This is a genomic window from Sphingopyxis sp. GW821-FHT02C12, from assembly GCF_059421785.1.
This window is the reverse complement of the sequence record NZ_JBWKVQ010000001.1, coordinates 1-54,809: the sequence shown is the minus strand read 5'-3', so window position 1 is coordinate 54,809 and position 54,809 is coordinate 1. Positions and strand designations below refer to the sequence as shown.

General features: G+C 66.1%; 55 protein-coding genes and 1 pseudogene (1 of these 56 running past the window's edge). 24 read left to right on the top strand and 32 right to left on the bottom strand.

Annotated features, from left to right (window positions below; all coding sequences use genetic code 11):
- Together AC07U1_RS00280 and lgt are read right to left on the bottom strand one after the other, a co-directional pair.
- Nucleotides 1-322, bottom strand: the beginning of a protein-coding gene (locus tag AC07U1_RS00280; RefSeq protein WP_495178524.1) for a class I SAM-dependent methyltransferase. 719 nt of this gene lie to the left of the window's left edge; 322 of the gene's 1,041 nt are visible here — the first part of the coding sequence; the start codon lies at nt 320-322; the stop codon falls past the left edge of the window.
- Nucleotides 315-1,196 carry a prolipoprotein diacylglyceryl transferase gene (gene lgt / locus AC07U1_RS00275; RefSeq protein WP_056343107.1) on the bottom strand — a complete coding sequence of 294 codons (882 nt, stop codon included), beginning with the start codon at nt 1,194-1,196 and terminating at the stop codon, nt 315-317. Before lgt ends, AC07U1_RS00280 begins: the two co-directional genes overlap by 8 nt.
- A gap of 77 nt (nt 1,197-1,273) precedes the next feature.
- Here lgt and AC07U1_RS00270 point away from each other — a divergent pair, with 77 nt between their 5' ends.
- Genes AC07U1_RS00270 through AC07U1_RS00260 form a run of 3 tightly spaced genes read left to right on the top strand, consistent with a single transcriptional unit; the run spans nt 1,274 to nt 4,632 of the window.
- Entirely contained in the window at nt 1,274-2,980 is a 1,707-nt protein-coding gene (locus AC07U1_RS00270; RefSeq protein ID WP_495178523.1) for a class I adenylate-forming enzyme family protein, read from the top strand.
- Nucleotides 2,981-3,010: 30 nt separating this feature from the next.
- Nucleotides 3,011-3,856 carry a cytochrome b/b6 domain-containing protein gene (locus AC07U1_RS00265; RefSeq protein WP_495178522.1) on the top strand — a complete coding sequence of 282 codons (846 nt, stop codon included), beginning with the start codon at nt 3,011-3,013 and terminating at the stop codon, nt 3,854-3,856.
- The gene (locus tag AC07U1_RS00260) at nt 3,853-4,632 is read left to right on the top strand and encodes a molybdopterin-binding protein (protein ID WP_495178521.1); all 780 of its coding nucleotides are present in this window, start codon (nt 3,853-3,855) and stop codon (nt 4,630-4,632) included. Before AC07U1_RS00265 ends, AC07U1_RS00260 begins: the two co-directional genes overlap by 4 nt.
- Here AC07U1_RS00260 and AC07U1_RS00255 read toward each other — a convergent pair.
- From AC07U1_RS00255 to AC07U1_RS00245, 3 genes are all read right to left on the bottom strand, one after another.
- The gene (locus tag AC07U1_RS00255) at nt 4,629-5,066 is read right to left on the bottom strand and encodes a DUF1801 domain-containing protein (protein ID WP_495178520.1); all 438 of its coding nucleotides are present in this window, start codon (nt 5,064-5,066) and stop codon (nt 4,629-4,631) included. The genes AC07U1_RS00260 and AC07U1_RS00255 overlap by 4 nt on opposite strands.
- A 10-nt stretch (nt 5,067-5,076) precedes the next feature.
- Nucleotides 5,077-6,417, bottom strand: a complete 1,341-nt coding sequence (locus tag AC07U1_RS00250; RefSeq protein WP_495178519.1) for an acyltransferase family protein — start codon at nt 6,415-6,417, stop codon at nt 5,077-5,079.
- Nucleotides 6,418-6,690: 273 nt separating this feature from the next.
- The gene (locus AC07U1_RS00245) at nt 6,691-7,764 is read right to left on the bottom strand and encodes a tetratricopeptide repeat protein (RefSeq protein WP_495178518.1); all 1,074 of its coding nucleotides are present in this window, start codon (nt 7,762-7,764) and stop codon (nt 6,691-6,693) included.
- Between the two features lie 142 nt (nt 7,765-7,906).
- On the opposite strand from AC07U1_RS00245, the gene AC07U1_RS00240 reads away from it, so the two are divergent.
- The 4 genes from AC07U1_RS00240 (at nt 7,907) to AC07U1_RS00225 (ending at nt 11,469) form a co-directional block, all read left to right on the top strand.
- Nucleotides 7,907-9,124 (top strand): argininosuccinate synthase, encoded by a 1,218-nt coding sequence (locus AC07U1_RS00240; protein ID WP_495178517.1) that lies wholly within the window; start codon nt 7,907-7,909, stop codon nt 9,122-9,124.
- A gap of 152 nt (nt 9,125-9,276) precedes the next feature.
- Complete coding sequence (locus tag AC07U1_RS00235) at nt 9,277-9,462, top strand: hypothetical protein (RefSeq protein WP_495178516.1); 186 nt, start codon at nt 9,277-9,279, stop codon at nt 9,460-9,462.
- A 43-nt stretch (nt 9,463-9,505) separates the two neighbouring features.
- On the top strand, nt 9,506-10,516 hold the full coding sequence (locus tag AC07U1_RS00230) for a threonine aldolase family protein (protein WP_495178515.1): 1,011 nt from the start codon (nt 9,506-9,508) through the stop codon (nt 10,514-10,516).
- A complete protein-coding gene (locus tag AC07U1_RS00225; RefSeq protein ID WP_495178514.1) occupies nt 10,513-11,469 on the top strand; it encodes a DMT family transporter in 957 nt (318 codons plus the stop codon). The genes AC07U1_RS00230 and AC07U1_RS00225 overlap by 4 nt, the downstream gene beginning before the upstream one ends.
- 18 nt (nt 11,470-11,487) lie before the next feature.
- Here AC07U1_RS00225 and AC07U1_RS00220 read toward each other — a convergent pair whose 3' ends face one another.
- Nucleotides 11,488-12,159 carry a hypothetical protein gene (locus AC07U1_RS00220; RefSeq protein ID WP_495178513.1) on the bottom strand — a complete coding sequence of 224 codons (672 nt, stop codon included), beginning with the start codon at nt 12,157-12,159 and terminating at the stop codon, nt 11,488-11,490.
- Between the two features lie 91 nt (nt 12,160-12,250).
- Here AC07U1_RS00220 and AC07U1_RS00215 point away from each other — a divergent pair, with 91 nt between their 5' ends.
- The gene (locus AC07U1_RS00215) at nt 12,251-13,516 is read left to right on the top strand and encodes an alpha/beta hydrolase family protein (RefSeq protein WP_495178512.1); all 1,266 of its coding nucleotides are present in this window, start codon (nt 12,251-12,253) and stop codon (nt 13,514-13,516) included.
- A 21-nt stretch (nt 13,517-13,537) separates the two neighbouring features.
- Here AC07U1_RS00215 and AC07U1_RS00210 read toward each other — a convergent pair whose 3' ends face one another.
- Together AC07U1_RS00210 and murA are read right to left on the bottom strand one after the other, a co-directional pair.
- Nucleotides 13,538-13,789 (bottom strand): hypothetical protein, encoded by a 252-nt coding sequence (locus tag AC07U1_RS00210; RefSeq protein ID WP_495178511.1) that lies wholly within the window; start codon nt 13,787-13,789, stop codon nt 13,538-13,540.
- Nucleotides 13,786-15,069 (bottom strand): UDP-N-acetylglucosamine 1-carboxyvinyltransferase, encoded by a 1,284-nt coding sequence (gene murA / locus AC07U1_RS00205; protein ID WP_495178510.1) that lies wholly within the window; start codon nt 15,067-15,069, stop codon nt 13,786-13,788. The genes AC07U1_RS00210 and murA overlap by 4 nt, the downstream gene beginning before the upstream one ends.
- Nucleotides 15,070-15,249: 180 nt before the next feature.
- Between murA and AC07U1_RS00200 the strand changes: the two genes are divergently transcribed.
- Entirely contained in the window at nt 15,250-16,260 is a 1,011-nt protein-coding gene (locus AC07U1_RS00200; protein ID WP_492736512.1) for a DUF3011 domain-containing protein, read from the top strand.
- A 56-nt stretch (nt 16,261-16,316) separates the two neighbouring features.
- On the top strand, nt 16,317-17,267 hold the full coding sequence (locus AC07U1_RS00195) for a DMT family transporter (protein WP_495197612.1): 951 nt from the start codon (nt 16,317-16,319) through the stop codon (nt 17,265-17,267).
- Here AC07U1_RS00195 and AC07U1_RS00190 read toward each other — a convergent pair.
- Nucleotides 17,264-17,875 (bottom strand): 2-hydroxychromene-2-carboxylate isomerase, encoded by a 612-nt coding sequence (locus AC07U1_RS00190; RefSeq protein WP_495197611.1) that lies wholly within the window; start codon nt 17,873-17,875, stop codon nt 17,264-17,266. The genes AC07U1_RS00195 and AC07U1_RS00190 overlap by 4 nt on opposite strands.
- Nucleotides 17,872-18,603 carry an SDR family oxidoreductase gene (locus AC07U1_RS00185; RefSeq protein WP_495178507.1) on the bottom strand — a complete coding sequence of 244 codons (732 nt, stop codon included), beginning with the start codon at nt 18,601-18,603 and terminating at the stop codon, nt 17,872-17,874. The genes AC07U1_RS00190 and AC07U1_RS00185 overlap by 4 nt, the downstream gene beginning before the upstream one ends.
- Nucleotides 18,604-18,791: 188 nt before the next feature.
- Here AC07U1_RS00185 and AC07U1_RS00180 point away from each other — a divergent pair, with 188 nt between their 5' ends.
- Entirely contained in the window at nt 18,792-19,283 is a 492-nt protein-coding gene (locus AC07U1_RS00180) for a winged helix-turn-helix transcriptional regulator (protein ID WP_495178506.1), read from the top strand.
- 1 nt (nt 19,284) lies between these two features.
- Here AC07U1_RS00180 and clpS read toward each other — a convergent pair whose 3' ends face one another.
- The 3 genes from clpS to AC07U1_RS00165 all read right to left on the bottom strand — a co-directional run bounded on the left by clpS (nt 19,285) and on the right by AC07U1_RS00165 (nt 22,452).
- Nucleotides 19,285-19,611, bottom strand: a complete 327-nt coding sequence (clpS, locus tag AC07U1_RS00175) for an ATP-dependent Clp protease adapter ClpS (protein WP_235535542.1) — start codon at nt 19,609-19,611, stop codon at nt 19,285-19,287.
- 217 nt (nt 19,612-19,828) lie between these two features.
- On the bottom strand, nt 19,829-20,551 hold the full coding sequence (locus tag AC07U1_RS00170; RefSeq protein WP_495178505.1) for a phasin family protein: 723 nt from the start codon (nt 20,549-20,551) through the stop codon (nt 19,829-19,831).
- 122 nt (nt 20,552-20,673) lie between these two features.
- Nucleotides 20,674-22,452: a PHA/PHB synthase family protein gene (locus AC07U1_RS00165; RefSeq protein WP_495178504.1), complete on the bottom strand. Its 1,779-nt coding sequence runs from the start codon at nt 22,450-22,452 to the stop codon at nt 20,674-20,676.
- 113 nt (nt 22,453-22,565) lie between these two features.
- Between AC07U1_RS00165 and AC07U1_RS00160 the strand changes: the two genes are divergently transcribed.
- Entirely contained in the window at nt 22,566-23,786 is a 1,221-nt protein-coding gene (locus tag AC07U1_RS00160; protein WP_495178503.1) for an LL-diaminopimelate aminotransferase, read from the top strand.
- Entirely contained in the window at nt 23,783-24,268 is a 486-nt protein-coding gene (locus tag AC07U1_RS00155) for a DUF2721 domain-containing protein (protein WP_492736528.1), read from the top strand. The genes AC07U1_RS00160 and AC07U1_RS00155 overlap by 4 nt, the downstream gene beginning before the upstream one ends.
- An 83-nt stretch (nt 24,269-24,351) precedes the next feature.
- Here AC07U1_RS00155 and AC07U1_RS00150 read toward each other — a convergent pair whose 3' ends face one another.
- Nucleotides 24,352-25,926 carry an amidase gene (locus AC07U1_RS00150; protein ID WP_495178502.1) on the bottom strand — a complete coding sequence of 525 codons (1,575 nt, stop codon included), beginning with the start codon at nt 25,924-25,926 and terminating at the stop codon, nt 24,352-24,354.
- Between the two features lie 113 nt (nt 25,927-26,039).
- Between AC07U1_RS00150 and AC07U1_RS00145 the strand changes: the two genes are divergently transcribed.
- Nucleotides 26,040-27,356, top strand: coding sequence for a spinster family MFS transporter (locus AC07U1_RS00145; protein WP_492736532.1), 1,317 nt, complete (start codon nt 26,040-26,042; stop codon nt 27,354-27,356).
- A gap of 1 nt (nt 27,357) precedes the next feature.
- Here the strand turns inward: AC07U1_RS00145 and AC07U1_RS00140 are convergent, their stop codons facing one another.
- Nucleotides 27,358-27,948 (bottom strand): NADPH-dependent FMN reductase, encoded by a 591-nt coding sequence (locus AC07U1_RS00140; RefSeq protein WP_495178501.1) that lies wholly within the window; start codon nt 27,946-27,948, stop codon nt 27,358-27,360.
- A gap of 8 nt (nt 27,949-27,956) precedes the next feature.
- Nucleotides 27,957-28,460 (bottom strand): L,D-transpeptidase family protein, encoded by a 504-nt coding sequence (locus AC07U1_RS00135; RefSeq protein WP_495197610.1) that lies wholly within the window; start codon nt 28,458-28,460, stop codon nt 27,957-27,959.
- Nucleotides 28,461-28,546: 86 nt separating this feature from the next.
- On the opposite strand from AC07U1_RS00135, the gene AC07U1_RS00130 reads away from it, so the two are divergent.
- A complete protein-coding gene (locus tag AC07U1_RS00130) occupies nt 28,547-29,440 on the top strand; it encodes a haloalkane dehalogenase (protein ID WP_495178499.1) in 894 nt (297 codons plus the stop codon).
- Here AC07U1_RS00130 and AC07U1_RS00125 read toward each other — a convergent pair.
- A complete protein-coding gene (locus AC07U1_RS00125; protein ID WP_056343019.1) occupies nt 29,430-30,719 on the bottom strand; it encodes an adenylosuccinate synthase in 1,290 nt (429 codons plus the stop codon). The genes AC07U1_RS00130 and AC07U1_RS00125 overlap by 11 nt on opposite strands.
- A 153-nt stretch (nt 30,720-30,872) precedes the next feature.
- Between AC07U1_RS00125 and AC07U1_RS00120 the strand changes: the two genes are divergently transcribed.
- Entirely contained in the window at nt 30,873-31,805 is a 933-nt protein-coding gene (locus tag AC07U1_RS00120) for an alpha/beta hydrolase (protein WP_495178887.1), read from the top strand.
- 16 nt (nt 31,806-31,821) lie between these two features.
- Here AC07U1_RS00120 and AC07U1_RS00115 read toward each other — a convergent pair whose 3' ends face one another.
- A complete protein-coding gene (locus tag AC07U1_RS00115; RefSeq protein WP_156878310.1) occupies nt 31,822-31,956 on the bottom strand; it encodes an entericidin A/B family lipoprotein in 135 nt (44 codons plus the stop codon).
- A gap of 230 nt (nt 31,957-32,186) precedes the next feature.
- Here AC07U1_RS00115 and AC07U1_RS00110 point away from each other — a divergent pair, with 230 nt between their 5' ends.
- A complete protein-coding gene (locus tag AC07U1_RS00110) occupies nt 32,187-32,564 on the top strand; it encodes a DOPA 4,5-dioxygenase family protein (protein WP_495178497.1) in 378 nt (125 codons plus the stop codon).
- Between the two features lie 84 nt (nt 32,565-32,648).
- Here the strand turns inward: AC07U1_RS00110 and AC07U1_RS00105 are convergent, their stop codons facing one another.
- The 3 genes from AC07U1_RS00105 to AC07U1_RS00095 all read right to left on the bottom strand — a co-directional run bounded on the left by AC07U1_RS00105 (nt 32,649) and on the right by AC07U1_RS00095 (nt 36,704).
- Nucleotides 32,649-33,761, bottom strand: coding sequence for an ATP phosphoribosyltransferase regulatory subunit (locus tag AC07U1_RS00105; RefSeq protein WP_495178496.1), 1,113 nt, complete (start codon nt 33,759-33,761; stop codon nt 32,649-32,651).
- A gap of 144 nt (nt 33,762-33,905) precedes the next feature.
- Nucleotides 33,906-35,492, bottom strand: coding sequence for a phosphoglycerate dehydrogenase (gene serA, locus AC07U1_RS00100; RefSeq protein WP_056343009.1), 1,587 nt, complete (start codon nt 35,490-35,492; stop codon nt 33,906-33,908).
- A gap of 84 nt (nt 35,493-35,576) precedes the next feature.
- Nucleotides 35,577-36,704, bottom strand: a complete 1,128-nt coding sequence (locus AC07U1_RS00095; RefSeq protein ID WP_495178495.1) for a phosphoserine transaminase — start codon at nt 36,702-36,704, stop codon at nt 35,577-35,579.
- A gap of 207 nt (nt 36,705-36,911) precedes the next feature.
- On the opposite strand from AC07U1_RS00095, the gene AC07U1_RS00090 reads away from it, so the two are divergent.
- A complete protein-coding gene (locus AC07U1_RS00090) occupies nt 36,912-37,577 on the top strand; it encodes an extensin family protein (protein WP_495197609.1) in 666 nt (221 codons plus the stop codon).
- A 48-nt stretch (nt 37,578-37,625) separates the two neighbouring features.
- The gene (locus AC07U1_RS00085) at nt 37,626-38,498 is read left to right on the top strand and encodes an LOG family protein (RefSeq protein WP_187141593.1); all 873 of its coding nucleotides are present in this window, start codon (nt 37,626-37,628) and stop codon (nt 38,496-38,498) included.
- Between the two features lie 38 nt (nt 38,499-38,536).
- On the opposite strand, the gene AC07U1_RS00080 is transcribed toward AC07U1_RS00085, so the two are convergent.
- Nucleotides 38,537-38,977 (bottom strand): c-type cytochrome, encoded by a 441-nt coding sequence (locus AC07U1_RS00080; RefSeq protein ID WP_495178493.1) that lies wholly within the window; start codon nt 38,975-38,977, stop codon nt 38,537-38,539.
- Nucleotides 38,977-39,624, bottom strand: coding sequence for a c-type cytochrome (locus tag AC07U1_RS00075; RefSeq protein ID WP_495178492.1), 648 nt, complete (start codon nt 39,622-39,624; stop codon nt 38,977-38,979). Before AC07U1_RS00075 ends, AC07U1_RS00080 begins: the two co-directional genes overlap by 1 nt.
- Nucleotides 39,625-39,792: 168 nt before the next feature.
- Here AC07U1_RS00075 and AC07U1_RS00070 point away from each other — a divergent pair, with 168 nt between their 5' ends.
- Complete coding sequence (locus AC07U1_RS00070) at nt 39,793-40,683, top strand: prephenate dehydratase (RefSeq protein ID WP_056342993.1); 891 nt, start codon at nt 39,793-39,795, stop codon at nt 40,681-40,683.
- Here AC07U1_RS00070 and AC07U1_RS00065 read toward each other — a convergent pair.
- Nucleotides 40,680-41,921, bottom strand: coding sequence for a hypothetical protein (locus AC07U1_RS00065; RefSeq protein WP_495178491.1), 1,242 nt, complete (start codon nt 41,919-41,921; stop codon nt 40,680-40,682). The genes AC07U1_RS00070 and AC07U1_RS00065 overlap by 4 nt on opposite strands.
- Before the next feature lie 67 nt (nt 41,922-41,988).
- Complete coding sequence (locus tag AC07U1_RS00060) at nt 41,989-42,666, bottom strand: CDP-alcohol phosphatidyltransferase family protein (protein WP_056342988.1); 678 nt, start codon at nt 42,664-42,666, stop codon at nt 41,989-41,991.
- A gap of 187 nt (nt 42,667-42,853) precedes the next feature.
- On the opposite strand from AC07U1_RS00060, the gene AC07U1_RS00055 reads away from it, so the two are divergent.
- The gene (locus AC07U1_RS00055; RefSeq protein ID WP_495178490.1) at nt 42,854-43,486 is read left to right on the top strand and encodes a DUF805 domain-containing protein; all 633 of its coding nucleotides are present in this window, start codon (nt 42,854-42,856) and stop codon (nt 43,484-43,486) included.
- Between the two features lie 4 nt (nt 43,487-43,490).
- On the opposite strand, the gene AC07U1_RS00050 is transcribed toward AC07U1_RS00055, so the two are convergent.
- The 5 genes and pseudogenes from AC07U1_RS00050 to AC07U1_RS00030 form a co-directional block, all read right to left on the bottom strand.
- Nucleotides 43,491-43,997: a hypothetical protein gene (locus tag AC07U1_RS00050; protein ID WP_495178886.1), complete on the bottom strand. Its 507-nt coding sequence runs from the start codon at nt 43,995-43,997 to the stop codon at nt 43,491-43,493.
- Nucleotides 43,998-43,999: 2 nt separating this feature from the next.
- Nucleotides 44,000-46,816, bottom strand: a complete 2,817-nt coding sequence (polA, locus tag AC07U1_RS00045; protein ID WP_495178489.1) for a DNA polymerase I — start codon at nt 46,814-46,816, stop codon at nt 44,000-44,002.
- A gap of 190 nt (nt 46,817-47,006) precedes the next feature.
- Nucleotides 47,007-47,444, bottom strand: a pseudogene (locus AC07U1_RS00040) (VTT domain-containing protein); the annotation flags it as partial.
- A gap of 167 nt (nt 47,445-47,611) precedes the next feature.
- Nucleotides 47,612-48,790, bottom strand: a complete 1,179-nt coding sequence (gene purT / locus AC07U1_RS00035; protein WP_495178488.1) for a formate-dependent phosphoribosylglycinamide formyltransferase — start codon at nt 48,788-48,790, stop codon at nt 47,612-47,614.
- Between the two features lie 68 nt (nt 48,791-48,858).
- A complete protein-coding gene (locus AC07U1_RS00030; protein ID WP_495178487.1) occupies nt 48,859-50,094 on the bottom strand; it encodes an MFS transporter in 1,236 nt (411 codons plus the stop codon).
- A gap of 145 nt (nt 50,095-50,239) precedes the next feature.
- On the opposite strand from AC07U1_RS00030, the gene AC07U1_RS00025 reads away from it, so the two are divergent.
- Nucleotides 50,240-50,716 carry a methylated-DNA--[protein]-cysteine S-methyltransferase gene (locus tag AC07U1_RS00025; protein WP_495178486.1) on the top strand — a complete coding sequence of 159 codons (477 nt, stop codon included), beginning with the start codon at nt 50,240-50,242 and terminating at the stop codon, nt 50,714-50,716.
- A 13-nt stretch (nt 50,717-50,729) separates the two neighbouring features.
- On the opposite strand, the gene AC07U1_RS00020 is transcribed toward AC07U1_RS00025, so the two are convergent.
- Both AC07U1_RS00020 and AC07U1_RS00015 read right to left on the bottom strand, forming a co-directional pair.
- On the bottom strand, nt 50,730-51,320 hold the full coding sequence (locus AC07U1_RS00020; protein ID WP_495178485.1) for a hypothetical protein: 591 nt from the start codon (nt 51,318-51,320) through the stop codon (nt 50,730-50,732).
- 117 nt (nt 51,321-51,437) lie between these two features.
- Nucleotides 51,438-52,310: a helix-turn-helix transcriptional regulator gene (locus tag AC07U1_RS00015; protein WP_495178484.1), complete on the bottom strand. Its 873-nt coding sequence runs from the start codon at nt 52,308-52,310 to the stop codon at nt 51,438-51,440.
- A 191-nt stretch (nt 52,311-52,501) separates the two neighbouring features.
- Between AC07U1_RS00015 and cysD the strand changes: the two genes are divergently transcribed.
- Both cysD and cysN read left to right on the top strand, forming a co-directional pair.
- Entirely contained in the window at nt 52,502-53,416 is a 915-nt protein-coding gene (gene cysD / locus AC07U1_RS00010) for a sulfate adenylyltransferase subunit CysD (protein WP_495178483.1), read from the top strand.
- A partial coding sequence (gene cysN / locus AC07U1_RS00005; protein WP_495178482.1) for a sulfate adenylyltransferase subunit CysN occupies nt 53,416-54,809 on the top strand: 1,394 nt, incomplete at its 3' end. The genes cysD and cysN, both read left to right, overlap by 1 nt.

Genomic DNA, 54,809 nt, shown 5'->3' with positions numbered 1-54,809 from the left:
TGGTTTCGACCAGTTCGACGCCGACGGGGTCGCAGCCGAAACGCCGCATCGCGCGCAGCGCATCGGCGGCGAGGGTACCCCGACCGGGGCCGAGTTCGACATAGCGAAAGGCCGGACGCCCGGCGCGATCCCACAGGTCGGCGCACCAGATGCCGACGAGTTCGCCGAACATCTGGCTGATCTCGGGCGCCGTCGTGAAATCGCCCGCGGCGCCGAGCGGGTCGCGGGCCGCGTAATAATGGCCGTTCGCCGCCGCCATATAGTCGGCGAGGCTGACCGGGCCGTCCGTCCAGAGGCTTTCCAGCGGACTCTCGTCAGGCAACGCTGTCGGGCCCGGCGATCGGTTCGACGCGCTGGCGGCGGCGCTTGGCGGTGAGGACCAGCCACAGGCCGATCACGATCATCGGCACGGTGAGCCATTGCCCCATCGACAGCCCGGTGCTTTCGACGACCCACATCCGCTGGCTGTCGGGGTTGCGGACGAACTCGACCGCGAAGCGGCTGACGCCATAGATGATCGACGCCATGCCGACGAGCAGGCCCGGCTTGTAGCGCGCATCGGTACGCCAGAAGAGCCAGGTGAGGACCGCCATCATCAGCAGCCCTTCGAGGCCGGCTTCGTAGAGCTGGCTCGGATGGCGCGGCAGCGGGCCGGCCTCGCCGGGGAAGATGATCGCCCAGGGAACATAGGAAATGCGCCCCCACAGCTCGCCGTTGACGAAATTGGCGATGCGGCCGAGGAACAGGCCGAAGGGGATGACGCACGCGACATAGTCGCAGAAGCGCAGGAAGCTGAGCTTTTCCTTGCGCGTCACATACCAGATCGCGATCAGCACGCCGATGACGCCGCCGTGCAGCGACATGCCGCCGTCCCACAATTTGAAGATCGTCGCGGGCTTCTGGATATAGGCTTCCAGATTATAGAAGAGCACATAGCCGAGGCGGCCGCCGAGGATGATGCCGAGCATCGCATAGAAGATCATGTCGTCGGCGTGGCGGCGCGCCATCGGGGCGCCGGGCTGGTCGATCAGCTTGAGCAGATACCAGTAACCGAGGAAGATGCCGGCGAGATAGGCGAGCGCATACCAGCGGATCGGCCAGCCGAAGACGCTGAACGCGATCTCGGAGTTTTCCCCCATGAGATCGTGGAAGTTCACATATTGCGTTGCTTCGGCTAAGGTTGCAAAAAGAAACATATAGTCGCGCTGTCCTTCCCCAGGAGAGGCCTCCCCATAAGGGGTATGGCGAGCGAGACCAAGAGGAGAGATGCCCGATGCCATCCGCGCTCGATTTGCGCCTGGAAGCCGCCTATAATCTGATCACGGGTCCCGGCGGCCCGATCCAGGTCGGAACGGTCGAACGTTTTGGCCGGGACCTTCCCTTTATTACGAACGCGCCGACCAACCTTGCCGATTATGTTGCCTTTTTTGCTGCGCAGCATGCCGATGCGACCTTCCTCGTCGAGGGCGACGAGCGGCTAAGCTTCGGCCAGGTCTATGCCGCGGCGCGCAAGGTCGCGGCGGGATTGATCGAGGGCCATGGCGTCGAGCGCGGCGACCGCGTCGGCATCGCGATGCGCAACGCCAATGCCTGGTGCGTCACCTATATCGGCGTACTGCTCGCGGGCGGCTGCGCGACCTTGCTCAATGGCTGGTGGCAGGGCGGTGAGCTGGCCGCCGGCATCGCCGACAGCGAGGCGAAACTGGTGATCGCCGACGTCCAGCGCGCCGCGCGACTCGCGGAGGTCGCGCATGGCGCGAAGGTCGTCACGCTCGACCTGTCGCAGCCGATCGATGCGGCGATCGCGCCGATCACGTCGGCGGGCGGCAGCGCGGATACGGTTTTACCGGTGCTCACCGGTCAGGACCTGGCGACGATCCTCTTCACCTCGGGCTCGACCGGCCAGTCGAAGGGCGCCTATTCGCGCCACGAGGCGGTGGTGCAGGCGATCTTCAACTATGTGACCCAGACCGCGAGTATCGTGCACCTGTTGACGCAGGACGGGCTGATGTCGGACATTCAGCCCGCGACCCTGATCTGCACGCCGCTGTTCCACGTCACCGCCGAAATCCCGGTGTTCCTGCAGAGCATGGCGCTGGGGCGGAAACTCGTTCTGATGCCCAAGTGGAACGCCGAAGAGGCAATGCGGCTGATCCAGGATGAGCAGTGCAATTATTTCGTCGGCGTGCCGCTGATGAGCTATGAGATCCTGACCCATCCGAACCGCAAGAACTACGACCTGTCGACGTGCAAGAGCTACGCCGGCGGCGGCGCCCCGCGCCCGCCCGAACATGTGAAGCGGCTGTCCGAAGAGATGGGCGATGCCAAGCCCCTGCTCGGGTACGGGCTGACCGAGACCAATGCGGTCGGTTGCGGCATCATCAACGAAAATTACCTCGCCAAGCCGATGTCGACCGGCCCGGCGTCGAAGCCACTGGTCGACCTCGCGATCCTCGACGACAATGGCGACGAACTGCCGCAGGGCGGGGTCGGCGAGGTGTGCATGCGTTCGGTTGCCAATTTCGAGGGCTATTGGAACAACCCGGCAGCGACGAAGGCGGCGTTTTTCGACAGCGGCTATTTCCGTTCGGGCGACCTCGGTTACGTCGACGAGGACGGCTATCTGTTCATCGTCGACCGCAAGAAGGACATCATCATCCGCGGCGGCGAGAATATCAGCTGCCAGGAAGTCGAGGCGGCGATCTACGAACATGCCGACGTCAACGAATGCGCGGTGTTCGGCCTGCCCGACGAGCGGCTGGGCGAGGTCGTCGGCGCGGTGATCTGGGTGAAGCCCGGGTCGACGGTCGACGACGGCGCGATGTGTTCGTTCCTCAGCGGGCGGCTGGCGCCGTACAAGGTGCCGTACAAGATCTGGATGTCGAACGCGGCGCTGCCCAAACTCGGCAGCGAAAAGATCGACAAGGTGTCGCTCAGGAACCAATATCGCGCGCAGTTCGCGACCGAGGTCGCGGCGTAACCAAAGCGAGGAACGAAGCGAATGGGGGATATGGCCCAGCCTGAAGCCCCCACCGTTCCGCCCGGCGCGGAGCAGCCGCGGTGTGTCTATCGCCACCGGCTGCCGACGCGCATCTGGCATTGGGTCAATGCCGTCACGCTGCTCATCCTGCTGATGAGCGGACTGATGATCTTCAACGCCCATCCGCGCCTCTATTGGGGGCAATATGGGGCCAACCCCGACCACGCCTGGTTCGCGGTCGGGGCGACGCCGACGACCGGCTTCGTGCGGATCGGCGAGACGCGGATCGAGACCACCGGGGTGCTCGGACGCTGGACCGATGGGCAGGGCGTCGAACAGACCTGGGCCTTTCCCGGCTGGGCGACGATTCCGACCAGCTACAGCCTCGCCGACGGGCGGCGCTGGCATTTGTTCTTCGCCTGGGTCCTCGCGATCGGGCTGACGCTCTATATGATCTGGACCGCGATCGGCGGGCATTTGCGACGCGACCTGCACGTCCGGCGGTACGAATGGTCGCCGCGCCATATCTGGCACGACATCAAGGATCATGCCCGGCTGCGCTTTCCCAAGGGGGAGGCGGCGGCGCGCTATAATATCTTGCAGAAGCTGAGCTACATCGGGGTGATCTTTGTCCTGCTGCCGCTGATGATCTTCACCGGACTGACGATGTCACCGGGGATGGGCGCGGCGTGGCCGTGGTTGCTTGATATCTTCGGCGGGCGCCAGTCGGCGCGTTCGCTCCATTTCATCGCGGCCTGGCTGCTCGTCGCGTTTTTCTTCGTCCATATCGTCATGGTGTTGCTCGCGGGGCCGGTGAACGAGATCCGTTCGATGGTCAGCGGCTGGTTCAGATTGCCGCCGGAGAAGGGCGAATGAGCGATATCCTTCTTCCCCGCCGCCAGTGGATCGCGCGCGCGGGCGGGCTGGTCGCGGCGGCCGGCGCGCTGCCGCTGCTCGCCGGATGCGACGCGATTAACGAGGCACCGATCACGCGCAAGATATTGTCGATGGGCGAGGACATGCATCGCGGCAGTCAACGCGCGCTGATGGACCGCGACGCGCTGGCGCGCGAGTTCGGCCGTGCCGACCTGTCGCCGGTGTTCCGTTCGAACGGGACGAAGCTGCCGCCGGGCGCGGCCTATGCCGGCCATGCCGCGACCGGGTTCGCCGACTGGCGCGTCGCGGTGACCGGGCTGGTGGCCAAGCCGCTGTCGCTGTCGATGGCGGATATCCGTACGATGCCGCAGCGGAGCCAGATCACCCGCCACGACTGCGTCGAGGGGTGGAGCGCGATCGGCGAATGGACCGGGGTGCAACTCCGCCGCATCCTCGCTGCGGCGCAGCTCAAGGACGCCGCGCGCTTCATCGTCTTCCGCTGCGCCGACCGCATCGGCGACGCGCTCTATTATGAAAGCTGCGATCTGATCGACGCGCTGCATCCGCAGACGATCCTGGCGTGGGCGCTCAATCGCGAGCTGCTGCCGATCGCCAACGGCGCGCCGCTGCGGCTGCGGATCGAGCGCCAGCTGGGGTATAAGCACGCCAAATATGTCACCGGGATCGAAGCGGTCGCCAGCCTCGATGGCATCGGCGCGGGCAAGGGCGGCTATTGGGAGGACCGCATCGATTATGAATGGTATGCGGGGATTTAGGCCGGATATTTCGCGTTCATCGCGTCCCAGGTCAGCGCCACCAGCCTTTCCAGCACGCCCAGATCGACGTCGCCCAGCTTGTTGATATAGAGGCAGACCTTGCTCGTCTTATGCTTGCCAAGCGCCGCGAACAGCGCGTCGGCCTCGGCTTGGCGGTCGCCATAATCCTCCATCAAATAGAGGGTGATCGCCGCCTTGCGCGGGCTGAAGCCGGCGCGGGCCATCGTGCCCGAATGGCCGCTGTCGTAGCGATAGTCATAGCTGCCGTAGCCGATGATCGACGGCCCCCACATCTTCGGCTCGAGGCCGGTAACGCGGCGGTGGATCGCGTCGATCACCGGCGCCTCCTCGCGGCGGCGTTCTTCGGGGAGCGCGGCGATATAGTCGGCGACGGTTACCTCGGTCGCCCTGGTCTTGATCTCGGTCTTGGCCATCTCGCGTCTCCTAGGTTTCGGCGCGGCGCATCAGCAGGCGCGCGGCGGGGCCGAAACCGACCAGCGCGGCGCCGAGGAAGGGCAGGGCAACGACCCATAGCCGCACCCCGGTAACGCCGAGCGGACTGGCGATGCTGATCGCGGCGGTCATCGCGAGCCCGGTGCAGATCATCAGCATGCCGAGGATCAGGCGCGCGTGGGTGACGTCGCCCTCGGCCGCCTTGCCGCCGCTTTCGTAGCGGGCGAAGAGAAGGATGAAGGGGAAGAGCAAAGCGATATAGAGCGCGAACCAGATCGGGCGCGCCAGCCACCACTCGGTACTCCCCGGCTCGACATGCAGGCCCACGCCGCCGAGCAGCCAGGCGGCGACCATCACCAGCACGAAGGCGGTGAGGTGCCAGAGATAGACGGTCATGATCATGCCGTTGATCAGGACCACCGTCGTCCATGCGGTGAGGCCATCGAGCATCGCGCGCGCGGGTTTTTCGAGCGCGAGCGCGAGTCCGGTCTGCGCGATGCCGAGCGCGAGCAGCGCCAGCGTCGGCGGCATCGAATTGCTGAGCTCCGAACCCGGCACGCCGATCATCGCGACCGGATAGGGGCCAAGGCCAACGAGCAGGCCGAGCGCGACCAGGCCCGCCGCCGCCCAGAGCAGCGGCGCGGCGATCCGCCCGTCGTGCCAGGCATAGCCGAGCTGGTGGATCGCGACCCAGACGAAGACGAAGTTCAGGAAATTGACATAGGGAATGCCATATTGCAGCGTCGCGATGTCGATCACGACCGCCGCCGCGACGAGCGCGAAGAAAGACGTGAGGCCAAAGCGCCGCCACGCCGCATGGCTCCACGGGGTCAGCGCGGTGACGATCAGATAGACGGCGAGGAACCACACAGGGACGAGCGCGAGCTGCGTCGCCATCTTGACCACCGCGCGGTCGATGCCGGCCTGGGTGCCGAACAGCGTGACGAGCGCCCAGATCAGCAGCAGCGGCAGCACCGGGTTGATCAGCCGCCGGACGCGCGCCGCGAACCAGGTCGTGAAGCGCCCGCCATTGCGCTGGGTCGCCGCCCAGGACAGGCCGTTCGAGAAACCGCCGACGAGGAAGAATAGCGGCATGACCTGGAACCCCCAGGTCAGCCACTGTGTCCAGGGCAGGATGCCGAGCAGATGCCCGCCCTCGACCGCGCCGTCCTTCATATAGGGCGCGGCGACGAGCCAGTGGCCGACGACGACCGCGAGGATCGAAAAGGCGCGCAGGAAATCGACATAGCGATTGCGTGTCGGCGGCGCCGCCTCGGCCATCGCGCGGGCGCGCGACCAGAGCGTCTTTTTAGGCGGCGTCGCGATGTCCATAAATCTCTCCTCGCCGGACAAGTGGACGGGAAAGAATGATAAAGCGTTAGCCACGATCCGCAACGGTCGTCCGCGCGGCGACCGCGTCGGCGGCAAAGCATGGGGCGATGGGTGGTTCATGGATTGGACGCGGGTGGCGTAGCGATCCTCCCCGGAACGGGGAGGGGGACCAGCGAAGCTGGTGGAGGGGTACGTGCAGTCGAGCGCGGCGGTAAGCTCCTGTGCCCTCCACCACCCTTCGGGTGGTCCCCCTCCCCCTGCGGGGGAGGATCTTTAGCCGTCGCAGTCGCTCCAATAATCCTTGTTCGTGGTGCAGCTTTGCAGCCCCGAATAATGGTTCACCAGGCACACGGTCTTCATCGGGCACGCCTTGAACACGCGCGGCTTGTACTCGGGGGGCGCCTTGGCCTTGGTGAAGGCGCCGACGACCTGCGCGCGGAGCGGGATCAGTTGGCTGCGGATGTTGTCGTCGCCGCGCGCGATGCCCTCGTCCATCCAATAGAGAATCTCGTCTTCATGCGGTAGCGGGTTCTTGAGCTGGAGCAACGACGACGCCGCCATTACGGCGCCATAGGGTTCGCCCTGGTCGGCGACGATCCGCGACAGACGATAGGCGAGGGCGAAATCCTTCCTGGTGCCGGTGCCGCTGTTGATCATGTCGAACGCCATGATGACGGCGTAAAAATGCCCGCGCTCGGCGGCGGACTTGAAGGCGGCGAAGGCCTTTTTCGGGTCCTTTTTCGTCCCGATGCCCTCCAGATAATAGAGCCCGGTGCGATAGATGGCGTCGATGTGGCCCGCCGCCGCCGACTGGCTGAGCAGTTCAAACGCCTTGGCCGGGTCCTTCTTGCCGCCGATGATCCCGGCGCCATAGAGGGTGCCGACCGAATAGAGCGCGACCGGGTCGCCAAGGTCGGCGGCCTGCTCGATCAGCGCCAGCCCGTCCTGCGGGGTGCCGCCGGCGACGCTGCTGTTGATCCATGCGTGGCCGATCTCGCTGAGCGCGGCGGGGTCCTTCTGTTTCTGCGCATAGGCGAGCGCGGCGTCGCGGCCTTCGGTCGTGCGAATATACCAGTTGCCGCCGCGCGCGGTCATTTCGGGCAGCGGCGCGGGGCAGGGGGTGCCGGCATTGGCGCCCGCCTCATAGCTTTGCGCCCACGCCAGCGCCGCCGCCGACGGGCTGGTCCCGGCCTTCTTCTCCGCCACCAACCGGTCATAGGCGTTATGGCAATCGACATTCTGGTTATATTCGCGGGTGGGGTCGGGCATCGCGCCGCCGGCGCTCAGCGTCGAGGAGGCCGTCGCCAGCGCGAGCAGCGGCGCGGCGAAGGTCAAGATCATTCGCATGACAATCATCCTGCAGGCGCGTCCCCCGCGCGATCATGCCGCATGGCGGGCGCGGAAACTTGTAAGAACGCGCCAAGGCGTTGCGCCGCGCGGATCGGCCTGTTAGGCGCCGCCCCGTCATTTCCCGCCAGAAGGTGCTGCCATGTCCGAGTCCATCAAGCGCGTCGTCCTCGCCTATTCGGGGGGGCTCGACACCAGCGTCATCCTGAAATGGCTGCAGGTGACCTATGGCTGCGAGGTGGTGACCTTCACCGCCGACCTCGGGCAGGGTGACGAATTGGAACCCGCGCGCGCCAAGGCTGAGCTGATGGGGATCAAGCCCGAGCATATCTATATCGACGATGTCCGCGAGGAGTTCGTGCGCGACTTCGTCTTCCCGATGATGCGCGCCAATGCGCGCTATGAGGGCGATTATCTGCTCGGCACCTCGATCGCGCGTCCGCTGATTTCGAAGCGGCTGGTCGAGATCGCCAGGGAAGTCGGCGCCGACGCCGTGGCGCATGGCGCGACCGGCAAGGGCAACGACCAGGTGCGTTTCGAGCTCAGCGCCTATGCGCTGAACCCCGACATCAAGGTGATTGCGCCCTGGCGCGAATGGGATCTGACCAGCCGTACGGCACTGATCGAATTCGCCGAAAAGCACCAGATTCCGGTGCCCAAGGACAAGCGCGGCGAAAGCCCCTTCTCGACCGACGCGAACCTGCTGCACACCTCTTCGGAGGGCAAGGTGCTCGAAAACCCCTGGGACGAAACCCCAGACTATGTCTATTCGCGCACGGTCAATCCCGAGGATGCGCCCGACACCCCCGAATATATCACGGTCGATTTCGAACGCGGCGACGGCGTCGCGCTGAACGGCGAGGCGATGTCGCCCGCCACCTTGCTGACGGCGCTCAACGAGCTCGGCCGCAAGCATGGCATCGGCCGGCTCGACCTCGTCGAGAACCGCTTCGTCGGCATGAAATCGCGCGGCATGTACGAGACCCCGGGCGGCGAAATCTACGCCCGCGCGCATCGCGGCATCGAAAGCATCACGCTCGATCGCGGCGCCGCGCATCTGAAAGACGAGCTGATGCCGAAATATGCCGAGCTCATCTACAACGGCTTCTGGTTCGCCCCCGAGCGCGAGATGCTGCAGGCGGCGATCGACCATAGCCAGGAAAAGGTGTCGGGCACGGTGCGGCTCAAGCTCTACAAGGGCAATGCCAGCGTCGTCGGCCGCAAGTCGCCGAACAGCCTGTACAGCGAGCGCCATGTGACCTTCGAGGACGATGCCGGCGCCTATGACCAGAAAGATGCGGCGGGCTTCATCAAATTGAACGCGCTGCGCCTGAAGTTGCTGGCGAAACGCGACCGCTGACGCTTCGACCCGTTCGGGGCAGGAATCGCCGCAGCGAGCGGCCGGATCGATCGCATGCGGTCGACCCGGCGCCCTGTGCGTGATACGTACCGTCCCGGCAATCGAACGATAATGTCGGGAAGAGGCTGCCACCATCCAATGGGGTAGCGGACATGGACGAATGGAACGCGGAGGACGTGACCTCCGAACGCGACGATTGGGAATGGCGCTATGTGCTGGTCCCACGCTTTGCGCTGAACGTCAATCGCACCGGAATGCGCACACGCTTCATCTGGCCGGGGCGCTATCTGGTGCGCTGGTCGCGGACCTATAAACGTTACGTCTATCGCCGCCATTGAGGCCCCGCTGGCGTGCCGCGTTTCGCTGCGCTAAGGGCGCGACATGACCGCGACCCGCTTCTTCTCCGACAATGCCGCGACCGTCCATCCCAAGGTGATGGAAGCGCTGGCGGCCGCCAACCACGTCGACACCGCCTATGACGGCGACGCGCTCAGCCAGTCGCTCGACGCGACCTTTTCGGAGCTGTTCGAAACCGACTGCGAGGTCGTGTGGATCCCGACCGGCACGGCCGCGAACAGCATCATCCTCGCGCATTTCGTGCGGCCCTGGCAGGGCATCCTCTGTTATGAAGAGGCGCATATCGAGGTCGACGAATGCGGCGCGCCGAGCTTCTATTCGGGCGGCGCCAAGCTGATGACGCTGCCCGGGCCGGGCGCGAAGATCGACGCCGACGCGCTGCGCGAGCGCATCCGCAGCATCCGCAACGACGTCCACCAGGTGCAGCCCGCCGCGATCAGCATCACCAACGCGACCGAATATGGCCTCGCCTGGCGCCCCGACGAGGTGCGCGAGATCAGCGAGATCGCCAGGAGCAAGGGGTTGAAGCTCCATATGGACGGCGCGCGTTTCGCCAATGCCGTCGCCTTCGCGGGTTGCGCGCCCGCCGATGTGACCTGGCGTGCCGGGGTCGATGCGCTGTCCTTCGGTTTCACCAAGAACGGCGCGATGATGGCCGAGGCTTTGGTTTTCTTCGGCGGCAGCGGCGGCGCAGGCGTGCGAGAACTCAAGAAGCGCGGCGGCCACCTGCTCAGCAAGGGGCGTTTCGTCGCGGCGCAGATCCGCGCGATGCTCAAGGACGATCTGTGGCTGGCCAACGCGCGCGCCGCCAATGCCGGCGCCGCGGCGCTCGCGGCGGCATGCGGCGACCGGCTGATGTATCCGGTCGAGGCGAACGAGCTGTTCGTGCGGATCAGCGCCGAGGATGCCGCCGACCTGCGCGCCAAGGGCTTCGATTTCTACGACTGGGGCGAGGGTGCGGCGCGGCTGGTGGTGAGCTGGGACCAGGACGCCGAAGCCGTCGCGCCGCTCGCGGCAGCCATCGCGGCGCTGTGAGCGCGCAGCCCAGCCTTTTGACGCCGCGCGTCCTGCTGCCGTTCGCGTTCATCACGCTGATCTGGGGCTCGACGTGGATCGTCATCACCGGGCAGCTGGGGGTCGTGCCGCCGAGCTGGTCGGTCGCTTATCGTTTCTTCGTCGGCGCGGCGGCGATGTTCGCCTATGCGCTGTGGCGGCGCGAATCCTTGTTGCTATCGGGCTGGGCGTGGGGCTTCGCGGCGCTGCTGGGCCTCGCTCAATTCGCGTTCAACTTCAACTTTGTCTACCGGTCCGAACAGCATATTACCTCGGGACTCGTCGCGGTGCTGTTCGCGCTGCTGATTGTGCCGAACACCTTGCTCGGGCGCGTCTTCCTCAAGACGAAGGTCGAGGGGCGCTTCCTCGCCGGGGCGGGAATCGCGATCGTCGGGGTCGGCATGATGATCCTCCACGAATATCGCGCCGCGACGGTCGGGGCGGGCGAGGTGCTGCTCGGCACGGTACTGGCTTTGAGCGGGGTGATGAGCGCATCGACCTCGAACGTCATGCAGGGCGCCAAAATCGCGCGTGCGCAATCGATGGTGGTGATGATCGCCTGGGCGATGCTGTTCGGCGCGCTCGGCGATGCGAGCTTCGCATGGATCATGACGGGGCCGCCGGTCATCGAGACCACGCCCGCCTATATCGCCGGGGTGCTCTATCTGGGCGTGATCGCGAGCGCGGTCACCTTTCCGCTTTATTTCAACATCATTCGCGAGGTCGGGCCGGGACAGGCCGCCTGGTCGAGCGTGCTGATCCCGATCATCGCGATGGGATTCTCGACCGTGCTCGAGGGCTATCGCTGGGCGCCGCTGTCGATCGCGGGTGGTGCGGTGGCACTGGTTGGGCTGGCGATCGCGGTGGCGAAGCGGCCCGACAAGCCCTCGGTCAGCGGCGGGACGGTGTCGGTGCCGGTCGACAAGGCCGACTGACCGGGTCGCTCCAGCGCGTCAGGACCGCTCCTCGCCCACCATATGGTCCGCGACGCTGTATGAATGGCTCGCCTGATAGGCGTTCCGGCCGCGATTCATATGCGTCAGGTTGAAGGCGCGAATGCCCCGCAAGGCATGTGCGTTCGACAGAAAGGCGCGGATCGACGCCGCACTACGAACCCTGATCCCGAACATATCGGCGCCGTTCGGAAAGAAGCAGCTCACATCCTCTGGTGCGGCGACGCATCGCTCGATCAGCGGGAGGTCCACATGTTCGGGATCGCACGACCCGTCGGCGGTGAAATCCGAAAGATGGACGATGAACCGCGCCTTCAGATCGTCGCCGTCGGCATAAAGGGTGAACAGCTCCATCCAGCCCGCATTGACGCGGACGAGCGGCTTGTCGGAGGTCGAGGGCAGGCACGAGACCGACCAATAATAGCGCTCGGTCAGGCGCGGCACCGGGATGCAGACGGCGGCGTACAGGCCGAGGATGGCCAGCAGGTCTTCCGCTTGCGGGCGGCGCAGCAATTTTTCGAAGCGCGCCGCATATTTGAATCGTTGTTCGATCGATTCGGCCCGCTCGTCGGCGTCGGGCGGGCGATAGTCGCCTTCCAGCCAGCCGCGTTGCTGCTCGGGATCGAGAAACTGGCGCAGCCCCTTGGCGCCGCGGTGCGATGCACGGGTCATGCCGCGACCATGCGCGCCCCGCCGTCGATCGGCAATCTTCCTTGGTCGAAGGCGGTTCGGATTTCGCGGCGGCTGTCCTAAAGACAGGATCATGAAACCTATCGCCTTCGCTTTCGCCGCCGCGCTCGCCGTCCTCTCCTCGCCCGCCGCCGCGCAGTCCGCCTGCGCGCCGGGCACCTATGCCGCCGCCGACGGCGATTTCGTCGTGCTCGCGCCGGTGCCGAGCATCCCCGCACCGGGGCTGCGCTATCTGTTTCGCGACGGGCGCCGCGGCGCGACGAGCGAGGCGGCCGCGCCATTGGCGTGCCGCGACGGCATGGTCGAGGTGCGGGGTGCGCGCTGGAACAGGATCGCCTTCCGCGAGACCCCGGCTCGCTTCGACAGCGTCGGCACCCGGCTGACCGGCGTGCTGATCGAACCGCCCGGCGCCGATGCCAGCCGGCCGTTGGTCGTGATGGTGCACGGCTCCGAACGCACCTCGCCGATCGGCGGCGTCTATGGCTATGCGATGGCGGCGCAGGGGATTTCGGTGTTCGTCTATGACAAGCGCGGCACCGGCGGGTCCGAGGGCGAATATACGCAGAATTTCGAATTGCTCGCCGCCGATGCGGCGAAGGCGCTCGAAACCGCGCGCGGCATGGCCGCCGGGCGCTATGGACGCGCGGGCTTTTTCGGCGGCAGCCAGGGCGGCTGGGTCGCCCCGCTCGCGGCGACGCGCAGCAAGGCCGATTTCGTCGCGGTCGGTTTCGGCCTCGTCGCCTCGCCGATCGAGGAGGATCGCGAGCAGATGGTGTCCGAAGTCCGCGCCGCGGGACTCGGCAAGGATGCCGAGGCACTGGTGACGCGGTTGTCGCAAGCGACCGCGACGCTGCTGCTGTCGGATTTCAGGGACGGTTATGACGCACTCGATGCGGCGCGGCGCGAGATGGCGTCGCTGCCATGGGCAGCGAAGATCGAGGGCGAATATAGCGGTGCGATGGCGCGGATGACGAATGAGGAACTGCGCCGCGTCGGCCGCGCGCGCTTCGACAATCTCGAACTGATCTGGGACTATGACGCGGTCGCGGCGCTGCGGAAACTCGACACGCCTTTGCTGTGGGTGCTCGCGGGCGAGGATCGCGAGGCGCCGATCGAGACGACGCGCGCCGCGCTGATGGGGCTGAAGGCGGCGGGCAAGCCGGTCGACGTCTATCTTTTTCCGCAGACCGACCATGGCATGTTCGAGTTCACCACCGGGCCGGATGGCGAGCGCAGCGTCACGCGGATCACCCACGGCTATCTGAAATTGCTCGGCGACTGGGTGAAGCGCGACGTGCGCGGCGCCTATGGGCGCGGGCAGAAGCTGACGGCGAAGTAGGGCGGCTTAAAGCGGGGATGCCTAGCCGTTCAAACCGTTCAGCCGGCGCCACTCCTGCACCGACTGCTTTGCCCATTCGGCAAGAACGCCACCCCATTTCGACTCTTTGATCAGCGCTCCATCTGCATCCGTCACGCGAACATCCATGACGCCCTGGTCGATCATCTTGTGAGCCGTCCTGGCGGCCAAGAGTAAACTGGACTTTTCGGCGGGGCCGATGTCGCGACCATCCGCATCGCGTCCCCAAACCAGGAAGGCCGGTGTCTCGTTCACCCCGCGCTGATCCGTTCGATATCGGCACCGACCGCCTGCAATTTCTCCTCGAGGCGCTCGTAACCGCGGTCGAGGTGATAGACGCGGTTGACCTCGGTCTGGCCTTGCGCGGCGAGGCCGGCGATGATCAGGCTCATCGAGGCGCGCAGGTCGGTCGCCATCACGGGCGCGCCGACGAGATGATCGACCCCGCGCACCACCGCGCTGCGGCCGCGCACGTCAATGTCGCAGCCCATGCGCGCCAGTTCGGGGACGTGCATGTAGCGATTCTCGAAGATGGTTTCGGTGAACAGGCTGGCGCCCGATCCGAGCGTCGCCATCGCCATGAACTGCGCCTGCATGTCGGTCGCGAAGCCCGGATAGGGCGCGGTCGACAGGGTGACCGGTTCGGCGCGGCCGGTCATCGCGACGCGAATGCCGGTCTTAGTTTCTTCGACCGTCGCGCCCGCCTGGCGCAGCGCGCTCAGCGTCGCTTCCATCTCGTTGGCCTTGGCGCCGACGAGTTCGACATCGCCCTCGGTGATGACGGCGGCGCAGGCGTAGCTGCCCGCCTCGATGCGGTCGGCCATCACGCGATAGGTTGCGCCGTGCAGGCGGTCGACGCCTTCGATGGTCAATGTTTCGGTGCCGATGCCGTCGATCGATGCGCCCATCGCGACGAGGCAGTTGCACAGGTCGACGATCTCGGGCTCGCGCGCCGCATTTTCGAGGACGCTGGTCCCCTTGGCGAGCACCGCGGCCATGACCGCGTTTTCGGTCGCGCCGACCGAGACGACGGGGAAGGTGAACTTGCCGCCCGCCAGGCGTCCGCCCGGCGCGCTCGCCTTCACATAACCCGAGGCGAGTTCGATTTCGGCGCCCAGCGCTTCGAGCGCCTTGAGATGCAAATCGATCGGGCGGTTGCCGATCGCGCAGCCGCCGGGCAGCGAGACGGTGGCTTCACCGGCGCGCGCGAGCAGCGGGCCGAGGACGAGGATCGAGGCGCGCATCTTGCGGACGATGTCATAGGGGGCGACGGTCGACGTCAGCGTCGTCGTGCGCGCGGTCATCACGCGGCCGAAATCCTCGGGCCGCGACCCCTCGATCGTCGTCGAGCAGCCGAGCTGGTTGAGCAGGTGGCCGAAGCCATCGACGTCGGCGAGCCGCGGCAGGTTGCGCAGCGTCAGTGGCTCGTCGGTGAGCAGCGCGCAGGGCAAAAGCGTAAGCGCCGCATTCTTTGCGCCGGAAATGGGGATACGGCCCTTGAGTCGCTGGCCGCCGCGAATGACGATTTGATCCATCGGCTGTCTTTAGCGGATGGCGGCGGCGGCGCAAGCGCGCGGCGATGGTTAAACCCCGCTTTGCGGTCGCCGCATTTCCCATAGCCATGGCGACCGAAACATGGAAATATCGGTGCAAATATTGCGCGCTATGGAGACAGTATCAGGACCGGTTCGACTGCAGCAAAAAGGGGCAAGGGCATGAGGAATATTGTCGCGACCATCGCCACGTCGGCGTCGTTGATCATGGCGCAGCTCGCGCCGCCGGTTCTTGCCCAGACGACCTATCCCTATCCCGGCTCGGGCGGCCCGCAGATCCAGCCGCCGCGCGACCAGGGCTATGCCGGGACGCTGCGCTGCGAATCGCGCAAGAACAAGCTCCAGCGCTGCAATGTGCGCACCGACAATCGCGTCGACCTGATCCGGGTGATCGGCGGGCGTTGTTCGAAGGGGCGCGACTGGGGCTTCACCGCCAACCAGATCTGGGTGTCGGGCGGCTGCCGTGCCGAATTCGGTTATGGCTATGGGTACGGCAATGGCGGCGGCTATCCGGTGCCGCTGCCGCAGCCGGTCGACGATTATGCGGGGACGATCCGCTGCGAATCGCGCGGCAGCCGCTACGAACAATGCAATGTGCAGACCAACAACCGCGTCGAGCTGGTGCGGCGGCTCGGCGGCAAGTGCAACGACGGGCGCCAATGGGGCTATACCGCGAACTACATCTGGGTGAACGACGGTTGCCGGGCCGAATTCGCCTATGGCTACAACAATCTGACCCCGCTGCCCGGACCCCGGCCCGAGAAGGACAAGGGGCCGAGCACCGGGCTGATCATCGGCGGCGTCGTGGTCGCGGGCGGGCTGCTCGCGCTGCTGCTGAGCAAGAAGAAGAAAACCCCGGCGGGCGAAGAGACGACGACCGATGAGCCCGCCACCTATCCTGCCGGACCGCCGGCGACGCTGAGCGCGAACCTGTCGGCGTTGCCGAGCGCGGCGCGGCCGTCGGTGCAGAATTGCATGAACGACGCGGCACGCCAGATCGGGGTCACCGGCGGCACGCGGCTGAGCTATGACAAGCTGGTGTCGCTGGAGCAGGGCAATGGCGGCTGGCGCATCCGCGCCACGATGACCGCGACCTATCCCGACGGGGCGCGGACGGTCGAAATGTATTGCCGGGCGACGCCGAGCCAGATCATCCAGCTCGATTTCAGCTAGCGCGCTACGGCGTTTTGGATATTGCCGTCATCCCGGCGAAAGCCGGGTGACGAAGCATGAGACGAGAACAGGGTCGCGCCGCCATGGTGAAGGGGAATGGGCCGGCTGCGGCCTTGTGGTCGCGGGCCTATCTGCTGCTGACGATGACGGCGCTGTTCTGGGCCGGCAATTCGATCGTCGGGCGCGCCGCGCGCGACCTGGTGCCGCCCGCCGCGCTGTCCTTCTGGCGCTGGACGATCGCGCTCGCGCTGCTGTTGCCGCTCGCCTGGCCGCATCTGAAGCGCGATTGGCCCGCATTGCGGGCGCGTTGGCCGGTCATGCTGATCCTCGGCGCGCTGGGAATCGGTGCGTTCAACACCTTGCTCTATACCGGGCTGCAAACCACCACCGCGCTCAATTCGATGCTGATCCAGTCGGCGCAGCCGGCGTTGATCCTGATCGTCGGTGCGCTGGTGATGCGCGATCGGACGGGCGCCCGGCAGATCGCGGGTGTCGCGGTGTCTCTGGCGGGCGTCCTGATCATCATCGGGCGCGGCGACCCCGGCCTGCTGCTCGCGTTGAGGCTGAATGGCGGCGACGCGATCATCGCCGTCGCGGTGCTGTTGTGGGCGCTCTATTCGGTGCTGCTCCGCCGTCGCCCGGCGGTGCATCCGCTCAGCTTTCTCGCCGCATCGATCATGGTCGGGCTGATGGTAATCATGCCGGTCTATGCGACGGAAATCTGGTCGGGACGCTTGATCGTGCCGGCGACGGGCAGCGCCCTTGCGATCGCCTATGTGTCGATCTTTCCGTCGTTCCTGGCCTATCTTTTCTTCAACCGTAGCGTCGAACTGATCGGATCGGCGGCGACCGGGCAGTATATGAATATCATGCCGCTGATGGGGGCAGGGTTGGCGATGCTCTTTCTCGGCGAGGTGCTGCACCTGTTCCACATCGCGGGATTGGCGCTGATCGTCGCCGGGATTTTGGTCGCCGGGCGCCCGCCGCAGCCCGCCGCAGACGCTTAGCCCAGCGCTTCCTCGACCTGCGCCAGCCGGTCCTTGCCGAAGAACATCTCCTCTCCGACGAAAAAGGTCGGGATGCCAAAGACGCCGCGCGCGACCGCGGCCTCGGTATTGGCGACGAGCTTCGCCTTGATCTCGGGTTCCTGCGTGCGCGCGAGCAGCGCGGGGCCGTCGAAGCCGTTGGTGGTGAGGAAGGCCGCGGCGACCTCCGGATCGTCCATTTTCAGCCCATCTTCCCACATCGCGCGGTTCACCGCCTCGACATAATCGTCAAGGTTGCCGTCATCCTCCGCCACGATCGCGCCGCGCATGATGAGCAGGGTGTTGACCGGGAAATGCGGGTTGAGGCGGAATTTTGTCAGGCCATGCTTGTCGATGAAGCGCCGCATCTCGAGGTTTTCATAGGCCATCTTCGCGGGCGCGTCGGCGTATTGGATCATCGGTGCCTTGTTGCCGGTGGCCTTGAAGATACCGCCGAGCAGGCCGGGGGTGATGATCAGGTCGGCGCCGGTGCGGTCGAGCAGTTCGGGCAGGACCTTGAGCGTGAGATAGGCGTTGGGGCTGCCGAAATCGAAGATGAGTTCGAGGGTTTTTGCGGCGTTTTGGGTCACCATTTTTCTCCCCAAGGGCGGAGGTCGAGTTCGTGGGTCCAGGCGCTTCTGGGCTGCTTGTGGAGCATCACATAATTGGCGGCGATAGCGTCGGGGTTGAGGATCAGGTCGGCCGCCTTGGCATTGTCGAAATCGGGGTGGCGGCCCTTGATGAAGTCGGTGTCGATCGCGCCGTCGATGATCGTGTGCGCAACGTGAATGCCCTGCGGCCCGAGTTCGCGCGCCATCGACTGGGCGAGCATGCGCAGCGCGCCCTTGGCGCCCGAAAAGGCCGAAAAGCCCGAACCGCCGCGCAGGCTCGCGGTCGCGCCGGTGAAGAGGATCGTGCCGCGACCGCGCGGCGCCATGCGCTTCGCCGCCTCGCGGCCCATCAGGAAGCCGCCGAGACACGCCATTTCCCAGACCTTGGTATAGACGCGCACCGTCGTCTCGGTGATCGGGAAATTGACGTTGGCGCCGATGTTGAACACCGCGACCTCGACCGGGCCGACTTCGGCCTCGACCTGGTCGAACAGCGCGACCATGTCGCTTTCTTCACGGGCGTCGCCAGGGAAGGCGCGCGCTTGTTGGCCCGCATCGCGGATCGACTGCGCCAGCGATTCGAGCTGGTCGGCGTTGCGCGCGCGGCGGTTGACGCAGGCGGTGAGGCCCTCGGCGGCGAAAGCGCGGGCGATCGCGCCGCCCGTGGCATCGCCGGCTCCGATGATGACAGCAGCTGGATTGGGCATACGACTCTCCTCTTGCTGTCCATCGTAACTATGATAATCATAGTGACAAGTGGTTTTTCCACGAAGGGTGGCAATTGTGCTGCGACAAAAACCGCGTCATTGCGAGCGAAGCGAAGCAATCCAGAGCCTGCGTAAACCGCTCTGGATTGCTTCGCTTCGCGCGCAATGACGAGTAGGGAGGACGATAGATGCCCAGACGTGCGGATCTTTCGGATACTTTCTGCCCCGTCGGACGATCAGCCGAACTGCTCGGCGACCGCGCCGTGCTGCTGATCCTGCGCGACCTGTTCTTCGGGCGGCGGCGGTTCGAAGCGATCGCGGCGAACACTGGACTCGGCCCGCAGCTTGTGTCCGCGCGGCTCAAGCTGCTGGAAAAGGAAGGCGTGGTCGAACGCCATGCCTATCAGGACAAGCCGCTGCGCCACGAATATCGGCTGACCGACAAGGGCAAGGATCTGTTCGACGTGCTCTACGCGATGCGCGGTTGGGCCGAGCGCTGGGCGTATGCGGATGGCGAGACCGGCGACGGCCCGGCGATGCGCTATATCCACCGCGCGTGCGGCACCGATGTCGGGACGGCGACGGTCTGCCCGGGGTGCGGCGCGGCGCTGGGCTATGGCGACTTGAAGGGCGAGCCGTCGCCGGCGCTCAGGGCCGAGCAGGCGCGGCGGGCGGGTTAGCTCAGGCCTTTTCCAGCGTGCATTGCAGCGGGTGCTGGTTCTGCCGCGCGGCGTCCATCACCTGATTGACCTTGGTCTCGGCGACCTCATAGCTGAACACGCCGCAGACGCCGACGCCCTGCTGGTGGACGTGGAGCATCACCTGGGTCGCCTGTTCGATGTCCATGTTGAAGAAGCGCTGGAGCACCATCACGACGAATTCCATCGGGGTATAATCGTCGTTGAGCAGCAGCACCTTGTACATCGAGGGTTTTTTGGCCTTCGCGCGGGTGCGTGTCGCGATGCCGACGCCCGGCGGGCCGGGCGTGCCATCGTCCTTGTCCGCCATGGCGCGGATCGGGGGAAGGGTCTGAACTGGAAGCATTGTCACCGGAATATCGCACGCCGCGATGGAATCGCAAGGGGGAGGGGCATCATTAACCCCTTTTGTGAGAACCCCGAAAGCAAGAACCGCCCGCAACCCGAAGGATGCGAGCGGTCTTGGTTTGTCGGCGCAGGCTGGGAGGAGGGGAGAGACGCCCGCGCCAACGGGAAGAGGAAAGCCCTTAGGCGGCCTTCATCTTCGAGGTGATGACCGACACGCGGTTCGAAATCGGCGCGAAGCTGTCGTTCGCCATCTTGACGACGAGTTCGCTGGTCTTCGAGGTCTGCGCGACAGCGGCGTCGAACGCCTTCTTGCTGTTTTCGGCATAGAGCTTGAAGAATTCGGTCGGCGACTTGACGGCGGTGTAGCCCTTCAGCGCGGCGGTCGTGTCTTCAAAGCTCTTGCGAGCGAAGGTCACGCCTTCCTGGCCGAGGACTTCGGCGTTCTTCGCGGCGATCTTGCCGGCTTCGACGAGGGCTTCGAGGTTCGCCTTGTTGAACTCGACGGCTTCCTTGGCCTTCGCGTTGAAATCGGCGGTCAGCGCTTCGGCGCGGGTCTTCGCTTCGTCGGCGAACTTCTTGACGGTGTCGTTCATGGTCTTGAATCCTTTGGTGGCGGCGGCGACCGGCTTCGGTGCGGCCTTCAGGGACTTGGGGGCAATGGTCTTGACGACCGCCTTCTTGGGGGCGGCCTTTTTGGCGACGGCCTTGGGGGCAGCAGCCTTCTTGGCGACCGGCTTGGCTTTTGCCTTCACCGTCGCGGTTTTCACGGGTGCCGGAGCGGCCTTTGCCACTGCCGGGGCAGCGGTTTCGACCGGAGCGGCCGGAGTCACCGCCGGCGTGGCGGGGGTTTCCAGCGTCGCGGCTTCGAAAGCCTTTTCGGCACTATCCATCTTGGTAGCCATCGGGGTAACTCCTTTATGTTGCAGTGCACAATATAGGAGTGGCGTGGCGATTTCAAGGATATTTTTGTGCGCTGCACAAAAATTGTTGCTCGCGGCCTTATTGGCCCTTTATTTCCCCGATTTTACCGCTGCTTGACGTAGCGGCCGGGGGCATCCTCGATCGCCTTCTTAGCACCTTTTCCGGGAATGCGCGAACCCTTAACGGCGGTTTTTGCGCTATCCTGTGTGGCAATCCAGTCGATCCAGTGCGGCCACCAGCTGCCTTTGGTCTCGTGCGCGCTGGCGACATAGTCGTCGAGTGTGGCGGCGTCGCTGTCGCCGACCCAATATTGATATTTGCCCGCGGCCGGCGGGTTGACGACCCCGGCGATATGGCCCGAACCGGCGAGCAGGAAGGTCCTGGGGCCCGACAAATGGTCCATCAGCCGCCAGACGCTGGCGAGCGGCGCGATATGATCCTCGCGCCCCGCCTGGATATAGGCGGGTGTCCTGATCTTCTTGAGGTCGAGCGGGGTGCCGCACACCGACAGGCTGTTCGGGATCACCATCCGGTTGTCGCGATAGAGGTCGACCAGATATTGGCGGTGCCACTTCGCGGGCAGGTTGGTGGTGTCGCCGTTCCAATAGAGCAGGTCGAAGGGCGGATAGTCGTTGCCGAGCAGGTAATTGCTGACGACATAGTTCCAGATCAGGTCGCGCCCGCGCAAGCTGTTGAAGGTCGCCGCCATATAGCGGCCATCGAGGAAACCCGGCGCCGACAGCTGTTCGAGCAGCGCCAGATAGCTGTCGTCGACGAACATCTTGAGGTCGCCGGCGAATTCGAAATCGATCTGCGCGGTGAAAAAGGTCACCGACTGGACCTTGTCGGCTTCGCCCTTCGCGGAGAGCATCGCGAGCGTTGCGGCCAGCGTGGTGCCAGCGACGCAATAGCCGATCGTGTGGACCGCGGGGACGCCCAGCAAGTCGCGTACCGTGTCGATCGCATCGACCTGCGCCGCGATATAATCGTCCCAGACCACGTCCTTCATCGACGCGTCGGCCGATTTCCATGACACCATGAACACCGACAGCCCCTGCTCGACCGCCCAGCGCACGAAACTTTTCGCGGGGTTCAGGTCGAGGATGTAGAAGCGGTTGATCCACGGCGGGAAGATCAGCAGCGGGACGGTGAACACGTCCTTCGTGGTCGGCGCATAATGGATGAGCTGATAGAGATCGGTCTCATGGATCACCTTGCCCGGCGTCGTCGCGATATTCACCCCGACCTCGAACGCGTCGGGATCGACATGGCTGAGCTGCCCGCGCGACAGGTCGGTGAGCATGTGCTTGAGCCCCTTGAGCAGGCTTTCGCCGCGCGTCTCGACCGCGCGCTTGATCACTTCGGGGTTGGTGAGCGCTAGGTTCGACGGCGAAAAGGCGTCGGCCATGCCCTTGGCGGCGAACTCCATCTTCTTGCGCGCATTCTCGTCGAGGCCCGACATCTGGCGCGTCGTCGCCAGCAACTGGTCGGAAAGCAGGCCATAGGTCTGGCGGATCAGCGCGAAGGCGGGGTTTTCGGTCCATTCGGGATCGGCAAAGCGCTTGTCCTTCGGCGCTTCGGCAGGCGCGTCGGGGGTGAAGCCCGGGGTCAGCGTCGCCAGCGAGGTCCAGAAGGCAACCCCCTGTTCCCACATTTTTGCCGACTGCTCGGCCCAGGCCTGCGTCGCGGGATTGTTCAGCCAGCCCGCGGGATCGAACATCGCGGCGGCACCGGTCTTGCCCTCGTTCGCCTGTCCCATCGCGTAATCGAGCATCATCTGCTGCGCCCGGCCCATGACGCTGGTCCAATGCTGCAGGTCGTCGGGTGCGGGCATGAAGGGGTTTGGCGTTTCCGATGTGCCGTCTTTGCCCGTGTCGCTCATGCTGGTTCCTGCTGGTCTGTCCGGAGATTATGCCTATAACAAGCCGCGGCGCGGCTGGCGAGCGGCCGTTCGCGCTTATTACCGATAACGAAAAGGAGTTGTTCTAGTTTCCCATGTCCGAAGATGAATTCTATCGCATCAAGCGCCTGCCGCCCTATGTCATCGCCGAAGTCAATGCGATGCGTGCGGCCGCCCGCGCCTCGGGCGAAGACATCATCGACCTGGGAATGGGCAATCCCGACCTGCCGCCGCCGCAGCATGTGATCGACAAGCTCTGCGAAGTGGCGATGAAGCCCGACGCGCATGGTTATTCGCAATCGAAGGGCATTCCGGGGCTGCGCCGCGCGCAGGCCAATTATTATGCGCGCCGCTTCAACGTCGAGCTCGATCCCGAAAGCGAGGTCGTGGTGACAATGGGATCGAAGGAGGGACTCGCGAGTCTCGCCACCGCGATCACCGGTCCCGGCGACGTCGTGCTCGCGCCGAACCCCAGCTACCCGATCCACACCTTCGGTTTCATCATCGCCGGCGCGACGATCCGCAGCGTGCCGACGACCCCCGACGAAAATTACTGGCGCGCCCTCGACCGCGCGATGGCCTTCACCGTGCCGCGCCCGTCGATCCTGGTGGTTAATTATCCGTCGAACCCGACCGCCGAGGCGGTCGACCTCGCTTTCTACGAACGGCTCGTCGCCTGGGCGAAGGAGAATAAGGTCTGGGTGCTCAGCGACCTTGCCTATTCGGAGCTTTATTACGACGGCAATCCGACCCCCTCGATCCTGCAGGTGCCGGGCGCGAAGGATGTCGCGGTCGAATTCACCTCGATGTCGAAAACCTATTCGATGGCGGGCTGGCGCATGGGCTTCGCGGTCGGCAACAAGCGGCTGATCGCTGCGATGACGCGGGTGAAATCCTATCTCGATTATGGCGCCTTCACCCCGATCCAGGCCGCCGCGTGCGCGGCCTTGAACGGGCCGCAGGATATCGTCGCCAGGAACCGCGAGCTGTACCAGAAGCGCCGCGACGTGATGGTCGACAGCTTCGGCCGCGCCGGCTGGGACATTCCGAGCCCCAAGGCGTCGATGTTCGCCTGGGCCCCGCTGCCGCCCGCGCTGAAAGAGATGGGCAGCCTCGAATTTTCGAAGCAATTGCTCATCCATGCCAAGGTCGCGGTCGCGCCCGGCGTCGGTTATGGCGAGGACGGCGAAGGTTTCGTGCGCATCGCGATGGTCGAGAATGAGCAGCGCATCCGGCAGGCGGCGCGCAATGTGCGCAAGTTCCTCCAGATGCACGGCGTCAACACGCCATCGGTTGCGGCGGGCAGCGAGGGATGACGTCCACCGGCTCGGCGATGATCGCCGAGACGATCCAGCTTTCGGTCACCCCGGTGTTCCTGCTCGTTGCGACGGGCAGCCTCCTCAACGTCCTGACCGGGCGGTTGTCGCGTGTCGTCGACCGCTCGCGGGCGTTGATGGAGCGCTGGTCCGAGACCGAGGGGGCGGAGCATGAGCGGGTCGTCGCCGAACTGCGCGCCGCCGACCGGCGGATGGACGTGATCAACAACGCGATCGCCGCGGCCGTCGCGTGCGGCATCGTCGTCTGTTTGCTCGTTGCGCTGTTGTTTGCGCAGGCGATCGCCGGGTTCAACCTGGGACTCGCCGCGTCATGGGCGTTCGCGATCGCGATGTTGTTGCTGCTCGCCTCGCTGGTGCTGTTCCTGATCGAAGTGCGGATGGCGATCCGCAACATCCATGTACCGATGGAGTTGCTCGAGCTTGAGGAAATGGGCTGGAAGCGCCGGCGGGATAAACGGTGATGATCGTGGCCCCCGCGAAGGCGGGGGCCGCTCCCAGCCTGTCTGGACGCCAGCGATCCCCGCCTTCGCGGGGATGACGTTGCCTATGGCGTCACACTGGCCCGATAGGTCGGCGTCACGCGCTTGCGGCTCGCCTGCTCATAGGCATAGCCGGCGCTCAGCACATCGGCGTCGCTCCACTTCGCACCGATGAAGCTGACACCGATCGGCAGGCCCTCTACCGCGCCCATCGGGACGGTCAGGTGCGGATAGCCGGCGACGGCGGGAAGCTGACTGACGCTCGGGCCGCTATAATGATCGCCGTTGACGAGGTCGCTGGTCCACGCCGGGCCGTTGGTGACGCCGACGAGCAGGTCGACGCCCTTGTCCTTCAACAATTTGTCGATCCCCTCGGGACCCGCAAGCCGCGCCGCTTTGGCCTTGGCTTCGACATAGGCGGGACTGTCGAGTCCGCCCTTGCTCTCGGCCAGTTCGAACAGCGACTGGTCGAACCATTTGAGTTCGGCGGGGTGCGCCTTGTTGAATGCGATCAGGTCGGCGAGCGTCTTCGGCCCGTCCTTGCCGGGCAGGCCCGCGAGATAGGCCGCCATGTCGGCCTTAAGCTCGGTCATCAGCACCTCGAACTCGGCGGCGCCCAGTTCCTCCAGTCCTTTGCGGCTGTCGTCGATCTCGACGATCGTCGCGCCGAGGTCCGCCATCTGTTTTAGCGCCGCGTCGAACAGCGCGGCGACGTCGGCCCGGTCTCCGATGCGGTCGCGCAGCACGCCGATGCGCTTGCCCTTCAGCGCGTCGGGCGAGAGCGCGGCGGCATAGTCGGTCTTGCGCGCATCGGCCTCGGTGGTCGCGGGATCGGCGGGGTCGCTACCCGCGATGACGGTCATCACCGCGGCGGCGTCCCGGACGGTGAGGGTGATCGGGCCGGCGGTGTCCTGGCTGTGGCTGATCGGCACGATATGGGTGCGGCTGACAAGGCCGACGGTCGGTTTGAAACCGACGACGCCATTAACACCGGCGGGGCAGGTGATCGACCCGTCGGTTTCGGTGCCGATGGCGAGCGGCGCGAGGCTGGCGGCGACCGCGGCGGCGCTGCCCGACGACGAGCCGCATGTGTTGCGGTCGAGCGCGTGGGGGTTTTTGGTGAGTTCGCCGACCGCGCTCCAGCCGCTGGTCGAATTGTTCGACCGGATGTTCGCCCATTCGCTGAGGTTGGTCTTGCCAATGATGACTGCGCCCGCCTCGCGCAGCCGCGCGACGATCGGCGCGTCGCGGTTCGTGACATTGTCCTTCAGCGCGAGCGAGCCGGCGGTCGTCGGCACCGGCCCCTTCGCCTCGATATTGTCCTTGAGCAGGATCGGGATGCCGTGGAGCGGGCCGCGTTTTTTCTCCGCCTCGCGTTCTTTCCACAGCCGGGTCGCCTCGCTCTGCGCGTCGGGGAAAGTGGCGATGACGGCGTTCAGCTTCGGCCCATAGTCGTCGATCTTCAAAATGCGGTCGAGATAGAGGGTGGTGAGCAGTTCGTCGTACATCGATCCGCTCTCCATCTCGGCCTGGAGCGTCGCGGCGTCCTTGCCCTCGACGGGCGGCAGCGGCGGCGGCATCGCCGTTGCGGGAGCGATCGCGAGCAGGGCGGCGGCGGCGAGCAGCGAAATTTTTTGCATGGGCGCGAAGCTGCCAGCCGTAGCGGCAATTGCAAGCGGCGAATTTCGGCGCGCCGCAACGGCGTTGACACCGGGGTGCCGGGTCTGCTCCCATGGCGTTACGGGAGATAAGAATGAACCAGAAAGCTGCCCTTGCCGGGAGCATCGGGTCGCCGCCCACCGCAGGCGTGTCCGCGCAGACGCGGACGATGCTGTGGGTGCTGCTGATCGTCTATATCTTCAATTTCCTCGACCGGCAGATCGTCAACATCCTCGCCGAGCCGATCAAGGCCGACCTCGGGCTGAGCGATACCCAGCTCGGACTGCTCGCGGGACCGGCGTTCGCGGTCTTCTATGCGCTGCTCGGCATCCCGATCGCGCGCTATGCCGACAAGGACGGCACCAACCGGGTGCGGCTGATCGCGCTCGCGCTCGCCGTCTGGTCGGCGATGACGGCGGTGTGCGGACTCGCGCAGAATTTCGTCCAGCTGCTGTTCGCGCGGATCGGGGTCGGGGTCGGCGAGGCGGGCTGCACCCCCGCCGCGCACTCGTTGATTTCGGACAGCGTGCCCGCCGAGAAACGCTCGTCGGCGATCGCCTTTTACGGGCTGGGCGTGCCGATCGGTTCGCTGCTCGGGCTGATTATCGGGGGCATCGTCAACGACCTCTATGGTTGGCGGATCGCGCTGATGCTCGTCGGCGCACCGGGTTTGCTGCTCGCATTGATCGTGTTGTTCGTGATGCGCGAGCCGCGCCACAGCCGCACTGCCGAAGCCGCGGCGAGCGCGGCGGCGGTGGTGCCGCTGTCGACCCGCGAGGCGATGCGCGAAATCTTCGCTTCGCGCGCTTTCGTCTACATATTGATCGCATCGTCGGTCGTCGCCTTCCTCGGTTATGGCAAGGCGCTGTGGACGATCAGCTTCTTCATCCGCAGCCATGGGCTTTCGACGACCGAGGCGGGGCTGTCGATGGCGGTCGTGCTCGGGCTTGCGGGGGTGCTCGGCACCTGGCTCGGCGGCAAGATGGCCGACAAGTTCGGCCCGCGCGACAAGAAGCATATCCTGACCTTCCCCGCCTATGGCATGGCGCTCGCGGCGCCGGTGCTGTTCCTCGGCTATTATATGGAGGATTGGCGCGTCGCGGTGGCGTTGCTGATCGTCCCGACGATCCTCAATTCGGCCTATTACGGTCCTGCCTATGGCTGCGTGCAGGGGCTGGTGCGGCCGCAGGCACGCGCGGTCGCGGCGTCGATCATGCTGTTCGGGCAGAATCTGATCGGGCTGGGTTTCGGGCCGTTCCTGTTCGGGGTGCTGTCGGACATGCTGGCGCCGACCTATGGTCAGGAAAGCGTGCGTTACGTCCTTTATGGCGCGGCGTGGTTGGGGCTGATCCCCGCCTTCTTCTTTTGGCGCGCCAGCCTGCGGCTGAAGGCCGAACTGAAGTCGGGTTAGGTCAATAGGGCGGCGGCTGGCGCGCCCGCTGTTCCCGCGCCGCGTCGATCCACCAGTTGAGGTCGTCGGCGAAGCGCGGGAAGCTTTTTGCCAGCCGCGCGCCGTCGTCGCCCGCCGGCTGGCCGTCGGCATCGAAGGCGCCGCCGATCCGCCCGACCGGCAGGATCGATGAGATCACCGCCATTCCCATTTCGCCCAGCGTGTCGCGCCAGCCCATCATCGCGCGCACCCCCGACCAGGGGCCGGCCGAATAGCAGGCGATCGCGGCGGGGCGCCAGAACCATTCCTCGAGATAATGATCGGTGAGATTCTTGAGGCCGGGTTGCGGTCCCCAATTATATTCGCCGGTGACGAACAGGAAGCCGTCGGCGGCGCGGATCTTGCTCGCGAGTTCCGCCATCGCGGGCGGCGCCTCGCCCTCCGGATATTCCTTGTACATGCGGTCGAGCATGGGGAGGTCGACCGCCTTGGCGTCGATCAGTTCGGCGCTGTCGCCGCGTGCCGCGATCGCTTCGACCAGCCAGTGGGCGAGCTTGATCCCCTGCCGGTCGCGGCGGTAGCTGCCGTAGAAGACGAGAATGTTGCGGGACATGGAAGCTCCTAGGGGCGAATGGTGATCAAGGTGCCGTCGGGAACCAGGTCCCACAGCTGCTCTATTTCACCGTTCGACAGCGCGATACAGCCGTCGGTCCAGTCGGTCGCGAGCGGCGGACCGGGCCAGCGATTGGGCTGGCCATGGATGAAGATGTCGCCCCCGGGTGATCGCCCCTGCGCCTTCGCATAAGCGCGGTCGGCGGCGTTGGGGTAGGAGATGCGCAGCGACAGGTGATAGGCGCTCTTCGCGTTGCGGCCGTCGACCCTGTAATCGCCCTCGGGCGTGCGCTCGTCGCCCTCGAACTGCTTATGCCCCTCGGGCGCGTCGCCGAAGCGGATATTGGTGTAACGCGCGATCTCGCGGTTGCCGGCAAAGGCGATCAGGGTGCGATCACTCTTGTCGATCAGCAGGCGGTCGGCCTTCGCGTTCTGGGGCATTTGCGGCGGCTGCGACGCGGCGGATCCGCAGGCCGAGATGAGCAGGCACACGAGGGGGAGGGCGGAGCGCATCGTTCGACCCTACGCCTTTGGCGGCCTCCGGCAAGTGGTTGTCAGCGCGGCCTCCCAAGCTAAGGTGGTGGCGGGGGGATTGGAGCATGACCATATATCGCACGCCGGACGCGCGCTTCGCCGCTCTACCCGACTGGCCCTATGCGCCGAAATATTTGGAGATAGACGGCGGGTTGCGCGTGCATCATGTCGACGAGGGGGCAGCGGATGCGCAGCCCGTGCTGATGCTGCACGGCGAACCGACCTGGGCCTATCTCTATCGCAAGATGATCGGGCCGGCGGTCGACGCGGGCTTTCGCGTGTTGGCACCCGACCTGATCGGTTTCGGTCGGTCGGACAAGCCGCTGGATGCCGGTGCCTACAGCTATGCACAGCAGGTCGCGTGGATGCGCCAGTGGATCGAGGGGCTCGACCTCAAGAACATGATCCTCGCCTGCCAGGACTGGGGTTCGCTGATCGGGTTGCGGCTGGTGGCGGAGATGCCCGAGCGCTTCGCTGGGGTCGCGCTGTCCAACGGTGGCCTGCCCGAGGGCCAGCCGGCGCCGCGCGCCTTCGCCATCTGGCGCGCTTTCTCGCGTTACAGTCCGGTGTTTCCGGTCGGGCGGATCGTCAATGCCGGAGCGAAACGGCAGCTGACGCCCGAAGAAATCGCCGCCTATGACGCGCCCTTTCCGACCCGCGCGTCAAAGGTCGCGGCGCGCATCTTTCCGTCCTTCGTGCCGCTCGGTGACAATGTCGCCGTACCCGACCAGAAACGCGCATGGGCGGCGCTCGAGCGCTTCGACAAGCCCTTCCTCTGCTGCTTCGCCAACGGCGACCCGATCACGCGCGGCGGCGACGCGCTGTTCACCGAACGCGTGCCGGGCGCACACGGCATGGCGCATCGCGCGCTGCACGGTGGACATTTCATTCAGGAGAATGACCCCGACGGCTTCGTCGCAGCGATCCGCGACGTTGCGGCTGCGGTGATCAGTCGCTGAACGGATCGCGGATCAGGATCGTGTCTTCGCGTTCGGGGCTGGTCGATACCAATGCGATCGGGGTTTCGATCAGTTCCTGGACGCGCTGGACATATTTGATCGCCTGCGCGGGCAGGTCGGCATAGCTGCGCGCGCCCGCGGTCGTTTCGTGCCAGCCGTCCATTTCCTCGTATATCGGCTCGACCTCGGCCTGGTCGGCCGAATGGGCGGGGAAATAGTCGAGGATCTTGCCGCGCAGCCGATAGCCGGTGCAGATGCGGATGGTGTCGAAGCCGTCGAGCACGTCCAACTTAGTGAGCGCGATACCGGTGACGCCCGAGACGGCGCAGCTCTGCCGTACGAGCACGGCGTCGAACCAGCCGCAACGGCGCTTGCGTCCGGTCACGGTGCCGAATTCATGCCCGCGCTCGCCGAGCTTCTGGCCGGTCGCATCTTCGAGTTCGGTCGGGAAGGGGCCGCTGCCGACGCGCGTCGTATAGGCCTTGGCGATGCCGAGGACGAAGCCGACCGACGAGGGGCCGAGGCCCGAGCCCGACGCCGCGGTGCCGCTGACGGTGTTCGAGCTGGTGACGAAGGGATAGGTGCCATGATCGACGTCGAGCAGCACGCCCTGCGCGCCCTCGAACAGGATGCGCGCGCCGGCCTTGCGGACCTTCTTCAGGCGCTTCCAGACCGGCTGCGCATATTCGAGCACATAGTCGGCGATTTCCGTGAGGTCGGCGATGAGGCGATCGCGGTCGATCGGCGGCTCGCCGAAACCGGCGCGCAGCGCGTCATGGTGCGCGGTCAGGCGGTCGAGCTGCGGATCGAGCTTGTCGAGGTGCGCGAGGTCGCAGACGCGGATCGCACGGCGGCCGACCTTGTCCTCATAGGCGGGGCCGATGCCGCGCCCGGTGGTGCCGATCTTGCCCGCGCCCGCGGCGGTCTCGCGCAGCGCGTCGAGGTCGCGGTGGAAGGGCAGGATCAGCGCGCAATTGTCGGCGATCGCGAAATTCTCGGGATTGATCGCGACGCCCTGGCCGCGCAGCTTGGTGATCTCGTCGCGCAGCGCCCAGGGGTCGAGGACGACGCCATTGCCGATGATCGACAGCGTGCCGGTGACGATGCCCGACGGGAGCAAGGAGAGCTTGTAGACCTGCTCGCCGACGACGAGCGTATGGCCGGCGTTGTGCCCACCCTGGAACCGGACCACGGCGTCGGCGCGGCTGGCGAGCCAGTCGACGATCTTGCCCTTGCCCTCGTCGCCCCATTGCGACCCGATGACGGTGACATTTGCCATGATGCTGTCCTGCTGAACTGGGGCCTCGAAACGACCAGCGCCGGCCCGGCGCGGCCTTAGCGGATTTGGCCGCAGAGGCAAGCTTGGTGGGACGGATTTGCGACATTTGCGGGCTAGATATGCTGGCGCCAGGGAAAGCGGAGATTGCAGGCGATGCGAAAACAGCGGTTGATCACAGGCGCGGCGCTCGCGGCGTTCGTCGCGGCAAGTCTGATCGTCCCGGGCCCCTTTGCGGAGGCGCGCGAGCGGCTGCGCGACCGGATCGCGCAGCGAATGGGTGCCGACGAGGGGCCGAAGGCGCCGGGCAGCGAGACGATCTTCTATGGCCGCGATCCGCTCCAGTCGCTCGACGTCTGGCGTGCGAAAAATGTGAAGGGGCCGGCGCCGCTGGTCGTCTTTGTCCATGGTGGCGGGTGGAAGCGCGGCAGCAAGGACAACGCGACGGGGCGCTTCAAGGCCGACCATTATCCGGGTGAGGGCTATGCCTTTGCGTCGATCGATTACCGGCTGGTTCCGGACTCGCCGGTCGAACAGCAGGCCGAGGATGTCGCGATGGCGGTGAAGGGCTTGATCCGCGATGCCGACCGACTGGGGATCGACCGGCGGCGCATCGTGCTGACGGGGCATAGCGCGGGCGCGCATCTGGTGGCGCTGGTCGGCACCGATGAGCAATATCTGAAGAGCGTCGGCCTTTCTTTCGCCGATATCGCGGGGGTGATCCCGATCGACGGCGCGGCCTATGACGTGCCGGCGCAGATGAAGGACGGACCGCCGATCATGCAGGCGACCTATAAGCAGGCGTTCGGGAGCGATCCGGCGCGGCAGGCGAAGCTATCGCCGACGCTCAACGCTGCGGTGCCCAACGCCCCGGCCTTCCTGCTGCTCTACGTCCAGCGGCCCGACGGGGTGCGCCAAGCCAAAGCGCTAGGCGCCGCGCTCGAGGCGGGCGGGAGCAAGGTCGAGCATGGCAGCTTTCGCGGCGAGGGATTGCAGGGCCATGCCGAGATCAACCGGCGACTGGGCGACCCGAGTTACGCGCCGACGACGGCGGTCGACGCATGGTTGAAGCGGGTGTTTGCGCGATAGCGTCTAACGCCGCTGTCTAGCAATTGCCCTTCACGCCATCGGCACAGTCGCCGACCGATTCGACATCCTTCCCTGCGCCTTGCACCGTGTTGCAAGCAGACAGGACCAAGATCGAGCTGCCGATTGCGAAAATTTTCAGAAGCTTTTTCATTTTCTCTCTCCGACGACGAGGGCGACCCACCCTCGATTCATTTTCGGTATTTCGACAACATCCGCTCGCGACGATCGTTGCGCGGCATCGGCGTCACGCTGGCCGAAGCGTTCGAAATGACCGTCAGGCTGGGGAAGAACCCGGGCTTGACCCGCGGCCAGCCTTCTCGTTCAAGGCAGGCAGGCCCCGGATCAAGTCCGGGGTGACGTGACCCGGAAAGCGATGCCCCTATGACCGACCCCGCCGCCCCCTATCACGCGCATATCTATTATGACGCCGCCGAACGTCCTGCGGCTGCAGCGCTGCGTGACGATTTCGGGCGCGATCCGGCGATCCTGTTCGTCGGGTCGATGACCGAGGGCGGGGTGGGGCCGCATCCGATCGCGCAATATGAGGTGCATTTCCTTGGCAGCACGGTGCCAGCGGTGGTTGCTGCGATCGAGGCGACGGGGTTGCGCGCGCTTGTGCATCCGCTGACCGACGACGACCTGGCCGATCATACGACGCTCGCGCACTGGATCGGGGAGCCGGTCGAACTCGATGTGACGGTGCTGGACCCGCCGGGGGTCAATCAGGGTGTGCCGCGCTTCGGCAAGGCCGATTTCTAATTGATGTTCCCCGGCGAAGGCCGGGGCCCAGATGCTGTGCGCAACCGATCAATCGGCCCCGGCTTTCGCCGGGGAGCGTGAAGGTCAGGCCGCGACCGGACCATCGGCGCTGAGCCGGTACCCGCACCCGAGCGCGCGTGCATCATCGGCTTCGGACAGCGCCGCCACCGTCTGCCAGTCGTCGGCGCGCAGGCTCGCGGCGAGCGCGGGATCGTGCCCCAGCGGCAGGAAGATGCGGCGTTCGGCGTCGTCCTCGGCGCCGAGGCCGTCGTCGATCAGCGGATCGGGATAGAGCGAGAAGCCGACCGCCGATTCTTCATGATCCTCGCCGACCGGGATCGCATAGCCGCCGCCGCGGCCGATCGCGTCGCCCTGGCCGGGGACGAAGATCTGGAAACCGAACCAGCTTTGATAGGCGAAACCGTGACGCTCGGTCGGGTCGAGGGTCAGCGACACGCGGTCGCGGATCGGTGCGGCGATTTCTTCCAGCGCGTCGATGCGGCTGGCAAGCACCCCGGCACTGTCGAAGGCGCGCAGGTCGGCGATCGCCTGGTCGAAAGGACCGGTGGCTCGGAGCAGAGGCAGATAGGCCGAAGCACCGATGCGGACGAGCGCGCCGGCATCCTTGGCGTCGAGTTCATCGCGCAAGGCATCGCGGCTGGCCGCGACCGGCAGCGAGGCGGCGAGCAGGTCGACGACGTCGGGCAGGGTGAAGTCGATGGTGACGGGGCCGATGCCCGCAGCGTTGAGTGCGTCGATCGCGACGGTGACGATCTCGCGCGCCGCGGCGACGCTGTCGCTGCCGATCAGCTCGGCGCCGACCTGCAGCATTTCGCGCGCCGGGCGAAGCTGGCTGGCGCGCAGCTTGACGACCTGCCCGGCGTAGCAAAGGCGCAGCGGCCGCGGAGCGCTCGCGAGCAAAGAGGTGGCGATGCGCCCGACCTGGCGGGTGATGTCGGGGCGTAGCGCGAGGGTGCGCTGCGATACCGGATCGGTGAAGCGGAGCAGGTCGCGCGATGCGCGCTCGTCGTCGCCGCCGAGCGTCTCGCGGAACTCGGCGAGCGGGGGCGCGACGCGGCCATAGCCGTGCGCGCGCATCGCATCGACGAGCGCGCGGGTGACGCGCGACGCCGCCTCGGCCTGTTGCGGCAGGCGGTCGCGCAGGCCTTCGGGCAGCAGGGCGGGGGCTTTGGGCATCGGAGCGGCCTTAGGCTGGTCGCGACCGGAGTCAACGATCCGGTGCGATTCGTCCGCGTCGGGTGGTGCCGAAACACCGTGGAGGAGAGAGAGCCTGATTGGGCATCCCGGTCCACCCGACGCGGACTGGCAGGGCAGGAAGTCCTAGAACTTCAAACCCTTCACCGTCTTCACGCCGGGCAGCTGGCACAGCTGCCACAGCAGGGGTTCGGGCATCGGCGAGTCGAGGCTGAGCAGCAGCACCGCTTCGCCCCCGGCGGCGCGGCGGCCGAGGTGGAAGGTGCCGATGTTGAGCCCGGCTTCGCCGAGTGCGGTGCCGATGCGGCCGATGAAGCCGGGCGCATCCTCGTTGACGATGTAGAGCATGTGGCCGTCGAGATCGGCCTCGACCTTGATGCCGAACATTTCGACCAGGCGCGGGTCGCCGTTGCTGAACAAGGTGCCGGCAACCGAGCGGTCGCCGTCGCTCGTCGCCACCGTGACGCGGACGAGCGTGTGATAGTCGCCGTCGCGATCATGACGCACTTCGCGCACATCGAGCCCGCGTTCGCGAGCGAGATGCGGCGCGTTGACCATGTTCACGCTGTCCGAATAGCGGCGCATCAGGCCGGTGAGCACCGCGGCGGTGATCGGCTTGAGGTTGAGTTCGGCTGCCGCACCCTCGACCTCGACCGAGATCGTCGTGAGATTGTCGTGCGCGAGCTGGCCGACGAGGCTGCCGAGCTTTTCGGCGAGGCTCATATAGGGGCGCAGCTTCGGCGCTTCCTCGGCCGAGAGGCTCGGCACGTTGAGCGCGTTGGTGATGCCGCCGGTGAGCAGGTAATCCGACAGCTGCTCGGCCACCTGAATGGCGACATTGACCTGCGCCTCGTCGGTCGACGCGCCGAGGTGCGGGGTGCAGATGAAGTTCGGTGCGCCGAACAGCGGGTGATCGGCCGCCGGCGGTTCGGTCTGGAACACGTCGAGCGCGGCGCCCGCGACATGGCCGCTGTCGAGCGCGTCCTTGAGCGCCGCCTCATCGATCAACCCGCCGCGCGCGCAGTTGATGATCCGCACGCCCTTCTTCGCCTTGGCGATATTCTCGGCCGACAATATGTTGCGCGTCTGGTCGGTCAGCGGGGTGTGCAGCGTGATGAAATCGGCCTTGGCGAGTAAGGTGTCGAGATCGGCCTTTTCGACGCCGAGTTCGATCGCGCGCTCGGGGGTCAGGAAGGGGTCGAAAGCGACGACCTTCATGCGCAACCCCAGCGCGCGCTCGGCGACAATGCTGCCGATATTGCCGCAGCCGATCAGGCCGAGCGTCTTCGAGGTCAGCTCGACACCCATGAAGTCGTTCTTCGGCCATTTGCCCGCTTGGGTCCCCGCGTTGGCTTCGGGAATCTGGCGCGCGAGGGCGAACATCATCGCGATCGCATGTTCGGCGGTGGTGATGCTGTTGCCAAACGGCGTGTTCATCACGATGACGCCTTTCTTCGACGCCTCGGGAATGTCGACATTGTCGACGCCGATGCCGGCGCGGCCGACGACCTTCAGGTTCGTTGCGGCGGCGAGGACGTCGGCGGTGACCTTGGTGGCCGAGCGGATCGCGAGACCATCATAATCGCCGATCATCGCGATCAGCTCGTCCTTGGTCTTGCCGGTGATGACATCGACGTCGATGCCGCGTTCCTTGAAGATCGCGGCGGCTTTGGGGTCCATTTTGTCGGAAATGAGAACTTTGGGAGCGGTCATTGTCTGTCTCCGTATCCCGGCGAAAGCCGGGACCTGTAGCGGAATGGGGAAATGGGCCCCGGCTTGCGCCGGGGAACACAAAGGTCAGGCCGAAAGGCTGGCGTAGGCCCAGTCGAGCCACGGCCCGAGCGCTTCGATATCGGCGGTGTCGACGGTCGCGCCGCACCAGATGCGAAGCCCCGGCGGCGCGTCGCGATAGCCCGCGATGTCATAGGCCGCGCCTTCGGCGTCGAGCAGCCCCGCGAACTTCTTGATGAAGCCCTCGTCGGCGCCGGCGACCGACAAACAGACCGAGGTCTTCGACCGGCTGGCGGGATCGGCGGCGAGGTGGCTCAGCCACTCGCGGTCTTCGACGATCTTGTCGAGCGCCGCGGCGTTCGCATCGCTGCGCGCCTTCAGCCCGTCGAGACCGCCGAGCGATTTCGCCCATTCGAGCGCGAAGATCGCGTCTTCGACCGCGAGCATCGACGGGGTGTTGATCGTCTCGCCCTTGAACACGCCCTCGGCGAGCGCGCCCTTGCTGACGAGGCGGAAGACCTTCGGCAGCGGCCAGGCCGGCGTGCAATTCTCGAGGCGTTCGACCGCGCGCGGGCCGAGGATCAGCACGCCATGGCCGCCTTCGCCGCCGAGCACTTTCTGCCAGCTGAAGGTCGCGACGTCGATCTTGTCCCACGGCAGGTCGTAGGCGAACACCGCCGAGGTTGCGTCGGCGAAGCTCAGCCCTTCGCGGTCGGCCGGGATCCAGTCGCCATCGGGGACGCGGACGCCGCTGGTGGTGCCGTTCCAGGTGAACAGCACGTCGTTCGACCAGTCGACCTGCGTCAGGTCGGGAAGCTGGCCGTAATCGGCGCGGATGACGGTGGGGTCGAGCTTGAGCTGCTTCGCAGCATCGGTGACCCAGCCTTCGCCAAAGCTTTCCCAGGCGAGCGTCGTCACAGGGCGGGCGCCGAGCATCGTCCACATCGCCATTTCAAAGGCGCCGGTGTCGGAGCCCGGAACGATGCCGATGCGGTGGGTGTCGGGGAGCTGCAGCATCTCGCGCATCAGGTCGATGCAAAGCTGCAGACGCGTCTTGCCGATCTTGGCGCGATGCGAGCGGCCCAGCGATTCGGTGTTGAGCTTTTCGGGGGACCAGACCGGCGGCTTGGCGCAGGGTCCGGAAGAGAAAAACGGGCGCGCAGGGCGCAATTCGGGTGTCGGCACTTCAGTCATGTTAGTCTCTCCTTGCAGAGAGCTCGCGCGGCGTTGGGACCGCGTGGCCCGGCGCCGCGTTTAGGGAGCGCCGCGTAACTGTCAAACAAATTGCGCCGCCCGGGCGAAATTATCGACGAGCCGATGCCGTGCTTTAAGACTTGTTAACCATGGTGTCGGTAAATTGACGCCATGGCGAAACTCCCGCTTCTCCGGCCCCATATCCTGATGGCGACGATCGCGGCCCTGTCGCTTTCGGCCTGTTTCGGCAGCCCCGACGTGATGAAGCGCAGCGATACGCAGCGCCCGTCGACGGACACGCCCAAACGCCCGCAGATGACCTCGGCACCGTCGTTCAACAGCCCCGAGGCGCGGCAATGCGCGGTCGACCTGAAGCAGGCGGGGGTGAAGTTCACCCCGCTGCCCAATCAGGATCATGGCGGCGGGTGCAGTTCGATCGACGCGGTCAAGCTGCTCGACATCGGTACCCCGACGACGAACCTCGGTGCGATGACCTGTCCCTTGGCGCGCAACTTCGCGGCGTGGGCGCAATATGCGGTGAAGCCCGCGGCGCGGAAATATTTCGGGCAGGAGGTCGTCAAGATCGAGACCTTCGGCACCTACAGCTGCCGCAACATCTACGGCGGCCGTTCGGGCCGGCTGTCGCAGCATGCCTATTCGAACGCGGTCGACGTGTCGGGCTTCGTGCTCGCCGACGGGCGGCGGATCATGCTCGACGGCGGGTGGACGGGCGACAAACCATCGCAGGACTTCCTCCGCGCGTTGCACAAATCGGCGTGCCGGCGCTTTGGCACGGTGCTCAGCCCGGATTACAACGCCGCCCACTATAACCATTTCCACATGGATATGAGCGGCGCCGGATACTGCCGCTAGGGCGCCGCGCACTTGGCTTTCGCGGCGGAAACGGCTAGCCGTCCGCCCATGACAGAAGACAAACAGCCCCATCGTTCGCGTTTCCACAAGGCCAAGGACGACGCGCAGTTCGCCAAGCAGGCGGTATCGACTCCCCAGACCCAGGACCCCGCCTATCGGCTGGCGTTCCAGGACACCGAATTCCTGCTGCGCGAGGATTTGCGTCCGGTACGTTTTCAGCTCGAACTGCTGAAACCCGAACTGATGCTCGACGCGGCGAAAATCGAATCGATGCTCGTCATCTATGGGTCGGCGCGCATCCCGTCGCCCGACAATGCCCAGGCGGTGCTCGACGCGGCGCGGACGCCCGAGGAAAAGCGGATCGCCGAGCGGCTTGCCGCCAAGGCGAAATATTATGAGGAAGCGCGCAAACTGGCACGCATCGCCAGCCAGGTGCCGCCCGACAAGAATGGCTGCCGCAACTTCGTCGTCTGCTCGGGCGGCGGGCCGTCGATCATGGAGGCGGCGAATCGCGGCGCCGACGACGAGGGCAAGGAATCGGTCGGGCTCAACATCGTGCTGCCGCACGAGCAGGCACCGAACCGCTACGTCACCCCGGGGCTGAGTTTCCAGTTCCACTATTTTGCGCTGCGCAAGATGCACTTCCTGCTCCGCGCGCGCGCGGTGTGCGTGTTTCCGGGCGGTTTCGGGACGTTCGACGAGACGTTCGAGCTGTTGACGCTGATCCAGACCGGCAAGATCAAGCCGATCCCGATCGTCCTGTTCAGCCAGGAATTCTGGACCCGCGTCGTCAATTTCGACGCCCTGGTCGAGGAAGGCGTGATCAGCGCGCGCGACCTGTCGCTGTTCCACTTCGTCGAGACCGCCGACGAGGCGTGGGCGATCATCCAGGATTTCTATGCAAAGGTGGCGGCGGAGTAGGCCGATTATTCTCCCTGTCGCGACGCGACGGGGAGGGGCTATTTCGACTGCGCGTCCAGATACAGGATCAGCGCCTTGCGATCGGCATCGTCGGGAATGCCCGCGAACGCCATGCGCGTTCCGGGCACCGCCATCATCGGCTGTTTGAGATAAAGATCGAGCGCCGCGTCGTCCCAGATGCCGCCTTTCGCCTTCATCGCGGACGAATAGCTGAACCCGGCGTGCGAGGCGACCGCGCGGCCGACGACGCCGTGCAGATTGGGTCCGATGGCGTTGTTGCCGCCCTTGTCGATCGTGTGGCACGCGACGCAGCGCTTGAAGATCTGTTCGCCCATCGCGGCGGTGGGTTCGACCGTCGCTTCGGGGGCCCCGGACGGCGCGTCCGGGGTTTCGGCGGCAGGCTTGTCGCCTTTCCCGCAACCCGCCAGCGCGCCCGCAAGCACGAGCGCGCCCGCCAGCACGACGGGCCCGAGACGCATTACTTCTTGGCTTCGGCCGGAGCGGGAGCGGCGCCGGCCGCCGGTGCAGCGGCGCCCTTGTCGGCGGCGGGTGCCGCCGCGCCTTCGGCCGGGGCCGCAGCGGCGTCAGCTGCCGGAGCGGCTTCGGCGGCGGGCAGCGGGACGTTCGAACCCTGGGCGTTCAGATAGACGATCAGGTTCGCGCGATCTTCGGCGCTCGACAGGCCGGCGAACGACATTTTGGTGCCGCTCGCGAACTTGCGCGGGCTGGCGAGCCAATGGTCCATATTCTCGAAGGTCCAGGTGCCGCCGTGGCTCTTGAGCGCGTCGGAGAAAGCGAAGCCGCCCCGGCCGTGGCCGATTTCGTCGCCCACCACCGCATGGAGGTTCGGGCCGACGCCGTTGGCGCCGCCTGCGTTGATTGTGTGGCATGCGGCGCATTTCGCGAACACCGCCTCGCCCTTCGCGACATCCGCCGCGGCGAGCAGGTTGGGAAGCGGGACGGCCGATTCGCCGCCGCCGGCACCGCCTTCGGCGTCCTCGATCGGATAGCCTTCCTTTTCAGGATGATGGTCGGCGAACACCATGCCCGACCCGATGGTCAGACCAAGCGCGCAAATGCCCGCAAAGAGCACCCAGCCGGCGATGGTATTGTTGCGATTGTCCATGCTTTGCAGCCCCGTTCGCTGGCGCCCGCCCATGGACGCTCATATCTGATTTGGACGCTCCCTTACTGGTGCGCGCACGGCGGCGCAAGGGGATGAAAGGCTCTTCACGCCGGTTGCGCGAAAAGGCCCGCGCCGCTATGCGCGCGGCCTCCACGCGGGAAGGCACATATGGGCAGTTATTCGGCATCGGCGCAGGCATTGGTCGACGAAATGAAGGCGGCGGCACTGGCCGAACCGGCGCGTGGCCTTGCGTTTCAGGGCGCGCCGGGCGCCAACAGCGACCTCGCGGCGCGCGAATATGACCCGAATTCGCTTCCCTTGCCCTGCTATTCGTTCGAGGACGCGATCGAGGCGGTGCGCGACGGGCGCGTCGACCGCGCGATCATCCCGATCGAAAACAGTCTGCACGGCCGCGTCGCCGACATCCATTTCCTTCTTCCCGAATCCGGCCTGTCGATCGTCGGCGAGCATTTCCTGCGCATCCGATACGGTCTGATGAGTCGCGACCTCGGCCCGGTGACGCGCGCGATGAGCCATGAACAGGCGCTGGGGCAGTGCCGCAAATGGCTGCGCGGCAACGGCATCGACCCGGTCGCGCACAGCGACACCGCGGGCGCCGCGGCGTGGGTCGCCGACAGCGACGAGGTCGGGCTCGCCGCGCTGGCGCCGCCGCACGCTGCCGACCTCTACGGGCTCAAGCTGCACGAGACCGGGATCGAGGACGCCGACCATAATATGACGCGTTTCGTCGTGCTGGCGCGCGAACCGCTGACCGAACTGCCGCAGGACGTGCCGCTGATGACGACCTTCATCTTCGAGGTCCGCAACATTCCCGCCGCGCTCTACAAGGCGCTCGGCGGCTTCGCGACCAACGGCGTCAACATGACCAAGCTCGAAAGCTATCAGGTCGGTGGCAGCTTCACCGCGACGACCTTTTACGCCGACATCGTCGGGGCGCCGGGCGAGGAACGCATCGACCGCGCGCTCGAAGAGCTCGATTTCCAGACCAAGACGCTGCGGCTGCTCGGGATCTATCGTCAGGCGCGCGCGCGCACCTAGCGCGCCTCGAAATGCGTCGCGGGTTTCGCGTCGCGCGTCGTGACCAGATAGTCGTAACCGAGCAGCATGAACCGCGAAAAGCTCGGCAATTCGCGCAGCGCCTTGCCTTGCAGTTTGTGGCGCAGCGGCGCGAGCGGGATCAGGACATGGCCCGTCGCGGGCAGGCTGTCGCGGGCGATGCCTGCGGCGTCGAGGATCGGGCCGATCGCCTCGTCCTCGTAGGGCGCGACGGCGGTGAAGGCGGTGGGCGACGGCTTGACGGTGCGGACCATCCCCGCCAGCGGCACATAGGCGATGTGAAGCGACGTCTTGCCATTCGCGGCGGCGAGGCCGGGCAGCAGCGATCCGATATCATAGATCGATGTCGGCGTCGTGCCGCGTCCCATATGATAGGCGCCCATCTTGAACAGCACCGTCGGTGCGTTCGGCGCCGCGCCGCGCCAGGCGCGCAGGAAATAGCCGCGCATCAAGGCGGCGCGGACCTCGTTATTCTCCAGATAGCGTCCGCTGTCGTTGAGCTGGTAGATCGCGGCGCTTTTCGCGAGCGCGTCGACGATCGCGAGCGCCTCGACATCGCCGGCGAAGCGCGACCTGAGGTCGGCGAAACCAGCGGGGGTGGTCGTCTGGAGCATGATCGCGTCGAACCGGCCGGCGCCGAGCGCGGTCTTCTCCTTGTCGCGCCACCCTGCGAGCAATTCCGTCGTCGCCTTGTCCTTCGCGCGCTCGGCGAGCAGATCGAGCAGGATCGTGGGCGATCCGACGAATTCCTGGTCGATGCCCCACAGTCGGTCGCTGGCGGCGAAGGGCGCGGCGAGTTTCGCATCCTCGACGTTCGACAGGAAGGGCATAGCAAAGGGCCGTCCGGCGAGCGATTTGCCGAGTGCGTCGGGTCCGCCGTCGCGCAGCGTCTGCCCGGCCCAGCGGGTGGTGACCGGGCCGACCTCGACCGCGTGATAGAGCGGCGCCGCGCCGGGCGGCGCGGCGACGTCATGCGCCAGCGCCATGCCGAGTTCGGGCGATCCCGCAAAGCCATGATCCTCGCCGAGCGCGATGAACTGGACGTCGGCGAGTTCGGCGCGCAGCCGATCGCCGCCGGGACCCGACAGGCCCTCGGCGGAAAAGGCGATCGGCAGGATTTCGATCGGCTCGGGCGCGGATGCGGCAGGATCGGCGGCGGCGGCCGTGAACGGCAGCGCCGCGATCCATGCGGCGGCCAAGGCGGTTTTCCAGAGATTCATGTCGCCCTCCTCTTTTCGGCTAGCTGTATTATTATGACAATACAGTCAAGCGAAAAGGCAGGCGGGTTCAGTCGCGGCGGTGAGCGAGCTGGCGTGCGGTGGCGAAGCTTTGCGTCACGAACAGGGTGACGAGGATGCTGGAGATGGTGAGCCCGAAAAGATCGAAGGGCGAGAAATTGGTGTGCCAGACATCGGCGCCGCCGACGATCGGCATCAACCCGGTCATCGCGATCAGCATCAGCCGCAATTCGGTCGGGCCGCCCGCCATGTAGGAGAGGCGGAATTCGCCGACGACCTTGGCGGCGAGGAAGCTGTGGATCGCCAGCAGCAGATATCCGATCACCGCGATCAGCGCGACGTCGAAGCGCATATAGGGGCTGAGCCCGATGCTGCCGACCATCAGGAAAATGGCAAGGCCGTCGACGCTGTGATCGACGAAATAGCCATAAGAGGGGCGCTCGATCCGGCGCCAGCGTGCGAGGCTGCCGTCGAGCGAATCCCCGAACCAGTGGACGACATAGCCGGCCACCGAGAGCGAGAGCCACGCCGGGCCGAGCCAGCTCAGCATATAACCCATCGCGACCATCACCGCGCCGAGGAAGCCCAAGGTCGTCAGCTGGTCGGGGGTGACCCAGCCGGGAAGGCGCGGGCAGATCCAGTTGAGCAGGCGGCGTTCGCCGCGCGCGAGGATATTCTGCTGGATGCGGACCGGAGGGGTCGCCGCCTGCGGGGGAATGCTGCTCATGTCGGCCTTTCGTCGGGGGCTGTCACATCTGTGTCAGCCAGACGTCACGCGGGCGTCATAGGCGCAATTTCGCAGGGGGGAAAGGGCGCGACCACGCAGCCCGGCTTCGCGGCGGGGCGGATGGACGCGGCATATGCTTGGCGCGCCGTCGCCGAACAGCTATCCGGAAAGCCGAAGGGGGAGACAAATGGCCGATATTTCAATCGGGAGGATCGTGCGGCGCGGGGTGGCGGGGACGATCGATCCCCGCGGGCGCGACGACCGGGTCCAGTTCTGGATCTATTTCGCCATCGTCCTCGCGCCGCTGGTCGCGGTCCAGATGATCGCGCAGGTCGTGCTCACCTTTCCGTCGATCGACCTGCAGGGCGCGATGCAGCCCGATTATGATGCCAAGGCGGCCAATCTGAAGATGATGACCGAGATGTTCGAGGGCATGATCGCGTCGATCTACATCATGGTGGCGATGCATGCGGTGGCCACGCTGCTGTTGTTGACGGCGACCGCGCGTCGCCTGCACGACCGGGGGCGCAGCGGGCTGTTCGCGTTGATCCTGCCGCTTGCGGCGGTGGTGACGGGCATCGATCAGGCGCGTCGTACCGAGCATATCCTGGGCATGATGCCGAAACTGTCAGCGGAACTGGCCGCGCAAAGCGGCCCGCAGCAGCCGGGCGACATTTTCGGGCTGATCGCCAGGATGCAGCCCGAGGCGTCCGGGGTGAGCTGGGCGGCGATCGTTGCCGGCCTCGCGATGCTCGTGCTGGTGATCGAACTGCTGCGGGCCGGAACGCCGGGTCCCAACCGCTTCGGGCCGCAGCCCTGAGGCGTCAATCCTGCCAGGGACCGATTTCGCCGACGTCGCCGATCACGCGGTAGCGCACCGCGTCGCCCTGCCAGGCGACCTCCCACATCGGCGCGGGGCGCGCCCATTCGCCGATCACGAACAGCGGAATCCTGTTCGCCGCGACGAAGGCGAGATCGTCGGCGGTCGGGCCGGGCACGACGGTTTCGGAGCGCTGGTGCAGCCGGACGACCGCGATCGTCCCGGCGGGCGGCGCGGGCAGCGACTGGCGCACCGGCATCGCGAGGCTGCCGCCGATGTCGGGATGGCCATTGCGGTCGCGGTTGAGCAGCAGGATCTTGTCGGCGGTCGGATAAGGTCCCCCGACGGGGCGCCCCGCGACCTTGCGGCCGTTGAGCGCGGCGAACAGGCGCATATCCTCATCGGCGATCGCGGGGATGGCGGCGGGCTGCGGTGCGGTTTCCACAACCGGCGGCGGGACCACCACCGCCGCACCATCCTGAAGCAGCAACGCAGCCGCCAGCGCGAGCATCGTCAATGCGCTTCGCCCCAGCTCTTGCCGGTGCCGATTTCGACCTCCAGCGGGACCGAAAGCGTCAGCGCCGGTTCGGCGGCGCCCATCATCACGCTGCGGATGACGTCGCCCGCCGCGGCGGCCTTGTCCTCGGGCGCTTCGAAGACGAGTTCGTCATGGACCTGTAGGAGCATTTTTACGTCGGACAGGCCGGCCTCGGCGAGCGCGGCGGGCATGCGCGCCATCGCGCGCTTGATCAGGTCGGCGCTGGTGCCCTGGATCGGCGCGTTGATCGCGGCGCGCTCGCTGCCCGCGCGCTCGTTCTGGCTTGCCGCCTTGATCCGCGGGAACCAGGTCTTTCGCCCGAACAGCGTCTCGGTATAGCCCTTGGCGCGGACGCTCTCCAGCGTGTCGGTGATATAATCGCTGATCCCCGGGAAACGCTCGAAATAGCGCGCGATCAGCGCTTGCGCCTCGTCCGGCGTGACCTCAAGCCGGCCGGCGAGACCCCAGCGCGAAATGCCGTAGAGGATCGAGAAATTGACCGTCTTGGCCTTGCCGCGCGTGTCGCGGTTGCTTTCGCCGAACAGCTCGATCGCGGTCGCGGCGTGGATGTCCTGCCCCTGCGCAAAGGCTTCCTTCAGTTCGGGCACATCGGCCATATGCGCGGCGAGGCGCAGTTCGATCTGGCTATAGTCGGCCGCGATCAGGACATGACCCGGCGCGGCGATGAAGGCATCGCGGATCTGGCGCCCGGTCTCGGTGCGGATCGGAATGTTCTGAAGGTTCGGATCGGTCGACGACAGCCGTCCGGTTTGCGCGCCGACGAGGCTGTAACTGGTGTGGACGCGGCCCGTCTTCGGATTGATCTGCTGCTGCAAGGCGTCGGTATAGGTCGACTTCAGCTTGGCGAGCTGGCGCCATTCGAGGATTTTGCGCGCGATCGGCACGCCGTCGCGTTCGAGCCGTTCGAGCTCGTTCTGGTCGGTCGACCAGTCGCCCGACTTGCCCTTGCGTCCGCCCTTGAGGCCGAGCTTGTCGAACAATATTTCGCCGAGCTGCTTGGGGCTGCCGATGGCGAAGGGCTGGCCCGCGAGGGTGTGGATTTCGCCCTCGATGCGCAGCATCTCGGTCGCGAACTCGCCCGACAGCTTCGCCAGATAGTCGCGATTGACCATGATCCCGGCGCGTTCCATCGCCTCGACGATCGCGGCGAGCGGGCGGTCGACCATTTCGTATACGCGGGTGCCGCCTTCGAGCGGCAGGCGGAGCTTGAGCAGCTTCCACAGGCGCCATGCGACCTCGGCGTCTTCGGCGGCATATTCGGTCGCGCGGTCGAGCTGGACCTCGGCAAAGCTGATCTGCGACTTGCCGGTCCCGCACATCTCCTTGAAGGTGAGGCAGATGTGATCGAGGTGGAGCTTCGCCAGCTCGTCGAGCCCATGCTGATGCTTGCCCGCGTCGAGCGCGAAGCTCATCACCAGCGTGTCGTCATAGGGCGCGATCACGATGTCGTGCTGCGCGAGCACACCGATGTCATATTTCAGGTTATGCCCGACCTTGAGCACCGCATCGTCGGCGAACAGCGGGCGCAGGCGATCGAGCGCTTCGCCCAGGGGAATCTGGTCGGGCTTTTCGGCGAACATGTCGGTGCCGCCATGGCCGAGCGGGATGTAGCAGGCTTTGCCGGCACCGGTCGACAGGCTGACCCCGACAAGGGTGCCCGTGACGCTGTCGAGGCTCGCGGTTTCGGTGTCGACCGCGACGACATGCGCCGCTTTGGCCATTGCGATCCAGCGGTCGAGCGCCTCGATCGTCGTCACCGTCTCGTAAAGCGAGCGGTCGATCGCCGGCATCGGGGGCAGGGTCGGGGTCGAGGGTGCGCCAGCGGGAACCGGCGCGGGGGCCGCGCCGGTGCGCGGCAGCGTCGGCGGGCCGCCGGGGGTCGCGCCGAGATCGAGCTTCGCCGACAGCGAGCGGAAACCATGTTCGTCGAGGAAGAGCTTCAAGGGTTCGGGCGGGATCGCGCCGAGCTTGAGCTGGTCGAGCGTGTCGGGCATCGGGGTGTCGCGCTTCAGCTCGACGAGGATACGCGACAGCCGCGCCATATCGGCATGCTCGATCAGATTGTCGCGCAGTTTCGACGGCTTCATCGTCTCGGCACCCGCGAGCGCCTTTTCGAGGTCGCCATATTCGACGATCAGCTTGGTCGCGGTCTTCGGCCCGACCCCGCGCACGCCGGGGACATTGTCGACCGCGTCGCCCATCAGCGCGAGCACGTCGCCGACGAGGTCGGGGGTGACGCCGAATTTCTCGTTCACCGCGTCGAGGCCGAGGCGGACATTCTTCATCGTGTCGAGCATGTCGACCTGCGGCGCGTCGCCCGCCGGCTCGCGGATGAGCTGCATCAGATCCTTGTCGGAGGAGACGATGGTAACGTCCCAGCCAGCGGCGACCGCCGCCTCGGTATAGCTCGCGATCAAATCGTCGGCTTCGAAACCCTCAAGCTCGATGCACGGCAGCGAGAAGGCGCGCGTCGCGTCGCGGATCAGCGGAAATTGCGGGCGCAGGTCCTCGGGCGGCTCGGGCCGGTTCGCCTTATACTGGTCGTAGATGTCGTTACGGAACGACTTGCTCGAGTGGTCGAGGATCACCGCCAGATGCGTCGGCCCGTCGGCGTCGTGCAGGTCCTTCGCCAGCTTCCACAACATCGTCGTATAGCCATAGACCGCGCCGACCGGCGTCCCTTGCGGGTTCGTCAGCGGCGGCAGGCGGTGATAGGCGCGGAAGATGTAGCTGGAGCCATCGACCAGATAGAGATGATTCTTTTCCGACATGGCGCGGATGTAGCAGCGGCCGGCGGGGCGGCCTAGGGCGATGTTCCTGCTTTCTTCCCGGTCGCGCGCATCGCCGGGTGCGCCAGCGCTCGATGCCTTGCCAGCTCAGCCAGAAGAGCAGGGGAAGGCCCACGGCACCAAGCATCAGCAGTTCTGTCGAGGCCTGCTCGATCGCTGCGGCCCCGATCGCCGCGAACAGCATCGCGACGCCGAGGTTGGCGAGCGCCATGACGAGCGCGAAGCGCGCGAAGGCCATGGCGGATACGCCTGCGGCGATCGCCATCACCTCGGCCAGGACCGGGACCGGTCGCGAGAGGATCAGCGCGATCGGCCCTGCGCGTTCGGCGAGGGCATGGGCCTTTTCGACATCGTCGGCGCCGAGCCAGCGTTTCGCGAGCGGGCGCGCGGCCCAGCGGCCGACGGCATAGCCGGCGAGGCTCGCCCCCATCAGCCCGAGCCAGATGACGAGCGTCCCGACCGGGAACCCGAAGGCCGCCCCCGCGAGCGTGTTGGTGACGCCGTTGGGCACTGGCAGGAACAGGTCGAGGGTAAGCGCGGCGATGATGAAGGCGGCGGCGGCGATCGGACGCTCGTCGGCTGCGGCAAGGACGGCGTCGCTTGCCGCCATGAACTGGTCGCGAAAGATCAGCGGCAGGCCGATGACGAGGAACAGCAGCGCGACGATTGCGAGCCAGCGAAGGAGCGGGACAGGGCGCTTTGCCATGGCGCAGCTTAGCGCGCGGAGGATTCGATACAATCCTTCGTCATTGCTTCGCCGCGCTCGCAATGGCGGGGCTATTTATAGTCGATATGCAGCTTTGCCGCCGCCGCGACCGCGGCATCGCGCGCATCGTCGGTCGTGCCGCTCGCGACCTTTGCGAGCGCAACGCCCATGCGGCGCCAGGGGCGGGTGACGGGCTTGCCGAAGATGCGGGCGTCGACCGACGTTTCGGCGTCGGGCTGGGCCAGTGCTTCGGCGAGGCCGGTGATCGCGAAATCGCTCGCGTCGCGATCGGCCAGCAATACCGCGCTGGCGCTGGCATCGGGCACGGCGATGACGGGGATCGGCAGGCCGAGAATGGCGCGCGCGTGGAGGTCGAATTGCGTCAGCTGCTGCGAGATCAGCGTCACCATGCCGGTGTCGTGCGGGCGGGGCGAGAGTTCGGAGAAGATCACCGCGTCGCCCTTGACGAAAAACTCGACCCCGAAAATGCCGTGGCCGCCGAGCGCATCGACGACCTTGGTCGCCATGTCCTGCGCCGATTGCAACGCGGCGGTCGACATCGCCGCAGGCTGCCAGCTTTCGCGATAGTCGCCGCGTTCCTGGCGGTGGCCGATCGGCGGGCAGAAGGTCACGCCATCCTTGTGGCGCACCGTCAACAGCGTGATCTCGTAATCGAAGTCGATGAAGGCTTCTGCGATCACCCGCAGCCGGTCGCCGCGCATGCCCGCGGCGGCATAGTCCCAGGCGGCATCGATGTCGGCGGCCGTCTTGACGGTGCTTTGGCCCTTGCCCGACGACGACATCACCGGCTTGACGACGAGCGGGAAGCCGATGCGGTTCGCGGCGGCGGCAAGTTCCTCGCGGGTGGTCGCATATTCGAAGGTCGAGGTGGTGAGCTTCAACTCGCTCGCGGCAAGATCGCGGATCGCGTCGCGGTTCATCGTCAGCTGCGCGGCGCGCGCGCTGGGGACGACATGGAACCCTTCGGCTTCGACCTCGGCAAGGATTTCGGTGCGGATCGCCTCGACCTCGGGGACGATATGGTCGGGGCGATGCTTTTCGATCGTCGCGCGCAGCGCGTCGCCGTCGAGCATCGAAAAGACTTCGAAGCTATCCGCGACCTGCATCGCGGGCGCGCCGGCATAGCTGTCGCAGGCGATGACGCGGCATCCGAGGCGCTTCGCCGAAATCACGAATTCACGCCCGAGTTCGCCCGAGCCGAGCAGCAAGATGGTGGCGGTGGGGGTCATGGCGCGCTCCGAAGCAAAGGGGATGTTCGCGCTCTAATAATGCACGCGGCGATTGGCCAGCCGATGAATCACAGATCGGCGGCGCGAATTTCGGGAATGAGTTTCCACCATAGCACGGCACCCAGCGCGCCCAGCGCGGCGGCCGACGCAAAGGCCCAGCCATAGCCGCCAAGATAGTCGATGATCAGTCCGGTGACGATCGGTCCGACGATACCCGACACATTGCCCAGCGCATTTTGTACGCCGATCCAGCTTCCCGCGGCGCGGGGGCCGGCGAAGATCTGGCCGATCGCGAACAGGTTGGTCGCGATCAGCCCGGTCCCGACCCCGGCGAGCGCCAGCCAGGCGGCGAGGGCGAAAACATTGTCGCTGGCGCCGATCCCCGCGATCGCGGCGGCGGTCGACAAATGGCCCGCGATCATCAGCTTGCGGCGCAGTTCGCCCTCTTCGGCGCCGCGCGCGACCATGCGGTCCGACAGCCATCCCGCGCCCAGCGCGACGACGCCCTGCGTCGTGAAGCCCAGCGTCGTCAGTGCGGTCATCTCGGGAATCGAATAGCCCTCGGTGTTGACGAGATAGAGCGGCAACCAGGCGAGGAGGAAGTAGAAGCCATAGTTGGAGAGGAAATGCACCGCCCCCATTTTCCACAGCGCCGCGATGGCGAGCAGGCGCGTCAGGGGGACGCGCTCTCCGGCGGCGGCGGCGATGCGCTTCGCGCGCAGCGGTGCCGAAGCGATCTGCCAGGGGATGAGCCAGAGCAAGGTTCCCAGCCCGAAAATCCAGAAGACCGGTCGCCATCCCCATTCGCCGAGGATCGCGCCGCCGAACAGCACCCCCACCGCCGGACCGAAGGCGAGCGCCGCGGAGACCGAGGCATTGGCGATGCCGCGGCGCTCGGCCGGAACCTCGGCGGCGAAGATCTTGCTGCTGCCCGGAAAGGCGATGCTCTCGCCCAGCCCGAGGAACAGCCGCAGCAGGATCAGCGACGCGAGCCCGCCGACGAACCCGGTCAGCGCGGTGCTGATCGCCCAGATCGCGACGCCGATCGCGAAGACGCGATAAACGCAGAAGCGGTCGCACAGCCAGCCGATGAACAGGCAGGCCGGCGCATAGACCCAGAAAAAGGCCGAAACCGCAAAACCGAAGCCCGTGGCGGAGAGTTTCAGCTCTTCCTTCATCAGCGGCGCCGCGACGCCGATCGCGCCGCGGTCGACATAGTTGAGCAGGACCGATAGCGCGATCAGGACGACGATCCACGTCAGCCGGACCGGGCTGTGCCGCGTGTCGCTGTTCGCTGTCGCCATATCCTGTCCCCCGCCCGGTCCATGGGCTATCACAGCCGGTGAAAGAGGCTAGAAAATTCGGCGGGGCGATTGGGCGCAAGATACGGGACGCGCTTCGCCGCAATCCTCGCCATAGACCGAGCGTCACAGTTCAAGGAATGGCCGCATGACGCATGTTTTCAAAACCATCTGGTCGCCGGTCGGCGAACTGACCCTCGTCGCCGATGCCAACGGCCTCGCCGCGATCCTGTGGGAGAATGACCGGCCGGGCCGCGTCCGCCTCGGTCCGCTGACCGAGGCGCCGGATCATCCGCTGCTGGTCGAGACCGAACGCCAGCTCGGCGAATATTTCGCCGGCGACCGGCGGCGTTTCGATGTGCCGCTCTCCTTCGCCGGGACCGCCTTCCAGAAAAGCGTGTGGGTGGCGCTGCTCGCCATCCCGTTCGGCGAGACGCGCAGCTATGGCGAGGTCGCGGCGCAGATTGGCAAGCCCGGCGCGTCGCGCGCGGTCGGCGCTGCCAACGGCCGCAACCCCATCTCGATCATCGCCCCATGCCACCGCGTGATCGGATCGACGGGGAAACTCACCGGCTTTGCGGGCGGGATGGAGGCGAAACAATATCTGCTCGAACTGGAGCGATAGGCGCGTCATCGCCTTAATCGATCAGGCACACCGTCCCCGCCCAGATGCTGGTGACCAGCCCGTCGATTCCATCGATGTCGAGCAAGCCGACGAGGTCGCCGGTGCTGAACAACAGCCCGAGCGACGAATCCTCGACGTCGACCTTGTACGCGGCGTCGAGTTGCTGGCGCGTCGAGCCGACGCCGATGCCCTTCGCGGTGCGCAGCGGCGATTCGCCGCCGTTGATCGTCCAGCCGACGAACTTGTTCTCCTGGAAGGTCAGCTGGAGATCGTCCCTGTAGCTGGTGTAGTCGATTTTTCCGGCGCCGCATTCGGCGCTCGAACCCTTGCCCAGCTGTTCGCCCTGAACGGAGCCGACCATCCGTTCGGCACTGGCACGCGGGATGCCAAAGGGGACCAGCCTGGCCTTGCCCGACGGCGTTTCGACGATCGACAGCCCGTCGGGAGCCAGCGTCAGCGCGGCGGTGGTTTTGGCGGGCGCGGCCGTGGCGGCAGGCGCGGCGGCGGCGGTTTCGCCGGTCGTTCCCTCTGGCGTCTCCGTCTCGCTGGCCGGCGACGAACAGGCGGCCAGCATCGTCACGACCCAGACCCAGGCGGTTTTCATCGCGTCGCTCCCACTCGTGATTTGGGACCGTTGTAACCCAGTCCTGCCGCAGCCGCGAGCGTTCGTCGAAGGCCTTGCCGATGGCGTCGATCCATCCCCGGCACCGATCGCCGGTTTCTAGTTGCTGCGCTGGCGCAGGCTTGCCGGGGAAAAGCCGAACCGGCTCTTGAAGGCGTTGGAAAGATGCGCCTGATCGGCAAAGCCGCAGCGGTGTGCGATGTCGACCAGCGCCGCGCCGCGGCGCGCCAGGTCCATCGCGGTCGACAGGCGGATGTCCTGCAGGAAGCCGTGCGGGGTGACGCCGACCTCGCGCTTGAACTCGCGCGCGAAATGGGCGCAGGAATAGCCGAGGCGGTCGGCCATGTCCTGGACGCCGATCTTCGCCTCCAGATTGCCTTCGATCCAGACGCGCAGATCGGCGACCATATAGGGCGCGATGCCGCCGCGCGCCGATGCGGCGGGCGACGCGGGCGCGCGTTGGTGCATCGCCAGGATGAAGCTGTCGATCAGCGACTGGGCCAGTGCGCGATCGCCGCTGGTATCGCGTTGCTCGTGGCAGAGTTGCTCGATCAGCGCCTGGAACAACAGCGACAAAATCTGGTCATGGTCCGACCAGCCCGAGGTGTCGTCGGAACCCCGCCGCGCCCCCAGCGCCGGATGGTCGACGATCGCAAAGGCCCAGCGAGTCCACAGATCGTGCCGGATATTGAGCGGGGTACCCGCGGGATGGATGAACAATTGATGCGAGGGCAGGGTGGCGGGAACCCATCGGCCATTTTCGTGGATTTCGACCGCCAGCGGCTGCCCGGTGATCTGCATGCCGATCAAATGGCCTTGCAGCATCAGCGACCGGACGTCGCAGCCGCGATTGTGGCCGACCTCCAGATGCATCCCGCGCCAGCCCTTTTGCGACGAACAGCGTTCGACGACCAGGTCTGACTGGTGGCGCGCATAGATCGCGCGATCACTCTTAAAGAAGCTTCCCAGCATCCTTGCCTCCCGCGATGCCGTGCTTTGATGCGCGGTCGTCGACAGCTTATCACGCCCGGTCGGGCATGGAAAGATATCTAGTCAGTCGATTAATTAGCAGGATTCTACAAATTAGCAGGAATCGTCAAGAGCCGGGCGCGCAGCCTTCCTAAGAGCGGGTCATGAGACCGGCAAATTTCCAATCCCCCCGCATGCCCGCAGCCCGCAATGCGCTGACCCATCTCGACCGCTTGGAGTCGGAGGCGATTCACATCATGCGTGAGGTGCTGGCGGATGCGGCGGCGCCGGTGATGCTGTACTCGGTGGGCAAGGACAGCGCGGTGATGCTGCACCTGGCGCGCAAGGCTTTCTATCCCTCGCCGCCGCCGTTCCCGCTGCTCCACGTCGATACGACGTGGAAGTTCCAGGCGATGTATGAGCTGCGCGACCGGATGGCGGCCGAGAGCGGCATGGAGCTGCTCGTCTATCAAAACCCCGAGGCGAAGGCGCGGGGGATCAACCCGTTCGACCATGGCCCGCTGCACACCGACATGTGGAAGACCGAAGGGCTGAAGCAGGCGCTCGATTTGCATGGCTTCGACGTCGCCTTCGGTGGCGCGCGGCGCGACGAGGAGAAGAGCCGCGCCAAGGAGCGCATCTTCTCGTTCCGCACCGCGAGCCACGGCTGGGATCCGAAGAAGCAGCGGCCCGAGCTGTGGAACCTCTACAACGCCCGCAAGGCGAAGGGCGAGAGCATCCGCGTCTTCCCGATCTCGAACTGGACCGAGCTCGATATCTGGCAATATATCGCCCGCGAGGCGATCCCGATCGTGCCGCTCTACTTCTCGGCGCCGCGCCCGACGGTGGAGCGCGACGGGCTGCTGCTGATGGTCGACGACGACCGCTTCCCGCTCAAGGACGGCGAGGTTCCCGTGACCCGCTCGATCCGCTTCCGTACGCTGGGCTGCTATCCGCTCACCGGCGCGGTCGAGAGCGAGGCGGCGACCTTGAGCGAAGTGATCCAGGAGATGCTGCTGACGACGACGTCGGAACGGCAGGGCCGGGCGATCGACAAGGACGGCGGCGACGCCAGCATGGAGAAGAAGAAGCAGGAGGGGTATTTCTGATGACCGACAGCCCCCCCGAGGCACCCGCTGCCCCCGTCTACGTCACCGACGCCCTCATCGCCGAGGATATCGACGCCTATCTCGCGCAGCATCAGCAAAAGTCTTTGCTGCGCTTCATCACCTGCGGCTCGGTCGACGACGGCAAGTCGACGCTGATCGGACGGCTGCTCTACGACAGCAAGATGATCTTCGAGGATCAGCTGGCGGCCTTGGAAGCCGACAGCAAGCGCGTCGGCACCCAGGGCGGCGAGATCGACTTCGCGCTGCTCGTCGACGGCCTCGCCGCCGAGCGCGAGCAGGGGATCACGATCGACGTCGCCTACCGCTTCTTCACCACCGAGAAGCGCAAGTTCATCGTCGCCGACACCCCGGGGCACGAGCAATATACCCGCAACATGGTCACCGGCGCGAGCACCGCCGACCTCGCGGTCATCCTGATCGACGCGCGCAAGGGCGTGCTGACCCAGACGCGGCGCCACAGCTTCCTCGCGCACCTCATCGGCATCCGCCATATCATACTCGCGGTGAACAAGATGGACCTCGTCGACTACGACAAGGCCGTCTTCGAGCGCATCCTGCTCAGCTACCGGGCGTTCGCGACCGAGATCGGCATCACCCAGTTCACCGCGATCCCGATCTCGGGGTTCAAGGGCGACAATATCACCGCCCTGTCGGACAACACCCCCTGGTACAAGGGGCCGGCGCTGGTCGAGCATCTCGAGAGCGTCGAGGTCGCCGCGCAGCGCGATGTCGAGACGCCGTTCCGCATGCCGGTGCAATGGGTCAACCGCCCGAACCTCGACTTCCGCGGCTTCTCCGGCCTCATCGCGGGCGGATCGATCAAGCCCGGCGATGCGGTGCGGGTGCTGCCGAGCGGCAAGACCTCGACCGTCAGCCGCATCGTCACCCTCGACGGCGACCTCGAAGAGGCCGTCGCGGGGCAGTCGGTGACGCTCTGCCTCGCCGACGAGGTCGACTGTTCGCGCGGCGATGTGATCGCGGCCGCCGACGCGCCGCCCGAAGTGGCCGACCGGTTCGAGGCGACGCTCGTCTGGATGGCCGACGAGGCGATGATCGCGGGGCGCGCTTACTGGCTCAAGCTCGCGACGCAGACTGTGTCGGCGACGGTGCAGGCGCCGAAATATGAGATCAACGTCAACACCCTCGACCATCTCGCGGCCAAGACGCTCGAGCTCAACGGCATCGGCGTCGTCGAGGTCGCGACCGACAAGCCGCTGGTGTTCGAAGCCTATGGCGACAACCGCACGCTCGGCGGGTTCATCCTCATCGACAAGCTGACCAACGCGACGGTCGCCGCGGGCATGCTGCACTTCAGCCTGCGCCGCGCCCAGAATGTCCATTGGCAGGCGCTCGACATCGGCCGCGAGGCGCA

Coding starts and splice junctions, on each gene's coding strand:
- AC07U1_RS00170 (WP_495178505.1), bottom strand. CDS start 20,551: ATGGCTACCAAGATGGATAGTGCCGAAAAGGCTTTCGAAGCCGCGACG.
- AC07U1_RS00240 (WP_495178517.1), top strand. CDS start 7,907: ATGTCCGAGTCCATCAAGCGCGTCGTCCTCGCCTATTCGGGGGGGCTC.
- purT (WP_495178488.1), bottom strand. CDS start 48,790: ATGACCCCCACCGCCACCATCTTGCTGCTCGGCTCGGGCGAACTCGGG.
- AC07U1_RS00220 (WP_495178513.1), bottom strand. CDS start 12,159: ATGACCCGTGCATCGCACCGCGGCGCCAAGGGGCTGCGCCAGTTTCTC.
- AC07U1_RS00085 (WP_187141593.1), top strand. CDS start 37,626: ATGACAGAAGACAAACAGCCCCATCGTTCGCGTTTCCACAAGGCCAAG.
- AC07U1_RS00105 (WP_495178496.1), bottom strand. CDS start 33,761: ATGCCCAAAGCCCCCGCCCTGCTGCCCGAAGGCCTGCGCGACCGCCTG.
- AC07U1_RS00125 (WP_056343019.1), bottom strand. CDS start 30,719: ATGGCAAATGTCACCGTCATCGGGTCGCAATGGGGCGACGAGGGCAAG.
- AC07U1_RS00270 (WP_495178523.1), top strand. CDS start 1,274: ATGCCATCCGCGCTCGATTTGCGCCTGGAAGCCGCCTATAATCTGATC.
- murA (WP_495178510.1), bottom strand. CDS start 15,069: ATGGATCAAATCGTCATTCGCGGCGGCCAGCGACTCAAGGGCCGTATC.
- AC07U1_RS00015 (WP_495178484.1), bottom strand. CDS start 52,310: ATGCTGGGAAGCTTCTTTAAGAGTGATCGCGCGATCTATGCGCGCCAC.
- lgt (WP_056343107.1), bottom strand. CDS start 1,196: ATGTTTCTTTTTGCAACCTTAGCCGAAGCAACGCAATATGTGAACTTC.
- AC07U1_RS00060 (WP_056342988.1), bottom strand. CDS start 42,666: ATGAGCAGCATTCCCCCGCAGGCGGCGACCCCTCCGGTCCGCATCCAG.
- AC07U1_RS00165 (WP_495178504.1), bottom strand. CDS start 22,452: ATGAGCGACACGGGCAAAGACGGCACATCGGAAACGCCAAACCCCTTC.
- AC07U1_RS00235 (WP_495178516.1), top strand. CDS start 9,277: ATGGACGAATGGAACGCGGAGGACGTGACCTCCGAACGCGACGATTGG.
- serA (WP_056343009.1), bottom strand. CDS start 35,492: ATGACCGCTCCCAAAGTTCTCATTTCCGACAAAATGGACCCCAAAGCC.
- AC07U1_RS00260 (WP_495178521.1), top strand. CDS start 3,853: ATGAGCGATATCCTTCTTCCCCGCCGCCAGTGGATCGCGCGCGCGGGC.
- AC07U1_RS00090 (WP_495197609.1), top strand. CDS start 36,912: ATGGCGACGATCGCGGCCCTGTCGCTTTCGGCCTGTTTCGGCAGCCCC.
- AC07U1_RS00025 (WP_495178486.1), top strand. CDS start 50,240: ATGACGCATGTTTTCAAAACCATCTGGTCGCCGGTCGGCGAACTGACC.
- AC07U1_RS00130 (WP_495178499.1), top strand. CDS start 28,547: ATGACCATATATCGCACGCCGGACGCGCGCTTCGCCGCTCTACCCGAC.
- polA (WP_495178489.1), bottom strand. CDS start 46,816: ATGTCGGAAAAGAATCATCTCTATCTGGTCGATGGCTCCAGCTACATC.
- AC07U1_RS00160 (WP_495178503.1), top strand. CDS start 22,566: ATGTCCGAAGATGAATTCTATCGCATCAAGCGCCTGCCGCCCTATGTC.
- AC07U1_RS00075 (WP_495178492.1), bottom strand. CDS start 39,624: ATGGACAATCGCAACAATACCATCGCCGGCTGGGTGCTCTTTGCGGGC.
- AC07U1_RS00185 (WP_495178507.1), bottom strand. CDS start 18,603: ATGCCCAATCCAGCTGCTGTCATCATCGGAGCCGGCGATGCCACGGGC.
- AC07U1_RS00110 (WP_495178497.1), top strand. CDS start 32,187: ATGACCGACCCCGCCGCCCCCTATCACGCGCATATCTATTATGACGCC.
- AC07U1_RS00230 (WP_495178515.1), top strand. CDS start 9,506: ATGACCGCGACCCGCTTCTTCTCCGACAATGCCGCGACCGTCCATCCC.
- AC07U1_RS00140 (WP_495178501.1), bottom strand. CDS start 27,948: ATGTCCCGCAACATTCTCGTCTTCTACGGCAGCTACCGCCGCGACCGG.
- cysD (WP_495178483.1), top strand. CDS start 52,502: ATGCCCGCAGCCCGCAATGCGCTGACCCATCTCGACCGCTTGGAGTCG.
- AC07U1_RS00065 (WP_495178491.1), bottom strand. CDS start 41,921: ATGAATCTCTGGAAAACCGCCTTGGCCGCCGCATGGATCGCGGCGCTG.
- AC07U1_RS00195 (WP_495197612.1), top strand. CDS start 16,317: ATGAGACGAGAACAGGGTCGCGCCGCCATGGTGAAGGGGAATGGGCCG.
- AC07U1_RS00120 (WP_495178887.1), top strand. CDS start 30,873: ATGCGAAAACAGCGGTTGATCACAGGCGCGGCGCTCGCGGCGTTCGTC.
- AC07U1_RS00070 (WP_056342993.1), top strand. CDS start 39,793: ATGGGCAGTTATTCGGCATCGGCGCAGGCATTGGTCGACGAAATGAAG.
- AC07U1_RS00150 (WP_495178502.1), bottom strand. CDS start 25,926: ATGCAAAAAATTTCGCTGCTCGCCGCCGCCGCCCTGCTCGCGATCGCT.
- AC07U1_RS00250 (WP_495178519.1), bottom strand. CDS start 6,417: ATGGACATCGCGACGCCGCCTAAAAAGACGCTCTGGTCGCGCGCCCGC.
- AC07U1_RS00245 (WP_495178518.1), bottom strand. CDS start 7,764: ATGCGAATGATCTTGACCTTCGCCGCGCCGCTGCTCGCGCTGGCGACG.
- AC07U1_RS00095 (WP_495178495.1), bottom strand. CDS start 36,704: ATGACTGAAGTGCCGACACCCGAATTGCGCCCTGCGCGCCCGTTTTTC.
- AC07U1_RS00255 (WP_495178520.1), bottom strand. CDS start 5,066: ATGGCCAAGACCGAGATCAAGACCAGGGCGACCGAGGTAACCGTCGCC.
- AC07U1_RS00030 (WP_495178487.1), bottom strand. CDS start 50,094: ATGGCGACAGCGAACAGCGACACGCGGCACAGCCCGGTCCGGCTGACG.
- AC07U1_RS00135 (WP_495197610.1), bottom strand. CDS start 28,460: ATGCGCTCCGCCCTCCCCCTCGTGTGCCTGCTCATCTCGGCCTGCGGA.
- AC07U1_RS00080 (WP_495178493.1), bottom strand. CDS start 38,977: ATGCGTCTCGGGCCCGTCGTGCTGGCGGGCGCGCTCGTGCTTGCGGGC.
- AC07U1_RS00020 (WP_495178485.1), bottom strand. CDS start 51,320: ATGAAAACCGCCTGGGTCTGGGTCGTGACGATGCTGGCCGCCTGTTCG.
- AC07U1_RS00145 (WP_492736532.1), top strand. CDS start 26,040: ATGAACCAGAAAGCTGCCCTTGCCGGGAGCATCGGGTCGCCGCCCACC.
- AC07U1_RS00115 (WP_156878310.1), bottom strand. CDS start 31,956: ATGAAAAAGCTTCTGAAAATTTTCGCAATCGGCAGCTCGATCTTGGTC.
- AC07U1_RS00215 (WP_495178512.1), top strand. CDS start 12,251: ATGAAACCTATCGCCTTCGCTTTCGCCGCCGCGCTCGCCGTCCTCTCC.
- AC07U1_RS00180 (WP_495178506.1), top strand. CDS start 18,792: ATGCCCAGACGTGCGGATCTTTCGGATACTTTCTGCCCCGTCGGACGA.
- AC07U1_RS00155 (WP_492736528.1), top strand. CDS start 23,783: ATGACGTCCACCGGCTCGGCGATGATCGCCGAGACGATCCAGCTTTCG.
- AC07U1_RS00050 (WP_495178886.1), bottom strand. CDS start 43,997: ATGCTCGCGCTGGCGGCTGCGTTGCTGCTTCAGGATGGTGCGGCGGTG.
- AC07U1_RS00200 (WP_492736512.1), top strand. CDS start 15,250: ATGAGGAATATTGTCGCGACCATCGCCACGTCGGCGTCGTTGATCATG.
- clpS (WP_235535542.1), bottom strand. CDS start 19,611: ATGGCGGACAAGGACGATGGCACGCCCGGCCCGCCGGGCGTCGGCATC.
- AC07U1_RS00055 (WP_495178490.1), top strand. CDS start 42,854: ATGGCCGATATTTCAATCGGGAGGATCGTGCGGCGCGGGGTGGCGGGG.
- AC07U1_RS00265 (WP_495178522.1), top strand. CDS start 3,011: ATGGCCCAGCCTGAAGCCCCCACCGTTCCGCCCGGCGCGGAGCAGCCG.